Annotated in this window: 46 protein-coding genes and 1 pseudogene (1 of these 47 only partly in view); 11 read left to right on the forward strand and 36 right to left on the reverse strand. The window is 74.8% G+C overall.

Annotation, left to right across the window (positions count from 1 at the left end; genetic code table 11):
* From ispF to AC6CH9_RS19135, 3 genes are all read right to left on the reverse strand, one after another.
* Nucleotides 1-166, reverse strand: the start of a protein-coding gene (ispF, locus tag AC6CH9_RS19125; protein ID WP_498156308.1) for a 2-C-methyl-D-erythritol 2,4-cyclodiphosphate synthase. The gene continues 383 nt to the left of window position 1, outside the view; the window shows 166 of its 549 coding nt (coding positions 1-166); the start codon lies at nt 164-166; its stop codon lies beyond the left edge, outside the window.
* Nucleotides 163-945 carry an IspD/TarI family cytidylyltransferase gene (locus tag AC6CH9_RS19130; RefSeq protein ID WP_498156309.1) on the reverse strand — a complete coding sequence of 261 codons (783 nt, stop codon included), beginning with the start codon at nt 943-945 and terminating at the stop codon, nt 163-165. Before AC6CH9_RS19130 ends, ispF begins: the two co-directional genes overlap by 4 nt.
* A 104-nt stretch (nt 946-1,049) precedes the next feature.
* Nucleotides 1,050-1,532 carry a CarD family transcriptional regulator gene (locus AC6CH9_RS19135; RefSeq protein ID WP_031315710.1) on the reverse strand — a complete coding sequence of 161 codons (483 nt, stop codon included), beginning with the start codon at nt 1,530-1,532 and terminating at the stop codon, nt 1,050-1,052.
* Between the two features lie 314 nt (nt 1,533-1,846).
* Between AC6CH9_RS19135 and AC6CH9_RS19140 the strand changes: the two genes are divergently transcribed.
* Both AC6CH9_RS19140 and AC6CH9_RS19145 read left to right on the forward strand, forming a co-directional pair.
* Nucleotides 1,847-2,353 carry a hypothetical protein gene (locus AC6CH9_RS19140; protein WP_498156310.1) on the forward strand — a complete coding sequence of 169 codons (507 nt, stop codon included), beginning with the start codon at nt 1,847-1,849 and terminating at the stop codon, nt 2,351-2,353.
* Nucleotides 2,354-2,475: 122 nt separating this feature from the next.
* Nucleotides 2,476-3,003, forward strand: coding sequence for a septum formation family protein (locus AC6CH9_RS19145; protein WP_498156311.1), 528 nt, complete (start codon nt 2,476-2,478; stop codon nt 3,001-3,003).
* 93 nt (nt 3,004-3,096) lie between these two features.
* Here AC6CH9_RS19145 and pstB read toward each other — a convergent pair whose 3' ends face one another.
* The 6 genes from pstB to AC6CH9_RS19175 form a co-directional block, all read right to left on the reverse strand.
* Nucleotides 3,097-3,876, reverse strand: coding sequence for a phosphate ABC transporter ATP-binding protein PstB (gene pstB, locus AC6CH9_RS19150; RefSeq protein ID WP_047233890.1), 780 nt, complete (start codon nt 3,874-3,876; stop codon nt 3,097-3,099).
* Between the two features lie 15 nt (nt 3,877-3,891).
* The gene (pstA, locus tag AC6CH9_RS19155) at nt 3,892-4,875 is read right to left on the reverse strand and encodes a phosphate ABC transporter permease PstA (protein WP_047233891.1); all 984 of its coding nucleotides are present in this window, start codon (nt 4,873-4,875) and stop codon (nt 3,892-3,894) included.
* Nucleotides 4,875-5,897 carry a phosphate ABC transporter permease subunit PstC gene (gene pstC / locus AC6CH9_RS19160; protein WP_498156312.1) on the reverse strand — a complete coding sequence of 341 codons (1,023 nt, stop codon included), beginning with the start codon at nt 5,895-5,897 and terminating at the stop codon, nt 4,875-4,877. The genes pstA and pstC overlap by 1 nt, the downstream gene beginning before the upstream one ends.
* Nucleotides 5,898-6,007: 110 nt before the next feature.
* Nucleotides 6,008-7,147, reverse strand: coding sequence for a phosphate ABC transporter substrate-binding protein PstS (gene pstS / locus AC6CH9_RS19165; RefSeq protein WP_471700181.1), 1,140 nt, complete (start codon nt 7,145-7,147; stop codon nt 6,008-6,010).
* Between the two features lie 246 nt (nt 7,148-7,393).
* Nucleotides 7,394-8,098: a response regulator transcription factor gene (locus AC6CH9_RS19170; protein WP_087469847.1), complete on the reverse strand. Its 705-nt coding sequence runs from the start codon at nt 8,096-8,098 to the stop codon at nt 7,394-7,396.
* Nucleotides 8,095-9,393 carry a sensor histidine kinase gene (locus AC6CH9_RS19175; protein ID WP_498156313.1) on the reverse strand — a complete coding sequence of 433 codons (1,299 nt, stop codon included), beginning with the start codon at nt 9,391-9,393 and terminating at the stop codon, nt 8,095-8,097. Before AC6CH9_RS19175 ends, AC6CH9_RS19170 begins: the two co-directional genes overlap by 4 nt.
* 218 nt (nt 9,394-9,611) lie before the next feature.
* On the opposite strand from AC6CH9_RS19175, the gene phoU reads away from it, so the two are divergent.
* Nucleotides 9,612-10,295, forward strand: a complete 684-nt coding sequence (gene phoU, locus AC6CH9_RS19180) for a phosphate signaling complex protein PhoU (RefSeq protein WP_087469848.1) — start codon at nt 9,612-9,614, stop codon at nt 10,293-10,295.
* A gap of 697 nt (nt 10,296-10,992) precedes the next feature.
* Here the strand turns inward: phoU and AC6CH9_RS19185 are convergent.
* Nucleotides 10,993-11,730, reverse strand: a complete 738-nt coding sequence (locus tag AC6CH9_RS19185) for a phosphoglyceromutase (RefSeq protein ID WP_498156314.1) — start codon at nt 11,728-11,730, stop codon at nt 10,993-10,995.
* A gap of 123 nt (nt 11,731-11,853) precedes the next feature.
* Here AC6CH9_RS19185 and AC6CH9_RS19190 point away from each other — a divergent pair, with 123 nt between their 5' ends.
* On the forward strand, nt 11,854-12,300 hold the full coding sequence (locus AC6CH9_RS19190) for a nitroreductase family deazaflavin-dependent oxidoreductase (protein WP_498156315.1): 447 nt from the start codon (nt 11,854-11,856) through the stop codon (nt 12,298-12,300).
* Between the two features lie 21 nt (nt 12,301-12,321).
* On the opposite strand, the gene mshA is transcribed toward AC6CH9_RS19190, so the two are convergent.
* The 21 genes and pseudogenes from mshA to dacB form a co-directional block, all read right to left on the reverse strand.
* Nucleotides 12,322-13,581, reverse strand: a complete 1,260-nt coding sequence (gene mshA / locus AC6CH9_RS19195) for a D-inositol-3-phosphate glycosyltransferase (protein ID WP_498156340.1) — start codon at nt 13,579-13,581, stop codon at nt 12,322-12,324.
* A gap of 69 nt (nt 13,582-13,650) precedes the next feature.
* A complete protein-coding gene (locus tag AC6CH9_RS19200) occupies nt 13,651-14,844 on the reverse strand; it encodes a lactonase family protein (protein ID WP_498156316.1) in 1,194 nt (397 codons plus the stop codon).
* Nucleotides 14,845-14,980: 136 nt separating this feature from the next.
* Entirely contained in the window at nt 14,981-15,316 is a 336-nt protein-coding gene (locus AC6CH9_RS19205) for a histone-like nucleoid-structuring protein Lsr2 (protein ID WP_237840325.1), read from the reverse strand.
* A gap of 173 nt (nt 15,317-15,489) precedes the next feature.
* Nucleotides 15,490-15,669, reverse strand: coding sequence for a hypothetical protein (locus tag AC6CH9_RS19210; RefSeq protein ID WP_498156317.1), 180 nt, complete (start codon nt 15,667-15,669; stop codon nt 15,490-15,492).
* Nucleotides 15,670-15,695: 26 nt separating this feature from the next.
* Nucleotides 15,696-17,159: a lysine--tRNA ligase gene (gene lysS / locus AC6CH9_RS19215; protein ID WP_498156341.1), complete on the reverse strand. Its 1,464-nt coding sequence runs from the start codon at nt 17,157-17,159 to the stop codon at nt 15,696-15,698.
* Nucleotides 17,160-17,357: 198 nt separating this feature from the next.
* Complete coding sequence (nadC, locus tag AC6CH9_RS19220; protein ID WP_498156342.1) at nt 17,358-18,239, reverse strand: carboxylating nicotinate-nucleotide diphosphorylase; 882 nt, start codon at nt 18,237-18,239, stop codon at nt 17,358-17,360.
* A 214-nt stretch (nt 18,240-18,453) separates the two neighbouring features.
* Entirely contained in the window at nt 18,454-20,142 is a 1,689-nt protein-coding gene (locus AC6CH9_RS19225; protein ID WP_498156318.1) for an L-aspartate oxidase, read from the reverse strand.
* Complete coding sequence (gene panD / locus AC6CH9_RS19230) at nt 20,139-20,597, reverse strand: aspartate 1-decarboxylase (protein ID WP_498156343.1); 459 nt, start codon at nt 20,595-20,597, stop codon at nt 20,139-20,141. Before panD ends, AC6CH9_RS19225 begins: the two co-directional genes overlap by 4 nt.
* 53 nt (nt 20,598-20,650) lie before the next feature.
* The gene (gene panC / locus AC6CH9_RS19235) at nt 20,651-21,661 is read right to left on the reverse strand and encodes a pantoate--beta-alanine ligase (protein ID WP_498156319.1); all 1,011 of its coding nucleotides are present in this window, start codon (nt 21,659-21,661) and stop codon (nt 20,651-20,653) included.
* Nucleotides 21,658-22,680, reverse strand: coding sequence for a Rossmann-like and DUF2520 domain-containing protein (locus AC6CH9_RS19240; RefSeq protein ID WP_498156320.1), 1,023 nt, complete (start codon nt 22,678-22,680; stop codon nt 21,658-21,660). Before AC6CH9_RS19240 ends, panC begins: the two co-directional genes overlap by 4 nt.
* Nucleotides 22,677-24,308 (reverse strand): PH domain-containing protein, encoded by a 1,632-nt coding sequence (locus AC6CH9_RS19245; protein ID WP_498156321.1) that lies wholly within the window; start codon nt 24,306-24,308, stop codon nt 22,677-22,679. The genes AC6CH9_RS19240 and AC6CH9_RS19245 overlap by 4 nt, the downstream gene beginning before the upstream one ends.
* Nucleotides 24,305-24,823 (reverse strand): PH domain-containing protein, encoded by a 519-nt coding sequence (locus AC6CH9_RS19250; RefSeq protein WP_141391024.1) that lies wholly within the window; start codon nt 24,821-24,823, stop codon nt 24,305-24,307. Before AC6CH9_RS19250 ends, AC6CH9_RS19245 begins: the two co-directional genes overlap by 4 nt.
* Nucleotides 24,824-24,937: 114 nt before the next feature.
* Nucleotides 24,938-25,447 carry a DUF3180 domain-containing protein gene (locus AC6CH9_RS19255; protein WP_498156322.1) on the reverse strand — a complete coding sequence of 170 codons (510 nt, stop codon included), beginning with the start codon at nt 25,445-25,447 and terminating at the stop codon, nt 24,938-24,940.
* Nucleotides 25,447-28,062 (reverse strand): 2-amino-4-hydroxy-6-hydroxymethyldihydropteridine diphosphokinase, encoded by a 2,616-nt coding sequence (gene folK, locus AC6CH9_RS19260; RefSeq protein WP_498156323.1) that lies wholly within the window; start codon nt 28,060-28,062, stop codon nt 25,447-25,449. Before folK ends, AC6CH9_RS19255 begins: the two co-directional genes overlap by 1 nt.
* 128 nt (nt 28,063-28,190) lie before the next feature.
* Nucleotides 28,191-29,075, reverse strand: a complete 885-nt coding sequence (gene folP, locus AC6CH9_RS19265) for a dihydropteroate synthase (protein WP_498156344.1) — start codon at nt 29,073-29,075, stop codon at nt 28,191-28,193.
* 64 nt (nt 29,076-29,139) lie between these two features.
* Nucleotides 29,140-29,793 (reverse strand): GTP cyclohydrolase I FolE, encoded by a 654-nt coding sequence (folE, locus tag AC6CH9_RS19270; protein WP_498156324.1) that lies wholly within the window; start codon nt 29,791-29,793, stop codon nt 29,140-29,142.
* A complete protein-coding gene (gene ftsH / locus AC6CH9_RS19275; protein ID WP_498156325.1) occupies nt 29,793-31,895 on the reverse strand; it encodes an ATP-dependent zinc metalloprotease FtsH in 2,103 nt (700 codons plus the stop codon). The genes folE and ftsH overlap by 1 nt, the downstream gene beginning before the upstream one ends.
* Before the next feature lie 201 nt (nt 31,896-32,096).
* Nucleotides 32,097-32,651 carry a hypoxanthine phosphoribosyltransferase gene (gene hpt / locus AC6CH9_RS19280; RefSeq protein ID WP_047233909.1) on the reverse strand — a complete coding sequence of 185 codons (555 nt, stop codon included), beginning with the start codon at nt 32,649-32,651 and terminating at the stop codon, nt 32,097-32,099.
* 120 nt (nt 32,652-32,771) lie between these two features.
* Nucleotides 32,772-33,806: pseudogene (gene tilS, locus AC6CH9_RS19285) on the reverse strand (tRNA lysidine(34) synthetase TilS); the annotation flags it as partial.
* 4 nt (nt 33,807-33,810) lie between these two features.
* Complete coding sequence (locus tag AC6CH9_RS19290; protein WP_498156326.1) at nt 33,811-35,016, reverse strand: zinc-dependent metalloprotease; 1,206 nt, start codon at nt 35,014-35,016, stop codon at nt 33,811-33,813.
* Between the two features lie 62 nt (nt 35,017-35,078).
* Nucleotides 35,079-36,578, reverse strand: a complete 1,500-nt coding sequence (gene dacB, locus AC6CH9_RS19295) for a D-alanyl-D-alanine carboxypeptidase/D-alanyl-D-alanine endopeptidase (protein ID WP_498156327.1) — start codon at nt 36,576-36,578, stop codon at nt 35,079-35,081.
* Nucleotides 36,579-36,737: 159 nt separating this feature from the next.
* Between dacB and AC6CH9_RS19300 the strand changes: the two genes are divergently transcribed.
* Nucleotides 36,738-37,241: an inorganic diphosphatase gene (locus AC6CH9_RS19300; protein ID WP_034655165.1), complete on the forward strand. Its 504-nt coding sequence runs from the start codon at nt 36,738-36,740 to the stop codon at nt 37,239-37,241.
* 65 nt (nt 37,242-37,306) lie between these two features.
* On the opposite strand, the gene AC6CH9_RS19305 is transcribed toward AC6CH9_RS19300, so the two are convergent.
* The 4 genes from AC6CH9_RS19305 to AC6CH9_RS19320 form a co-directional block, all read right to left on the reverse strand.
* Nucleotides 37,307-37,960, reverse strand: coding sequence for a response regulator (locus AC6CH9_RS19305; protein ID WP_498156328.1), 654 nt, complete (start codon nt 37,958-37,960; stop codon nt 37,307-37,309).
* Nucleotides 37,957-39,189 carry a sensor histidine kinase gene (locus AC6CH9_RS19310; RefSeq protein WP_498156329.1) on the reverse strand — a complete coding sequence of 411 codons (1,233 nt, stop codon included), beginning with the start codon at nt 39,187-39,189 and terminating at the stop codon, nt 37,957-37,959. Before AC6CH9_RS19310 ends, AC6CH9_RS19305 begins: the two co-directional genes overlap by 4 nt.
* Nucleotides 39,186-40,142 carry a hypothetical protein gene (locus AC6CH9_RS19315; protein ID WP_498156330.1) on the reverse strand — a complete coding sequence of 319 codons (957 nt, stop codon included), beginning with the start codon at nt 40,140-40,142 and terminating at the stop codon, nt 39,186-39,188. Before AC6CH9_RS19315 ends, AC6CH9_RS19310 begins: the two co-directional genes overlap by 4 nt.
* A 76-nt stretch (nt 40,143-40,218) precedes the next feature.
* Nucleotides 40,219-40,758, reverse strand: a complete 540-nt coding sequence (locus AC6CH9_RS19320; protein WP_498156331.1) for a TetR/AcrR family transcriptional regulator — start codon at nt 40,756-40,758, stop codon at nt 40,219-40,221.
* Between the two features lie 55 nt (nt 40,759-40,813).
* Between AC6CH9_RS19320 and AC6CH9_RS19325 the strand changes: the two genes are divergently transcribed.
* The gene (locus AC6CH9_RS19325; RefSeq protein ID WP_498156332.1) at nt 40,814-41,839 is read left to right on the forward strand and encodes an SDR family NAD(P)-dependent oxidoreductase; all 1,026 of its coding nucleotides are present in this window, start codon (nt 40,814-40,816) and stop codon (nt 41,837-41,839) included.
* Here AC6CH9_RS19325 and AC6CH9_RS19330 read toward each other — a convergent pair.
* Entirely contained in the window at nt 41,821-43,248 is a 1,428-nt protein-coding gene (locus AC6CH9_RS19330) for a C40 family peptidase (RefSeq protein WP_498156333.1), read from the reverse strand. The genes AC6CH9_RS19325 and AC6CH9_RS19330 overlap by 19 nt on opposite strands.
* 378 nt (nt 43,249-43,626) lie before the next feature.
* Here AC6CH9_RS19330 and AC6CH9_RS19335 point away from each other — a divergent pair, with 378 nt between their 5' ends.
* From AC6CH9_RS19335 to AC6CH9_RS19355, 5 genes are all read left to right on the forward strand, one after another.
* Nucleotides 43,627-44,964 carry a bifunctional o-acetylhomoserine/o-acetylserine sulfhydrylase gene (locus AC6CH9_RS19335; protein WP_498156334.1) on the forward strand — a complete coding sequence of 446 codons (1,338 nt, stop codon included), beginning with the start codon at nt 43,627-43,629 and terminating at the stop codon, nt 44,962-44,964.
* A 110-nt stretch (nt 44,965-45,074) separates the two neighbouring features.
* Complete coding sequence (metX, locus tag AC6CH9_RS19340) at nt 45,075-46,322, forward strand: homoserine O-acetyltransferase MetX (RefSeq protein WP_498156335.1); 1,248 nt, start codon at nt 45,075-45,077, stop codon at nt 46,320-46,322.
* A 71-nt stretch (nt 46,323-46,393) separates the two neighbouring features.
* Entirely contained in the window at nt 46,394-47,104 is a 711-nt protein-coding gene (locus AC6CH9_RS19345) for a maleylpyruvate isomerase N-terminal domain-containing protein (RefSeq protein WP_498156336.1), read from the forward strand.
* Between the two features lie 75 nt (nt 47,105-47,179).
* Nucleotides 47,180-48,139 (forward strand): zinc-binding dehydrogenase, encoded by a 960-nt coding sequence (locus AC6CH9_RS19350; RefSeq protein WP_498156337.1) that lies wholly within the window; start codon nt 47,180-47,182, stop codon nt 48,137-48,139.
* Nucleotides 48,136-49,107 carry an alpha/beta hydrolase gene (locus tag AC6CH9_RS19355; protein ID WP_498156338.1) on the forward strand — a complete coding sequence of 324 codons (972 nt, stop codon included), beginning with the start codon at nt 48,136-48,138 and terminating at the stop codon, nt 49,105-49,107. Before AC6CH9_RS19350 ends, AC6CH9_RS19355 begins: the two co-directional genes overlap by 4 nt.
* Nucleotides 49,108-49,181: the final 74 nt, after the last annotated feature.

Here is a 49,181-nt window from a genome sequence, read left to right on the forward strand (position 1 = left end):
CGGCGAGGCCGCGCTCACCCGGCCACAGCAGGCCGCCGAGCCACAGCTCCCGCGCCTCGCCCTCGGGGGCGAACGCGTGCACGTCGACGCCGACGCCGGTGCGCGGCAACGGAGGGACGGCGGCGCGCGGCGGCGCGCCCTCGGCGTGCCCCGCGGGGGTCGTCATCGTTCCTCCCGGAGGGTCAGCGCGGCGACGCGCAGGTCGTGGGCGGTGGTGATCTTGGCCGCCGCGGGGTCCCCGGGCACGACGTGGACCGGAAGCCCGAGCGCCTCGACCAGGCCGGCGTCGTCGGTCGCGGCGGACCGCTCGTCGTCCGCCCGGTGGGCCGCGGACTCGTGCGCCCGGACGAGGAGCGAACGGTCGAACCCCTGCGGGGTCTGCACCGCGCGCAGCGCCGCCCGGTCCACGGTCTCGGCCACGGGCTCCGCGTGGGACGGGTCCTCCGCCCGCGCGGGCGCCACGCGCTTGATCGTGTCCGTGACCGGCAGCCCGGGCACGACCGCGGCGTGGCCCGCTCGCACGGCCTCGACGACGCGGCGGACCAGCGCGGGCGGCGCGAGCGGCCGCGCCGCGTCGTGGACGAGCACGACGTCGAACGGCTCCGAGACCGGCTCCGAGACCATCTCCGGGACCGGCTCTGCGTCCGGCCCCTCGACCAGTCCCGCGCGCAGTCCCGCGGCGACGGAGGCCTGGCGCGTCCCTGCGCCCTCGACGACGCGCACAGGACGGTCCACGGCCGGATCGTCCCGGAGCACCGTCGCGACGTGCTCCCGCAGGCCGGACGGCGCCGTGACGACGATCGCGTCGACCGCGCCGGACGCACACAGGCGCCGCGCGGCGTGCACGACGAGCGGCAGACCGTCGAGCTCGACGAGGGCCTTGGGCAGGTCGAGGCCCAGTCGGGTCCCGGAGCCCGCGGCGGTGAGGACGGCAAGAGTGGGCACGGGCACACGCTACCGGGCACGACGACGGGGAGGGTGCCGTCCGTGCGGACGGCACCCTCCCCGGTGTCTGCTGTGCTGATCGTCGCGGGCGTGCGCCCGGGGCGTCAGGAGGCCAGCACCTCGTCGAGGATCGCCTCGGCCTTGTCCTCCTCGGTGTGCTCGGCCAGCGCGAGCTCCGAGACGAGGATCTGCCGGGCCTTCGAGAGCATGCGCTTCTCGCCGGCAGAGAGGCCACGGTCGGCGTCCCGGCGCGACAGGTCGCGCACGACCTCCGCGACCTTGATCACGTCGCCCGACGCCAGCTTCTCGAGGTTCGCCTTGTACCGACGCGACCAGTTGGTCGGCTCCTCGGTGTAGGGTGCACGCAGCACCTCGAAAACGCGGTCGAGACCCTCCTGGCCGACGACGTCACGCACGCCGACGAGGTCGACGTTCTCGGCTGGGACTTCGATGGTCAGGTCGCCCTGCGCGACCTTGAGCTTGAGGTAGATCTTGTCCTCTCCGCGGATGGTGCGCGTCTTGATCTCCTCGATCAGTGCGGCTCCGTGGTGCGGGTAGACAACGGTCTCGCCTACTGTGAACGTCATCTGCAGATGTCCCCTTTCGCGGTGGTCCACCTTACCACGCGGAAGGGCGGAAATCCGAGCCCCTGCGCCCCTTGACAAGCCGCACCCGACGACGTTTTCCCAGGTCAGCGCAGTGTCAGCGCGCCTCACGAACTTCGCACGGAGGGCCGCAGGGCCGTCCCGACCGCCGCCCGACGCTCCCGGCGCGCGCGCGACCTCGCGTGACGCCGCTCACGCCGCCCGCCCGAGGTACCGGTTCCGGCCGCCCGGCCTCGCCCGACGCACTAGGCTGGGCGCGGAATCCAGTCCCCCCTCTCGCAGCCCTGGAGTGCACCGTGACCCGCATCCCGACCCCCCGAGCAGCGACCCGTGCGGCGTCCCGAGCGACCGGCCGCGCGCGCTACTGGGCCGTCCCCCTCGTGGTCGCGAGCGTGGCCGTCGCGGCCGCCTGCTCCCCCATCGAGACGAACCGCCCCTACTCGCCGTCGGACGGCCTGCGCGTCAACCTCACCGACGACCTGCGAGGGCTCAACCTCCTCGTCGTGAGCGCGGCCGAGGGCGACGCCGGCGCGCTCGTCGGAGCCTTCGCGAACGACTCGACCGAGGACGTGGAGTTCGACGTGACGCCCGAGGGCGGCGACCCGGTGACCATCCCCGTCGCCGCCGGCGAGACGGTGTACCTCGGGGCCGAGGACGGGTTCGACGCGCAGATCGGCCGCGTCGACGCAGCTCCGGGCGGCGTGCTGCCCGTGACGGTCAGCGTGACGTCGGGCGAGGAGCAGAGCCTCTCGCTGCCGGTCCTGGACGGCACCCTCGAGGAGTACGCGCACCTGCTGCCGTGAGCCGGCGGTCCGGGCCCGGGAACAGGCTCGGAAATGGGCTCGGACCGTGTCACCGGCAGGCGCTAGCCTTCGCGTGCCCGCCCCGGCCGTCGTGGTCGGGGCACGTCCACGAAGGAACCCTGGTGACCCTGACCCGTAGCACCCGTCGGCCGCTCCTCCTCGTCGTGAGCGCCGTCGCCCTCGCCCTGACCGCATCGGGCTGTGGAGCGATCCTCGACGAGATCACAGGACCGTCCGAGGCCCAGCGCGACGAGCCCGGTGGCGAGGTGACCGAGGCGTCGGACGCCGACGTCTTCTCGGTCCAGGTGGGCGACTGCATCGTGACCGCGAAGCTCCCCGACGGTGAGAACGTCGAGTCCGTGCCCGTCGTCCCGTGCTCCGAGCCGCACGACGCCGAGGTCTACGCCGAGACCGAGCTCCCCGAGGGCGACTACCCCGGGGACGAGGCGATCGAGGCGAGCGCCGACGAGTTCTGCCTCGGGGAGTTCGAGGCGTTCGTGGGCGTCTCCTACGACGAGTCGGCCTACTACTACTGGCCGTTCACCCCCCGCGAGGAGGGGTGGAACACCCTGGACGACCGCGTGATCCAGTGCGTCCTCGACACCGACGGCACCGACGTCACCGGGTCGCTCCAGGGCTCGGCGACCTGACCTCGCGCCCCGCGCACGACGGCGCCCCTCCCCCGCGTGGGGAGGGGCGCCGTCGTCGGTCCGCCCGGCCTGCCAGGGCCGCCAGCGCTCAGATCACCCGAAGCGGCCCGAGATGTAGTCCTCGGTCGCCTGCTGGGTGGGCGAGGAGAACATCGTCGCGGTGTCGTCCATCTCGATGAGGCGCCCGGGCTTGCCGGTGCCCGCGATGTTGAAGAACGCGGTGCGGTCGCTCACGCGCGCGGCCTGCTGCATGTTGTGCGTGACGATGACGATCGTGTACTCGTCCTTCAGCTCCGCGATGAGGTCCTCGATCGCGAGCGTCGAGATCGGGTCGAGCGCCGAGCAGGGCTCGTCCATGAGGAGCACCTGAGGCTTGACGGCGATGGCGCGCGCGATGCACAGGCGCTGCTGCTGGCCGCCGGAGAGGCCTGAGCCCGGGCGGTCGAGACGGTCCTTCACCTCGTTCCACAGGTTCGCGCCGCGCAGGGACGACTCGACGAGGTCCTCGGCGTCGGACTTCGAGATCCGCTTGTTGTTGAGCTTGACCCCGGCGAGGACGTTCTCCTTGATGGACATCGTCGGGAACGGGTTGGGCCGCTGGAAGACCATGCCGACCTGACGACGGACGGCGACCGGGTCGACGTCGTCCCCGTAGAGGTCCACGCCCTCCATCGCGACCGTCCCCTCGACGCGCGCGCCGGGGATGACCTCGTGCATGCGGTTGAGGGTCCGCAGGAACGTCGACTTGCCGCAGCCCGACGGGCCGATGAAGGCCGTCACGGACTTGGGGTCGATCGTCATGCCGACGTCCTGCACGGCGAGGAAGTCGCCGTAGTAGATGTTGAGGTCCTTGACGTCGATGCGCTGTGCCATCGGAGCTGTCCTGTTCTAGCGGAGGGTCTTGGGGGCGAACCAGCGGGTGACGAGTCGCCCGACGAGGTTGAGCAGCATGACGATGAGGATCAGCGTCAGGGCGGCCGCCCAGGCCCGGTCGTAGTTGATGTCGGGGATGCACACGACGTCGGTGACGTTGCTGCAGGGCACCAGGCCCTGGCTGTACTGCCGGTACACGTACACGGGCAGCGTCATCATCCGCCCCTCGAAGAGGTTGCCGTTGATGGAGTCGACGACGCCGACGGTGATGAGGAGCGGCGCGGTCTCGCCGATGACGCGCGCGACGGCGAGCATGACGCCCGTCGTGATGCCCGCGATCGACGTGCGCAGCACGACCCGCACCACGGTGAGCCACTTGGGCACGCCGAGCGCGTAGGCCGCCTCGCGCAGCTCGTTGGGCACGAGCCGGAGCATCTCCTCGCACGAGCGGACGACGACGGGGATCATGAGGACGGACAGCGCGACCGAGCCGACGATGCCCATGCGCACCCCCGGCCCGAAGATCACCGCGAAGAGCGCGTACGCGAAGAGGCCGGCGACGATCGACGGGATGCCCGTCATGACGTCGACGAAGAACGTCACCGCGCGCGCCAGGGGACCGCGCCCGTACTCGACGAGGTAGATCGCGGCGAGCAGGCCGATCGGCACCGAGATCACCGCGGCGCCCAGCGTGATGAGCAGCGTGCCGAGGATCGCGTGGTAGATGCCGCCCGCGTCCATGCCGCCGAACACCCCGCGCATGGAGTGCGTGAGGAAGTAGACGTCGAACCGCTCCATGCCGTGCACGACGACGGTCCACGCGACCGACACGAGCGGCACCATCGCGAGGGCGAACGCGCTCCACATGAGGACCGTCATCGTGCGGTCCTTGCGGCGGCGGCGGGCGTCGGCGCCGCGCAGGAGCGCGCGGACGGACGCGGTGCGCTCCGGGTCGGGGGCGGAGGCCCCGCGCGCGGGGCTGGTGCTGAGGGCGCTCATCAGTTGGCTCCCGAGAAGTCCTTGCGCCGCGCGACGATCGCGCGGGCGCCCATGTTGACGAGCAGGGTGATGAGGAACAGCGCGAGGCCCGTCGCGATGAGCGCGCTCACCCCGAGCGGGTTGGCCTCGGGGAAGTCGGCCGCGATGTTCGCGGCGATCGTCTGCTGCTGCCCGGCCTGCAGGATCTTGAACGAGTAGAGGAGCCCGGGCGAGAGGATCATGAGCACGGCCATCGTCTCGCCGAGCGCGCGACCGAGGCCGAGCATCGCGGCCGAGATGACGCCCGAGCGGCCGAACGGGATGACCGCCGTGCGGATCATCTCCCAGCGTGTCGCGCCGAGCGCGAGCGCCGCCTCCTCGTGGAGCTTCGGCGTCTGGAGGAACACCTCGCGGCTCACGGCGGTGATGATCGGCAGGATCATCACCGCGAGCACGAGCGCGACGGTGAGCAGCACACGGCCGGTCGGCGAGGCCGGGCCGGCGAAGAGCGGGAACCAGCCGAACGTGTCGGCGAGCCACGACCACACCGGGACGACGATCGGCGGGAGCACGAGCGAGCCCCACAGGCCGTAGACGACGCTGGGGATCGCCGCGAGCAGGTCGACGACGTACCCGAGGGTCGAGGCGAGCCGGCGCGGCGCGTAGTGCGAGATGAAGAGCGCGATCCCCATGGCGACAGGAGTCGCGAGGAGGAGCGAGAGCGCCGCCGCGAGGAGCGTGCCGAAGATCAGCGGCCCCACGAAGGACACGAGCGACGCGCCCTCCGGGAACCAGGACACCTCCTCGGACAGCACGTCCCCACCCGCGGTGAGCGCGGGCCACGCGCGGATCACGAGGAAGATCGCGACCGCGGCGAGGACGGCGAGGATGAGCCCCCCGGCGCCGGTCGCCGTCCAGCGGAACCCGCGGTTCACGCCGCGGTCGGTGTTCCGCGCACGACGGCGCGGGGCGCCCGTGCGCGGTGCGCCGGACGGGCCGCCCGGCGCGGGGCCCGGCGTCGTGGGTGGGGCTGTGGTGGTCACTCGTGCTCCCGGTGCGTGCGGTCCTGCTGCGTGAGGTCTGGGTCGCGGACGATCTCGCGGGTCAGGGGCGGCGGGGCCCGCAGGCCCCGCCGCCCCCTGGGTCCCGGTCGTCAGCCGGCGGCGCCGACCGTGATGGCCTCGATCGCCGCGTGGACGTCCGTGCGCAGGTCCTCCGAGATCGGCGCGTTGCCCGCGGCCGACGCGGAGGCCGACTGGCCCTCCTCGCTCGAGATGTAGGTGAGGAACGCCTTGACGAGGTCACCCGTCGCCTCGTCCTCGTAGTTCAGGCACGCGATCGCGTACGAGACGAGCACCAGCGGGTAGGCGCCGGCCTCGGTGGTCGTGCGGTCGAGCTCGACCGCGATGTCGTGGTCGTGGCGACCCTCGACGCGCGGCGACGCGTCGACGACCTTGGCCGCGGCCTCGGGCGAGTACGCGACCCACTCCTCGCCGACCTTGATCTTCGCGGTGCCGAGGTCGCCGGCCTTCGAGGCGTCGGCGTAGCCGATCGTGCCCTCGCCGCCCTGGACGGTCTGCACGACGCCCGAGGTGCCCTGCGCGGACTCGCCGCCCTGCGTCGGCCAGTCACCGCTCGGCTCGTGGCCCCACGCGTCGCCCGCCGTCGCGGCGAGGTACTCGGTGAAGTTCTCGGTCGTGCCCGACTCGTCGGAGCGGTGGACCGGCGTGATCGCGAGGTCCGGGAGCGTCGCGTCCGGGTTGTCCGCGGCGATCTCCGGCGCGTTCCACTGCGTGATCGTGCCGTTGAAGATGCCCGCGATCGTGGCCGGCGCGAGGTTGAGCTCCGCGACGTCCGGCAGGTTGTAGATGATGGCGATCGGGCTGACGTAGACGGGGAGGTCGATCGCGCCGTCGGGGCCGCACACGGCCTGCGACTGGGTGATCTCCTCCTCCTTGAGCACCGCGTCCGAGCCGGCGAACGCGACGCCGCCCTCGAGGAACTGGGTGCGACCACCACCGGAGCCGACCGGGTCGTAGTTCACGGTGACGTCGGGGTTCGCGCTCTGGAACCCGGCGCGCCACGCCTCCATGGCGGACTCCTGCGAGCTCGCGCCCGCACCGTTGAGCTCACCGCTGAGGTCGCTCGCGGTCTCGGAGGAGCCCTCGGAGGAACCGTCGGTGGCGCCGTCGGCGCTGCCGACGGGGTCGTCCGACCCGCAGGCGGCGAGGGTCAGCGCGAGCGCACCGATCGCGACGGCGGATCCAGCACGGGAGAATCGGCTGAGCTTCACTCTTCGTTCCATCCTGTTCAAGCGTCTCGTGGCACCAGCGAGCGCCGGTGACGAGCCCGACGCTAGGAGCGCCGGGTGACGCGTTCCCCGAGAGCGGGTGAACGACGGATGAACAGTGCACAGACCTTCCGTGCCACGCTCCCGGCCGGTTCGCCGGGCGAGGTCGGGCCCCGGGGCTGCACGACGACGGCCCCGGCGCGTCCGTGAGGGACGCGCCGGGGCCGTTCGTGCGCTGCGCCGGAGTGGTCAGGCCTGGCCGACCCCGTCCGCGATCTTGTACCCCAGGCCGCGCACCGTGAGCAGGTAGCGCGGGCTCGCGGGCTCGGGCTCGATCTTCGACCGGATGCGCTTCACGTGGACGTCGAGCGTCTTGGTGTCGCCCACGTAGTCGGTGCCCCAGACCCGGTCGATGAGCTGCCCGCGCGTGAGCACGCGCCCTGCGTTGCGCAGCAGCAGCTCCAGGAGCTCGAACTCCTTGAGGGGGAACGGCACGACCTGGCCGTCGACGCTCACCGTGTGCCGCTCGACGTCCATGCGGACCGGGCCGACCTCCAGCGCGCTCTCCGCGACGACCTCGCCACCGTTCTCGCCGCCCTTGCGGCGCAGCACGGCGCGCACGCGCGCGAGCAGCTCGCGGAACGAGTACGGCTTCGTCACGTAGTCGTCCGCACCCAGCTCGAGGCCCACGACCTTGTCGATCTCCGAGTCCTTCGCCGTGAGCATGATGACCGGCACGTCACCGCGCTGCCGCAGCTCGCGGCACACCTCGGTGCCGCTCAGCCCGGGGAGCATGAGGTCGAGCAGGACCAGGTCCGCCCCGTCCGCGTCGAACCGCTCCAGCGCCTCGGTGCCCGTCGCCGCCTCGACGACGTCGAAGCCCTCACGTCGCAGCTGGTACGTCAACGGGTCGCGGTACGACTCCTCGTCCTCCACCACCAGGATGCGCGTCACGCGCCTACCTCCTTGTTCTGAACGTCGTCGGGTGCGGGGGCCTCCACGGCCCGCCGCACGTCGTGCTGCACGGTCACCGGGTTCGCCCCGGCCGTGCCCTCGTCCGCCGTCGCGTCGTGGGTCGTGCCCGACGGCGCGCCGTGCGCCTGCCCGACCGGCACGTCCGCCGCGGGGATCCGGAGCGTGAAGGTCGAGCCGCGCCCGGGCTCGGACCACATGGTGACCTCGCCACCGTGGTCGGCGGCGACGTGCTTGACGATGCTGAGGCCGAGGCCCGTCCCGCCGGTGTCGCGCGAGCGCGCGGGGTCCACCCGGTAGAACCGCTCGAACACGCGGGCCTGCTCGTCGGCCGAGATGCCGATGCCCTGGTCCACGACGGCGATCTCGACCAGGTCGTCCGCGAGCGAGACGCCGACGCCCACGCGCGTGTTCTCGCCCGAGTAGGCGACCGCGTTGTCGAGCAGGTTGCGCACCGCGGTCACGAGCAGGTTGTGGTCGCCGTACACGGCGGCGTCGAGCTCGCCCCCGGTCGTGAGCGTGATGCCCTTGCCCTGCGCGGTCGTGCGCGCGCGGTCCACCGCCTCCTCGATCACGCCCCGCACCGGCACCACGGTGACCTCTTGGAGCGCGCCCGCGACCTGGAGCCGCGAGAGCTCGATGATCTCCTGCACGAGCGCGGAGAGGCGCGTCGCCTCCGACTGCATGCGCGCGGAGAACCGCCGCACCGCCACCGGGTCGTCGGCGGCGTCCTGCACCGTCTCGGCGAGCAGCGCGAGCGCCCCGACCGGGGTCTTCAGCTCGTGGGACACGTTCACGACGAAGTCGCGGCGGATCGCCTCGACGCGCCGCGCCTCCGTGCGGTCCTCCGCGAGGACGAGCATGTGCTGCGGGCCCACCTGGGCGACACGGACCTGCAGCATGACCGTGCCCCGACCGACCGGACCGCGCGGGAGCTCGAGCTCCTCGTCGCGGATCACGCCGTCGCGGCGCACGTCGTCGATCATGTCGCGGATCGCCGCGTGCGCGATCGCGTCGCCCCGGACCACGCCGAGCGCGTACGCGGGCGGGCTGGCGCGCACGACCTCGGCCTCCTCGTCGAGCACGACCGCGGCGGAGCGCAGCACGGCGAGCACCCGGACCAGACCTTCGTCGAGCTCGGGCGCCGGCTCCGACCGCGCGGCACGCTGCTGGCGCTCGCTCACGCGGAACGCGATGGCCGCGATCACGCCGACGACGACGCCCACGACGCCGGCGGCCAGCACGGTCGCGCCCTCGATGAGACTCTCGGCTTGCACACGTCCAGCCTACGGTCGTGCGCGCGCCCGACCCGTCGATCCGGCGCCCCACGGGCGGGCGCCGCCAAGAGTTCACCTGGCGGCGCCCTGGAGTTCACCGCCCGGTCGACCGCGCCTGCGAGCGTGACAGGAGCCGACGGCGTGCCCGGGCGCCGCCCGGCGCGCAGGGGTGCACGCCGTCACGGACCGGACCGACCGGTCACGACGAGAGGGAAGCGATGCGGGAGATCTTCGAGGCCGAGCTGAAGCAGGTCGGCGACGACCTGGCCGAGATGAGCCGGCTGGTGGAGTCGGCCGTCAACCGCGCGGGGCAGGCGCTCCTCACGGCGGACCTGCAGCTCGCGCAGTCGGTCATCGGCGACGATCACACGATCGACGCCCTCGAGCGCGAGCTCGACGAGCGCTGCGTGCTCCTCCTCGCGCAGCAGCAGCCCGTGGCCACCGACCTGCGGGTCGTGGTCAGCGCGCTGCGCATGAGCGCCACCCTGGAGCGCATGGGCGACCTCGCCCGGCACATCGCACAGGTCGCGCGCGGCCGCTACCCGGCCCGCGCCATCGAGCCGTCGCTGCACCGGACGTTCGAGCAGATGCACGACGCCGCGGTGCGCGTCGCCCGCCGCACGACGACGCTCCTCACGACGCGCGACCTCACCGTCGCCGCGAACATCGAGCGCGACGACGACCTGCTCGACAAGCTCCACCAGGACACCTTCACCGCGCTGCTCGACGGCACGTGGACGGGGACCCCGCAGGAGACGGTCGACGTCACCCTCGTGGGCCGCTACTACGAGCGCTTCGGCGACCACGGCGTGTCCATCGCCAAGCGCGTGACGTACCTCGTCACCGGCGACTTCGCCGACGACCGCGGCACCCCGGCCGGCTCCGCCCGCGCCACGGCCTGACGATCATCCGCGCGAGGCCGTACCTCGGTCGGTCGAGAGCGAACCCTGGTCGGCCGAGGTAGAGCCCTGGTCCGCCGAGGTAGAGCCCTGGTCCGCCGAGGTAGAGCCGCGGTCACCGTGCCCGACGGCGTGTGGCTGGGTTTGGGTGGTCGGGGTGGGTGGTGGTGCCGCGTCTACCATCCGCCGCTCGTTCCTCGCGGCTCCCGCCAGGCCCGCCACGACGCGGCACCACCACCCACCCCGCCCGGCGTCGTCTCACCCTGGTCCTCACCCGGGCAACGGCCCGCGGTGTCGGTCTAACCCCTGCCGTGCCACCGGTTGTCGTGCGTTCGGCGTTCCGCTGTCCCGCTGTTCCGCCGTCGGCACAGTCCCGATGCTGCCCCGCCGTATCGAGCAGGCAGTCGGGACGCTGGCCGTCGACGGCGGCAATCCGGCCGCGCCGGGCGACCCACCGTCGTTGGCCGTGACCACAGCTCTACCTCGCGCGACCACGGCTCTTCCTCGCGCGACCGGGGCCCCTCTGCCGGCCCACGGTCTACCGGCGCGATCGCCGTTCTCCCTCGGCCGAGCCCGGTTCTCCCTCGAGACCGCGGTTCTCCCTCACGCCCCGGGTCGAAGACCCTTCCGCGCGCACGACAGACGGGCGTGGCCCGCCCGGAGATCCGGACGGGCCACGGTCGTCTCTGCGTGCGGGCGGTCAGCGACCCTGGTTCGCGACTGCGGCGGCGGCCTCGGCGGCGGCCTCGGGGTCGAGGTAGCGGCCACCCTTCGTCACCGGCTTGAGGTCCTCGTCGAGCTCGTAGAGCAGCGGGATGCCGGTGGGGATGTTGAGCGCGGCGATGTCCTCGTCGGAGATGCCGTCGAGGTGCTTGACGATCGCGCGCAGCGAGTTGCCGTGCGCCGCGACGAGGACGGTCTTGCCGGCCTTCAGGTCCGGGACGACCTCACCGTCCCAGTACGGCAGGGCGCGCTCGAGCACGTCCTTGAGGCACTCGGTGCGCACGACGGGTGCGTCGGCGTAGCGCGGGTCCGCGTCCTGGGAGAACTCGGAGCCGAGCTCGATCTGGGGCGGCGGGACGTCGTACGAGCGGCGCCAGAGCATGAACTGCTCCTCGCCGAACTCCTCGAGCGTCTGCTTCTTGTTCTTGCCCTGGAGCGCACCGTAGTGCCGCTCGTTGAGGCGCCACGACCGCTTCACGGGGATCCAGTGGCGGTCCGCGGCATCGAGCGCGAGGTTCGCCGTCGTGATGGCGCGGCGCAGGAGCGAGGTGTGCACGACGTCGGGCAGGACGCCGGCCTCGGTGAGGAGCTGACCGCCGCGCTTCGCCTCCTCGGTCCCCTTCTCCGACAGGGCGACGTCCACCCAGCCGGTGAACAGGTTCTTGGCGTTCCATTCGCTCTCGCCGTGGCGGAGCAGCACGAGGGTGTAGGTCATGGGTTCCATCCTGCCGCACGGCCCGGCGCGCGGGCACCCGCGTCCCACGTGGTGGTGACCGTCGCCGTCGGGCGTGGGACGAAGGTCCGGGAATCGGGCGGGCGGCGCGCACGTTGCCCGGACATGCCGATCGACGGAGAGTACGCCCCCAGCCCGAGCGCCTGGTCCCGCAAGCAGGCCGAGTCCTACGAGTCGTCCGGCGGGACGCGCAGCACGACCCTGAACGGGATGCCGGTGGTCGTGCTCACGACCCTCGGTCGACGCACCGGCAAGGTCCGCAAGACGCCGCTCATGCGGGTCGAGCACGACGGCACGTACGCGGTCGTCGCGTCGCTGGGCGGTGCCCCTGCGCACCCCGTCTGGTACCACAACGTCCTGGCGCACCCCCAGGTCGAGCTCCAGGACGAGGCCGAGCGCCACGACTACGTCGCGCGCGAGGTCCACGGCGAGGAGAAGGCGCTCTGGTGGGAGCGCGCCGTCGCGGCCTACCCGCCGTACGCGGACTACCAGCAGAAGACGTCGCGCGAGATCCCCGTCCTGGTCCTGGAGCGCACCGCACCGGACGCCTGACCCGCAGCGAGGTCCGCGACGTCAGCGCGCCGCGCGGACCTTGCGCGCCTGCACGTAGACGTCGAGCATGCGCAGCGCGGCGGTGTCCCAGCCGAACCGCTGGCCGGCGCGCCGGGCGCCGTCGCCGAGCGCGGCGAGACGGTCGTCGTCGGCGAGCAGGTCGCCCAGCACGCGCGCCCATGTCGCGGGGTCGTGGTCGGGCACCAGCACGCCGGAGACCTGGTCCTCGACCACCGTCCGCAGCCCGCCGACGGCGGCCGCGACGACGGGCGTGCCGCTCGCCTCGGCCTCGGCCGCGACGAGCCCGAACGACTCGTTGTGCGACGGCACGGCGACGACGTCGGCCGCGCGGTACCAGCCGGCGAGCTCGTCGCGCGGGACCGGCGGTCGCACGACGAGCCGGTCGCTCACCCCGACCTGGTAGGCGAGCGCCTCGAGCTCGCGCACCGCCGTCGGGCGCCCGCTCGGGCCACCCAGCACGACGAGCGTCGGCACGGGCTCGCCGCGCTCGGCGAGGACGCCGAGCGCCCGGACGAGCACGTCAGGACCCTTGAGCGGCTGCACGCGCCCCGCGAAGAGCACGAGCCCGCCGTCGGTGGGCAGCCCCAGCCCGGCCCGCAGCGCCCGGCGCCGCTCCCGCCGCGCGGCGCCGTCAGCCGCCGACGCGCTGCCGGGGTCCGGGGAGAACAGGTCGAGGTCGACGCCCGGGGGCACGACGTGCACGCGCGCGGGATCGGCGGCGTAGTCGCGCACGAGGTCGTCCGCCTCGGCGTCCGTGCTCGCGACGAGCGCGTCCGCCTCGGCGACGACCTGCTCCTCCCCGATGATCCGGCCCAGCGGCTCAGGCGCGTCGCCCGGGGCGAGCGCGGCGTTCTTCACGCGCGCGAGCGTGTGCATGGTGTGCACGAGCGGGACGTCCCAGCGGTCCGCCGCGAGCCAGCCCACCTGCCCGGAGAGCCAGTAGTGCGTGTGGACCACGTCGTACCAGCCCTCGTGGTGCCGCGCCTCCGCGCGCAGCACCCCCGCCGTGAAGGCGCAGAGCTGGCCGGGCAGGTCGTTCTTGTCGAGCCCCTCGAAGGGCCCGGCGACGACGTGGCGCACCGTCACGCCGTCGGACACCTCGACCTTGCGGGGCTGGCTCGACGCCGTCGCGCGCGTGAAGATCTCGACCTGCGTGCCGCGGCGCGCGAGCGCGTGCGCGAGCTCCGTGACGTACACGTTCATACCGCCCGCGTCGCCCGTGCCCGGCTGGTCGAGGGGCGACGTGTGCACGGAGAGCATGGCGACCCGCAGCGGGGTCGACGGGCCCGGGGAGACGCCCTCCGGCAGCTCGAGCGCGGTCACGGCGGGTCAGGCCTCCACGACGCACGCCGGGGCGGGCAGCGCGAGCACGTCGACCACGTGGGCGCCGCCGTCCGAGCGCCGCACGCGCAGGAGCGCGAGGTTCGACGTCGGCTCCTCCCCGGCGGGGGCGTCCGGCCGCTCGAGCAGCGGGTCGTCGTTCTGGTTCGCGACGACGACGAGGTCGTGCAGCGGCTCGTCGGGCGCCCCGGAGCCGGTGAGGACGGCGAAGTGGCGCGGCCAGGCGCCGCCGACCGGGGAGTCGGCGAGGTGGCGCAACGAGGGAACCCCGCCGTCGGGCCCCGGCTCGACCGCGTGCACGGCGAGCACGTCGGCACCGCGCACCGCAACGAGGACGCGCGTGCCGTCCGCCGAGACCGCGACGTGCGAGGGGTAGTTCCCGCCGCCCGCGGGGGCCGCGGCGTGCGTGACGTCGTAGCGCGCGACCACGTCGTACGTGCGCGTGCCGTCGGAGCCGTCGACCGGGGCGAGGACGAACAGCGCCGGGTCGAGCTCGCCGACCACCACGAGGTGCCCGGACGGCAGCACGGCGAGGTGGCGCGGGCCGGTCCCCGGCGGGAAGGTCGCGACGACGCGCGGGGCCGAGCCGTCGGGGGCCGCGGGATCGTGCCGGCGCAGCTCGTCGGTCCCCAGGTCGACGACGAGCACGTCGCCGCTGCCGTCGTCCGCCGCACCGAGGTGCGCGAGCGGGGCGACGAAGTGGGCGTGCGGCCCCTCCTGGCGGTCGGCGACCGGACCCGTCCCCGCGTGGCCCTGGCGGCGCACGCCGGTGCCGGGCCGGTCGCCCGCCGCTGCGGCGAGCGCGCCGTCCGCGGCCCTCGCGACGGCCGTGAGGACGCCGTCCCCGTAGTTCGCGACGAGCACGTCGCCGCTCACGACGACGTGGCACGGGTACGAGCCGCCCGTGGCGACGCGCTCGCCCCGGGGCACGAGGCCACCGTCCGGCCCGACCGCGAACGCCGACACCGAGCCGTCCTCCGTCTCCCCCACCGCGTACAGCGTCGCGCCGTCGAGAGCGAGGAACGACGGCGACGGCGACTCGGCCGCGAGCGCGCCGCTCCCGAACGACCCGGTCCCGGCCGCAGCGTCGACGTCGAGCCCGACGCGCCACACGCCCTCCGCACCGCCGTTCGCCGGGTGCGGGTAGGTGCCGATCCAGAGGGCGCGGGTCGCGGAGGTCATGACCCGAGCCTAGTTCTCCGGGCACATGCCTCCGGCACCCGCCCGCGACCGGCCGGCGGCACGGAGCCCGCGGACGCGAGAGCGCCCCGCCGACGGACTCGTCGGCAGAGCGCTCCGGTGCTCGTGCGGCGTCGCGTCAGTGCGCGGCGTCGTACGCCGTCTGGATCTCCTGGGAGATGCGGCCGCGGTCGTTCACGGTGTAGCCGTTGGCGCGCGCCCACTCGCGGACCTCGGTCGCACGGGCCGAGCCGGAGGAGCGGCTGCTGCGACGCGCGGGACGGGCCGCGCTCGTGCGGGACGAGACCTTGCGCGCGTTGCCGACCCAGGACGCGAGAGCGTCGCGCAGCTCCTGCGCATTCTTGGTGCTGAGGTCGATCTCGTAGGAGACGCCGTCGAGCGCGAACGTGACGGTCTCGTCGGCCGCGCCCCCGTCGAGGTCGTCGACGAGAATTACCTGGACTTTCTGGGCCACTGTGGTTACCTCACGCTTCACAGGAATGATTGTCCTCGTCAGGATGCCATCGAAAAGTCGGGACCGTCAATTGGCCACGCCGTTGTCCGGCACGTGTCTCTCGCGAGGAGCCCACCATTCCTGGACGCGGGTACATTATTTTGTGGCTCTTTGCACGCGGTAACGGGCGATGCTCAGGAGTCGCGCGAGGGCGCGACATTCCCGTCGACGCCCGATTCCTGCTCCGCGTCCAGGCGCGCGAGCGCGGCACGCTCGTTGCGGTCCGCGCGCACGATGGCGCGCATCGCGACGTAGAAGAGGATGCCGACGCCGATCGACGGGATCAGTGCCGCGACGGTGGGCCAGATGTCCATGCTGTCGTCCCTCGGTCTCTCGGGTGCTACTGCTGCGCGGGCTTCACGAGCGGGAAGAGGATGGTCTCGCGGATGCCCAGCCCGGTGAGCGCCATGAGCAGGCGGTCGATGCCCAGGCCCATGCCGCCCGACGGGGGCATCGCGTACTCCATCGCGGTGAGGAAGTCCTCGTCGATGCGCATGGCCTCCTCGTCGCCGGCGGCCGCGAGCAGGGCCTGGGCCTCGAACCGCTGGCGCTGGACGACCGGGTCCACGAGCTCCGAGTAGGCGGTCGCGAGCTCGACGCCGCGCACGTAGAGGTCCCACTTCTCGACCTGGCCGCGCACCGTCCGGTGGTCGCGCGTGAGCGGGGAGGTCTCGACGGGGAAGTCGCGCACGAACGTCGGCGCGACGAGGTGGTCGCCCACGAGGTGCTCCCACAGACCCTCGACGAGCTTTCCGTGGTTGACGTTCTTCGGGTCGAACGTGAGCTCGAACTTGTCGGCGTACGTCAGCAGCGACTCGACCGACGTCTCGGGCGTGATCGCCTCGCCCAGCGCGTCCGAGAGGGAGTCGTACATCCTCAGCTGCGTCCATTCGCCGCCGAGGTCGTATTCCGTCCCGTCGGCGAGCGTGACGAGCGTCTTCCCGAGCGCGTCCTGCGCGGCCCGCTGCACCAGGTTCTGGGTGAGCACAGCCATCGTGTCGTAGTCGCCGTAGGCCTCGTACGCCTCGAGCATCGCGAATTCCGGCGAGTGCGTGGAGTCCACGCCCTCGTTGCGGAAGTTGCGGTTGATCTCGAACACCTTCTCGACACCGCCGACCGCCGCGCGCTTGAGGAACAGCTCCGGGGCGATACGCAGGAACAGGTCGATGTCGAAAGCATTCATGTGCGTCTCGAACTGGCGCGCCGCCGCGCCTTCCGGGCGCGTCTGGAGCATCGGCGTCTCGACCTCGACGAAGCCGCGCTCCCAGAAGTTCTCACGGATCGAGCGCACGACGGCGGCACGCAGGCGCACCGTGTCCCGGGCGGCCGGGCGCGCGATGAGGTCGACGTAGCGCTGGCGCACGCGCGCCTCCTCCGAGAGCTCCTTGTGGAGCACCGGGAGCGGCCGCAGCGCCTTCGCGGCGATCTGCCACGCGTCGGCGAACACGCTCAGCTCGCCGCGGCGCGAGCTGATGACACGGCCGTGCGCGAAGAGGTGGTCGCCCAGGTCGACGTCCGCCTTGAACGACGCGAGCGACTCCTCGCCGACGACGGCCTGGCTCAGCATGACCTGGAGGCGGTTGCCCTCGCCGTCCTGGAGCGTGACGAAGCACAGCTTGCCGGTGTTGCGCAGGAACACGACGCGACCGGCCACGCCGACCTCGTCCTGCGTCTCCTCGCCGGTCTCCAGGTGCGCGTACGCGGCCCGGACGTCGGCGATCGTGGTCGTGCGCGGGACGGACACGGGGTAGGGCTCGTCGCCGCGCGCGAGGATCCGCTCGCGCTTCTCGCGGCGGACCTGCATCTGCTCCGGCACGTCGTCGACGTGCTCCTCGGGCTCGCGCGCGTCAGGAGAAGGGGTTCCGGCGGGGGAGGTCACCCGAGGATTCTACCGACGCTCGCACGCCGTCGAGGTAGAGGCGTGGTACCGCCAGGTAGAGGCGTGGTCACGCCCACCTCTCTACCTCGCGGTACCAGGGCTCTACCTCGGGGTACCAGGGCTCTACCTCGGCGGGAGGGTGGGCAGGAGGTCGAGGGCGAGGTCGAGGATCGGGGCCGAGTGGGTGAGCGCGCCGACCGAGAGGTAGTCGACGCCGGTGCCTGCGACCTCGCGCGCGCGGTCCAGCGTGAGGTTGCCCGTGGCCTCGAGCTCGACCTTCGCCGGGACGCCGTCCTTCCCCTCGCGCGCCCGGACGGCCGCGACCGTCTCGGCGAGCACAGGCGTCGGCATGTTGTCGAGCAGGAGGAAGTCCGCGCCCGCCGAGACGGCCTCGAGCGCCTGCGCCGTCGTGTCCGCCTCGACCTGCACCAGCACGTCGGGGAACGTCCGTCGGATCGCGGCGATCGCGGCGCTCACCGACCCGGCCGCCACGACGTGGTTGTCCTTGACCATCGCGACGTCGTAGAGGCCCATGCGCTTGTTCGTGCCCCCGCCGGCGCGCACCGCGTACTTCTCCAGGGCGCGCAGGCCGGGCGTCGTCTTGCGCGTGTCGAGCACCTGCGCTCCCGTACCGGCGAGCTCGCGCGCCCACGCGCGCGTCGCCGTCGCGACGCCGGACGCGCGGCTCGCCAGGTTGAGCAGCGTGCGCTCGGCCGCGAGGAGCACCTGGACCGGCCCCGTGAGCGCGGCGAGGACGCGGCCTCGACCCACGGCCGCGCCGTCGGACGCGACGAACGTCACCTCGACGGGCGGGAGCCCGAACCGCTCGGCGACCTGCCGCGTCACCTCCTCGACGACGACGAGCCCCGCCACGACCCCGTCCGCGCGCGCCACGAGGTGCGCGGTCCCGGTGGCCGACGGCGGCACGGTCGCCTGCGTCGTGACGTCGCGCCCCGGGGCGACGCCCAGGTCCTCGTCGAGCGCCCGGGCGACGGCCTCGGCGATCCACGCCGGGTCGAGCCCCGGCTCGACGCGTGACGGGACGGGCGGCGCTCCGCCGTCGGGCGAAAGGGCGGGCACGGGCTCGGCAGGGCTGCTCACGGCCCCACCGTAGTCGCCCCCGCGGGGCGTCGAGCACGACCCTGCGCGCCGTCGAGAACGATCCTGTGGTCGTTCTCCGGCGGACGACGACGGCAACGTCGTGCTCGGCGCGGGGCGGTCAGCCGACGCGCAGCGTCCCGTCGGCGTCGAGCGACACCAGCACGCGGCGCTCCCACGCCGGGTCCGTGTCCGGGAAGTCGGTGCGGAAGTGGCCACCGCGGCTCTCCGTTCGCAGCGCCGCCGCCGCGGTGAGCGCGGTCGCGACCTGGTGCACGTTGGTCGTCTCCCACTCCGCGGCCTGCGGCTGCGCGACGACGTCGCTCGCCTCGTGCGCGTCGGTGCGGACCGCGGCGAGGCGGGCCGCGGCGGCGGCGAGCCCGTCGCCGTCGCGGATCACGCCCGGACCGGCCGAGGCGATCGACTGGATCCGCGAGCGCGCCGCGGCGGCGACGAGCGCCGACGGTCCGGGACGTCGCACGGGCTCGACCTGCTCGAGCTCGCCCGCCGCGACCCGGTCGGTGATCTGGCGCGCCGCGCGGTGCGCGAACACGAGGCCCTCGAGCAGCGAGTTGGACGCGAGCCGGTTGGCGCCGTGGACCCCCGTGCACGCGACCTCACCGATCGCGTAGAGCCCGTCGACGGTCGAGCGCCCGTGCAGGTCCGTCACGACGCCGCCCGAGTGGTAGTGCTGGGCCGGCGCCACGGGTACGGGCTCCTCGGTCCAGTCGAGGCCGTTCTCCGCGAGCCGCTCGGTGATCGTCGGGAAGCGCGAGCGCAGGAAGTCGGCGCCGAGGTGGCGCGCGTCGAGCAGCACGTGGTCCGAGCCCGTAGCAGCCATCTGCCGCACGATCGCGTGCGCGACGACGTCGCGCGGCGCGAGCTCGGCCATGGGGTGCTGCGCGGGCATGAAGCGGTGGCCGTCGGTGTCGAGGAGGATCGCGCCCTCGCCGCGCACCGCCTCGGAGATGAGCGGGAGCTGGCCCCGAGCACCGAGCCCGAGCCACAGGACCGTCGGGTGGAACTGGACGAACTCGAGGTCGCCGAGCGTCGCACCCGCGCGCAGCGCCGCCGCGATGCCGTCGCCCGTCGCCTGCGGCGGGTTGGTCGAGGAGCGGAACACCTGGCCCACTCCCCCGGTCGCGAGCACGACCGCGCGCGCGAGCACCGCGCCGACGCCGTCGCGCGTGCCCTCACCGCGCACGTGGAGCGTGACTCCGCAGGCACGCGGGGCGCCGTCGGGCCCCTCACTCGTGAGGACGTCGAGCACGAGCGCGTTCTCGATGACCTCGATGCCCGGGTCGCTGCGCACGGCGTCGAGCTGGGCCACGAGCGCACGGGAGATCTCCGCCCCCGTCGCGTCGCCGCCCGCGTGCGCGATGCGGTCCGCGTGGTGGCCGCCCTCGCGCGTGAGCGCGATGTCGCCGTTCTCGGCCCGGTCGAAGTTCGCGCCGCGCGCGACGAGCTCGCGCACGCGCGCCGGGCCCTCCGTGACCAGGACCTCGACCGCGGCCGGGTCGCACACCCCGACGCCCGCGACGAGCGTGTCCGCGAGGTGTGCCTCGGGCGAGTCCTCGGGGTCGAGCGCCGCCGCGATGCCGCCCTGCGCCCACACCGTCGAGCCCGACGACAGCTCGCCCTTGGTGACGAGCAGGACGCGCGGCACGCGCGTGCGCAGCTCGAGCGCCGCGGTGAGGCCCGCGATGCCGGACCCGACGACGACGACGTCCGTCGTCGTCGTCCAGCCCGGTGCGGGGGCCGCGAGGGTCCGGGCGAGCACGGGAGCCCCCGGCCTGCCGCGTCCGCTCACGCGGGGCGCACCGCGGACGCGACGCTCGCCCCGCCGTCGCCACCACGGAACGGGGCGAACGGCAGGCCGCTCGCCTCGAGGCCGTGGCCCGCGGGCACGAGGCCGGGCTCGTCGGAGAGCTCGACGATCCGGTTCTGCTCGTCCACGAAGACGACGTTCGGGAGGTAGGTGCGCGCGTCGGCGTCGTCGAGCATGCCGTAGGCGATGAGGATGACGACGTCGCCCGGCTTCACGAGGTGCGCGGCGGCGCCGTTGATGCACACCTGGCCGGCGCCGCGCTCCCCCGGGATGACGTAGGTCGTCAGGCGCGCGCCGTTGGTGACGTCCACGACGTCGACCTGCTGGCCCGGGTAGAGGTCCGCGGCGTCGAGCAGGTCGGCGTCCACGGTGATCGAGCCGACGTAGTGCAGGTCGGCCTGCGTCACCGTCGCGCGGTGGATCTTGCCGATCATCATGGGGCGCTGCAGGGACGCCGGACGACGCTGCGGGCTCGACGGGGTCTGCGCGGTCACGCGGTACCTCCAGGTGCGGGGGCGCGGTCGTCGGGGTCGGCGGCCCGGGTCGCGGGCGGCGCGATCTCGACGGCCGCGTTGTCGATGAGACGGGTGGTGCCCACGCGTGCCGCGACCAGGAGGAGCCCGGGGCCGACGGCGCCGGGCGCCAGGTCCTCCACGGTAGCGGGATCGACGAGCGCCACGTAATCCAGGTCAACGCCGTCGGCGGCGTCCAGGATTCCCCGCGCGGCGGCGAGGACGCCCGGCGCGTCGGCACCTACGGCCGCCGCGTCCTCACCGGCGCGCAGCGCGCGGCTCAGCGCGAGCGCCTCGTCACGCTCCGCGGGCGACAGGTAGGCGTTGCGCGACGAGCGCGCGAGCCCGTCGGCCTCGCGCACCGTGGGGACCGCGACGATCTCCACGTCGAGGTCGAGGTCGGCGACCAGGCGTCGGACCGCGAGGAGCTGCTGCGCGTCCTTGGCCCCGAACACCGCGACGTCGGGCCGCACCAGGTGGAGCAGCTTGAGCACGACCGTGAGCACGCCGTCGAAGTGACCGGGCCGCGACGCGCCCTCCAGCACGGTGCCGATCCGGCCCGAGGTGACCCGGACGATCGGGCCGGCGCCTCCTGCAGACGGTCCGAGGTCCGGGTACAGCTCCTCGACGGCGGGCGCGAAGACGACGTCCACGGCGACGTCGTCGCCCGCCGCGGCCAGCAGCGCGACGTCGGCCGCGACGTCGCGCGGATAGCGCTCGAAGTCCTCGCCGGGACCGAACTGGAGCGGGTTGACGAAGTCGGTGACGACGACCTGCCCGTCCGGCCCGACCTCGGCACGCGCGCGGCGCACGAGCTCGAGGTGTCCGGCGTGCAGCGCCCCCATCGTCATGACGACGGCGCGGCGCGCGCCCGCGTGCGCGACGGCCCAGCCGTCGAGCGCGGCGCGGAGGTCGGCGCGCGTGGTCACGACGCGCGGGGCGTCCGGCCGGGACGTCGGCGGGACGTCCGGGGCGGGGGTGGTGGTCATGCCGTTCCTTCGTCGTCGTGCGGGTCCTGCGGGTCGTGCGGGTCGCCGTGCGGCTCGGCGCCGGGCCCTGCGTCGGGCGCTTCCGCGAGCGCGTCGAGGAGGGTGCGGGCGGTCTGCTCGTCGAGACGCCCGCCCGCGAGCGCCCGATGGGTCACCGCGCGGCCCAGCGCACGGTACGACGGCGGCACGTCGGACGCGTCGCTCGTCGCCGCGAGCGCGTCGAGGGCATCCAGGTGCTCGCGCACCGTACCGACGTCGCCGCGCACGACGGGGCCGGTGAGGCCCAGGAGCGCGCCCGCCCCCGCCCCGGTGCCCGACTCGGCGCCCGCGTCCGCGCCGCGGGTCGCGCCGTCGAGCGCGGCGGCGAGCAGCGGGGCGAGCGCCCGGCCCGGCTGGTCGACGCCCGCGGCCTCGAGCGCCTGCGCGGCCTGGGCGACGAGCACGACGAGGTGGTTCGCCCCGTGCGCGAGGGCCGCGTGGTACAGCCCGCGGGACTCCTCGGCCACGACGACGGGCTCCCCGCCGAGCTCCACGACGAGGGCCTGCCCGATCGGCAGGACCGGTCCCGGGGCGGTGACGGCGAACGTCGTGCCCTCGAGCCGCGCGAGGTCGAGCGACGTACCGGTGAACGTCATGGCGGGGTGCAGCGCGAGCGGGATCGCGCCCGCGGCGCGGGCCGGGTCGAGCACGGCGGTCCCGTAGCGGCCGGACGTGTGCACGACGATCTGTCCCGGCTGCCAGGCCCCCACCTCGGCGAGGCCGCGGACCAGGGAGCCCAGCGCGTCGTCGGGCACGGCGAGGAGCACGAGCTCCGCGCGCTCCACGACCTGCGGGACCTCCAGCACGGGCACGCCGGGCAGGAGGGTCTCGATGCGCTCGCGCGACGCGTCGGAGACGCCGCTCGCGCCGACGACGGCATGCCCGGTCGCGCGCAGCGCGCTCCCGAGCACCGCCCCGACCCGACCCGCCCCCACGACGCCCACGCCCAGGCGTCCGGGCCGCGACGCCCCCGCGCTCACGCCTGCTCCCCGTCGGCGGCCGGACGGTCGTCGGGTCCGGCACCGGGGGCGGGAGGCGGCTCGGCGGCCGGCGCGGACGCGGGCACCAGGGGGACGTCGTCGCGTCGCATCCACAGCTCCGGGCCGGCGTGCGCGCGGGCCTCGCGGGCGCGCTCGGCCTGGGTGTCGAGGAGGCGCGCTGCGTCGCCCGCGTCGAGGTGCCAGACCTTGGGCGACACCGGGCCGGGCGTCGAGTGCACCGCGAACGTCGCGACGTCGAACCGACGCTGGAGGGGGCCCTGCTCGAGCCCGAGGGACTGCGTCCGCTCGTGCGGCACGACGACGAGGCTGCGGAACACCCGGCCGCCGCGCAGCACGAGCGCGCGGTCGGTCACCGTGAAGCCGTTGCGCCGCCACGACACGAGGTCGAGCAGGCGCGCGCGTCGCGGGGTCACCGTGAAGTGCTCGCCCGCGTCGAGGCCGGACAGGCCCTCGTCCAGGAGAGCGCGCGGGTCGGGCGTGCCGAGGTCGGGCAGCACGAGCCACAGCGCCGCGAGCGCCTCGTCGCGCGTCCCGACGGGCAGCAGCACGCTCGTCGTGTCCGACCCGTCGGAGCTCACCCCGTAGCCCGCCACGTTGACGTCGACCCGCCACCAGTCCGGCCCGCGCCAGAACGGGCCCTGCCGCAGCCGCACGGCCTGGACGCGGCCGGGCGGGATGGTCTGCGACCGGGTCTCCAGGAGGCCGTGCCGCAGGCGGATGCCGTCCGGCGAGATCGCCGAGCGGAAGCCGAACTCGCCCGAGAAGCGGGAGAAGAGGAAGCCCCCGAAGCCGAGGACCGCGGGCAGCGCGCTGAACAGCACCCCGATCTCTCGCGTGCCGATCACGACCCCGGCGATCCCCAGCACACCGAGGACGAGGCCGACCGTCGCGCCCGACCGCACGAGCGAGGCGACGAGCCGACCCGGACCGACCGCGGTGACCGGCTGCTCGGGCGCCTCCGGGGCGACCAGCACCTCGTCGCCCACGGACGCTCCGCTGATCGGCGGCATCGTCGACGGGGCGCTCGGGTCAGCCGCCGGGGACGTGGCACCGACACCCGCCGCGCTCCCGTCCGCGACCGCCGTCGGGACGCCGACCGGGCGCTCGCGCGCGACCCGCAGGCCGGCGGCGCGCGCGAGGAGGTCGTTGCGCAGCCGGTTGGCCTCGACCTCCTTGAGGAAGCCGAGCTTCACGCCCGAGTCCGCACCCCCGGCGACCTCGAGCTTGAGCTCCGCGAGGCCGAAGAAGCGCGCGAGGAGCGGCTGCACGACGTCGACCGCCTGGAGCCGGTCCAGCCGTGCCTTGCGCTGCTGCCGGAACAGCACGCCCGTGCGCAGGTGCACCGACTCGTCGTCGACCGCGTAGCTCGTCATGCGCCACGCGAGCGCCGAGTACCCCAGCCCCACGAGGCCCACCGCGAGGATGCCGAGGAGGATGATCCACCAGCGGTTCCCCTCGAGGAGGTTCTCCCCCTCGGGCAGCCCGTTGAGCGTCTGCTGCCCGACGACGACGAGCAGCACCGCGATGACGGTCCAGCCGCGCACGAGCGGGGTGACCGGGTGCACCCGGTGCCACACGAGGTCGTCGGTGGCCGGTGCGTCGCTCACAGGCCCGCCAGCCTCGCCTCGCCGCGCGACGCCAGGCGGTCGCGCAGGCGCTCCGCCTCGGCGGGCTCGAGGCCGTCGATCGTCGCGTCGGTGGACGCCGACGCCGTGTGGAGCTGCACCTGCGCGATACCGAGCTTGCGTGCGAGCGGGCCGGCCTGCACGTCGACGTACTGCATGCGGCCGTACGGCACGACGACGAGCTGGCGGAACATGATGCCGTGCCGGATCAGCAGGTCGTCGTCGCGCTCGGCGTACCCGATCGCGCGCACCTGGCGCGGCACGAGCACGAGCGCCCACAGCCCGAGGAGCACGAGCACCCCGAGCACGAGCCACTGCCACCAGTGCGGGAAGAGGATCGCCAGCACGATCGCCGCGACGGCCGGCACCGCGAGCGTGATGCCCACCGACAGCAGGCGTGCGGTGATCAGCCGAGGCGACACGCGGGTCCACTCGATGCCGGGCGGGTCGAAGGGGCCGGTGCCGCGGGCGTCCAGGTCCCGTGCAGGGTCGGTCATGCGTCGATTCTCCCATCCCGTCCCGGTGCGCCCGGGGTTGCGCGTCACGGCCGGCCGGGGCGCCGCCGACGCCACCGGGTCGCGGTGCGCTGCCATGCCGAAGAACGCGGCGCGTCAGGCGGGCGTGCTCGCGCCCGGCGTCTCCGGGTCCTCGCGCGTCGTCGAGCCCTCGCGGCCCTCGCCGTGGTCGTCGGGCGGGAGCTGGCAGAACCGCTCGGCCACGAGCCCGACGACGGCCAGCAGCACCGCGCACGCGACCGCGACGCCCGCCGCCACCGCGCGGCCGCGCTGTGCCTCGATCGAGAGGTCGGGCAGGGCCACGAGCACCTGCGCGCCGTACCAGCCCGCGAGCAGGGCGCCCGTGAGAGCGGCGGCCTTGGCGAGCACGAACGTGCGGGCCGCGCGGATCGCGTCGAGCGAGGGCCGCTTGCCCCGCTGGTACGCGCGGACGGTCCACCCCGCCCAGAACACCGCCGCGGCGAGCGCGACGACCGCCACGTCGACGACCCACGGCACCGGCGGCAGGTGCGTGCCGCGCCCCTGGAGGAGCCGCACGACGAACCAGCCCACGACCGCCGTGGCGACGGCCACGAGCAGCAGGGTGCGGACCGAGGTGCGCCGCATCAGCGCTCGGCGTCGTGCGCGCCGCCCGAGACCGGCCCGAACGGCGGCCACGGGTCGGTCGCCGGGCGCAGGGACGAGTCGGCGAGCGGTCCGGGTGCCGACGCCTGGGCCGACTGCTGGGTCGGAGGCTGGACCGGCCCGGAGACCGGGGCGAAAGGCACCGACCGGATGATGCCGTCGTCGACCGGGGTGGCGGGTTCGGCAGGGACCTGCGCGGGCGGGACCGCCGCGGGCGGCGCCTCCACCGGGTGCGCGGCGACCGGGGGCCCTGCCGGGCGGACGGGCGCGAAGGCGGGGAAGACGGGGGCGCCCGGCTCCGAGGGCTGCACGTCCTGCGTCGGCGGCTCGGGGTCGGGCAGCGCCGCCGGCCGGTGCGACGGGCCGGGGAACGGCGCGACGGGCGGCGACCCGGGCTCGTGCGAGCCGAACGAACCGTCCGGGACGACTCCCGGGGCGCCTTCGATCGAGGGCGCCACGCCGTCGGACACCGGGGCGAAGACGGGGCGGGCCACGGGGGCATCCGTCGGGACCACCTGCGGCGGGACCGCGGCCTGCGGCGGCGTGACGGGAAGCACCGCGCCCGGGGCGGAGGGCTCCTGCGGCGCCACGGGCTGCGCGGGCAGCGGCTGCTGCGGCACCGCCGGCCGCTGGGGCAGCGCCTGGTGCGGTGCCTGCGGTGGGACGGGCGGGTGCTGGGGCCCGGACGGCGCGGGGGCGTCCTCCGGGACCGCCTGCACGCCGACCGGCCCCGACGTCGACGGTGCCTCGTGCGGGCCGGGGGCGGCGTCGGTCGGCGTCCGCCCGTACGGGTCGTCGACGACCACGGGCTCCGCCGGCGCGGGCACGGGGGCCGCGTCCGAGCCTCCGGTCGCGAGCGGGACCGCACCCGTGGGCTCGGGCGCCGCGTCGGTCAGCCAGTCTAGCGCGAGCCACCGGATGCCGCCGCGGTCGGGCGCGGTCGCCGCGAGCGCGGCGACCGGACCCCCACCGAGGCCGGGCAGCACCGCGTCCGGGTCGATCTGCGACCACGGCTCGAGCACGAACGCCCGCTCGTGGGCGCGGGGGTGCGGCAGCTCCAGGTCGTCGGCGACGGCCGTGAGCGTGCCGTACACGATGAGGTCCACGTCGAGCGTGCGCGGCCCCCACCGCTCGTCGCGCACCCGGCCGTGCGCCTGCTCGACGGCCTGGCACGCGTGCAGCAGGTCGCGGGCCGAGAGCCGCGTGCGGGCGAGCAGGACCGTGTTGAGGAAGTCGGGCTGGTCGGGGCCGCCCACCGCGGCCGTCCGCGCGAGCGGCGAGACCTCGGTGATCTCGAGCCCGGAGATCCGGTCGAGGTCCGTGATCGCGTCGCGCAGCGTCTGCTGGGCGTCGCCGAGGTTCGCCCCGAGGGCGAGCACCACCTCGACGAAGCCCGCGGGCACGTCGTCCATGCGGTCGTGCTCGACGGGCGGAGCAGGGATCTCCTCCTCCGGGGCGACCTGCGCGGCAGGCTCCTCGGACGGTGCGGCCGGGGCAACCGCGTCGGGCGCTGCCGCCGCGACCGCGGCAGCGGCGACGGGCACCTCGGGCGCCGCGTCGCCCTGCGCCTCGTACGTCGGCTCGTACGTCGGCTCGGCGAAGGGCGCGTGGAGCGGCTCGGCAGGAGCCGCGGACGCCTGGTCGTGGACCGGCTGCGGCTCGTGCTCCGCGAGGGGCGCGGCGGCGGGGACCGGCCCCGGCTGCTCGGGCGCGGGCGGCTCGGTCGGCGTCGGCCCCGGCGCGGGGACCACGCCCGGCAGGCCCTCCGCGGAGGGCTCGGCCGGCGCCGGGGGCGCCGATGCCTCGAGGAGCGCGTCGTACGGCTCCGGGGCCGGCTCGGGCGCGAGGCCCGGTGCCTCGGGGGCGGGCACGGCGCCGGTCGGCTCGTCGTTCGCTTCCGGTCCGGGCACCGCCGGGGCCTCGCGCGTGGCGTCGCGCTCGTCGTCGAGGTCCTGGGCGCCACCCGCGACCTCGTGCTGCGGCTCCGGCGACGAGGGCTCGACGGGGACCGCGGTCGAGCCCGGGGGGATGCTCGGCGGCATGACGTCGGGTGCCGGGGCGAGCTCGACCCGCTCCTCGGCGACCGGGGCGTCCCCGACGCCGTGGATGAGGGCGGGCGCGACCGAGCCCACCGGGATCGGCGCGACGAGCTGCTCGGACCGGCGGGAGAGCGGCGCGACGACCGGCACGACGACGCGGTCCCGGCGGATGACGACCTCGACGTCCTCGAACGGGACCGTGATCGGCGCCTGCGGCTTGTGCACGGCGACGTCGACCGCGACGACCTCGTCGTGGGTGAGGATCGTCGCCGCGATGCGCTCGGCCACCGTCTCGACGAGGTCGGCGGGCGAGCCCGCGAGCACCGCCACCACGTCCTCGGCGACGCCCGCGTAGCTGACGGTCTGGGCGAGGTCGTCACCGCTCGCCGCGGCGCGCGTGTCCAGGTGGAGCACGACGTCGGCGCGGAAGAGCTGGCCCTCGACCTTCTCGTGCTCGAAGACGCCGTGGTGCCCCGTGGCGCTCAGGCCCGTGAGCCGGATCCGGTCGAACGGCCGTCCGTCCGCGTCGAGGACCGCTCCTGCGAACGCTGTGGTCACGTCGTGCTCCCGTCCGGTGCTCCGTCGCCGCCCGCCGGTCGGGCGGACGGACCTCTCGTCACCGTGTCTCGTTGCGTGTGTCGTGCTGCGCCGGGCCGGCCGCGCCGCGGGGCCCGTCGCCCATCCTGCTAGGTGGTGGGCCGCGCCGTCGAGTCGCTTCCGGTCCTCGGTCGGCCGGTCGCGCCCCCGCTCCCGTCCCACCGGCCCGACCCGGCCGCGCCCGCACGGGACCATGCCGCCGCGACGCGCACCGCGTCGGCCGACGCCCGGACGGTGTGGACCCGCACGCACCACGCACCCGCGGCGGCGGCGAGCGTCGTGATCGCGGCGGTCGCGTCGTCGCGCAGCAGGGGCGGCACGGGCTGCCCGTCGGACCGCGCGAGCAGGTGCCCCAGGAACCGCTTGCGGGACGCCCCGACGAGCACCGGCAGCCCGAGCTCCTCGAGCTCGTCGAGCCGCGCGAGCAGGGGCCAGTTGGACGACCCTGCCTTGGAGAACCCCAGGCCGGGGTCGAGGACGACCTGGTCGCGCCGGACCCCCGCGGCGAGCAGCGTCTCGACGCGCGCCGCGAGCTCGTCGCGCACGTCCGTGACGACGTCGTCGTAGTCCTCGAGGTCGTCCATGACGTCGGCGTGGCCGCGCCAGTGCATGCAGACGTACGCGACGCCGGTGCGCGCCACCACGTCGGCCATCGCCGGGTCGGCGAGCCCGCCCGAGACGTCGTTGACGATCCGGGCACCCGCCGCGACGGCGCGCTCCGCGACGACGGCGCGCGTCGTGTCGACGCTCACGACCGCTCCCTCCGCGGCGAGCGCGGAGATCACGGGCAGCACGCGCGCGAGCTCGGCCTCGACGGGGACGCGGCCCGCGCCGGGGCGGGTCGACTCGCCGCCCACGTCGAGGATGTCTGCCCCCTCGCCCAACAGCTCGCGCCCGTGCGCGACCGCGGCGTCCGGCTCGTACCACTCGCCACCGTCGGAGAACGAGTCGGGCGTGACGTTGACGACGCCCATGACGAGCGTCCGGCCGACGTCGGCCAGCTCCTCGAGCCCGGCGACCACGAAGCGGTCCACGGGACTAGCGCCCCAGGATGAGGCTCATCGCCTCGGCCCGCGTCGCGCCGTCGCGCATCTGGCCGCGCACCGCCGACGTCACCGTGCGCGACCCCGGCTTGCGCACGCCGCGCATCGACATGCACAGGTGCTCGCACTCGACGACGACGATCGCGCCGCGCGGCTGGAGGTGCTCCACGAGCGCGTCGGCGATCTGCGACGTGAGCCGCTCCTGGACCTGCGGGCGGCGCGCGAAGACCTCGACGAGGCGTGCGAGCTTCGACAGACCGGTGATGCGGCCGTCGACGTTGGGGATGTAGCCGATGTGCGCGACGCCGTGGAACGGCACGAGGTGGTGCTCGCACGTCGAGTACACCTCGATGTCCTTGACGAGCACCATCTCCTCGTGGCCGAGGTCGAAGGTCGTCGTGAGGACGTCCGCGGCCTCCTGGCGCAGTCCCGCGAAGATCTCGCGGTAGGCGCGCGCCACGCGGGCCGGGGTGTCCCGCAGGCCCTCGCGGTCCGGGTCCTCCCCCACCGCGAGCAGGAGCTCGCGGACGGCGGCCTCGGCGCGCTCCTGGTCGTACGGCGGCACGTCCGCCGGGGCGCGCAGGTCCTCGGCCGCACGGGCCCGCGTGATCGCGGTCGGTGCGGCGCCCGTGCCCGGAGCCTCCCCCATCAGTCCTGCCCCGGCTCGCGCACGTCCGTCGCGTCGAGCGTGCCGTCGCGCCCGAGCGCCCGGTCGAGCGGACTGTCCGCCGGGACCTCGCCGATGCGCTCCGGAGGCAGCTCGTCGTTCGCGGCGGCGGCCTCGTCCTGCGGGATCACCGGGGCGCCGTTCTGCGCCGCCATCTCGGCGTCCGTGAGGACGGGCCCGCGCTGCGACACGGCGCGCTGCTCGCTCGAGAGCCAGACGTCGCGCGCGTCGCGCTTGACCACCGGCTCGAAGACTCGGGCGAGCTCCGCCTGGTTGAGCGTCTCCTTCTCCAGGAGCTCGAGCACGAGCGCGTCGAGCACGTCGCGGTACTGCGTGAGCACCTCCCACGCCTCGTCGTGCGCGGCCTCGACGAGCTTGCGCACCTCGTGGTCCACGGTGCCGGCGACGGACTCGGAGTAGTCGCGCGTGTGGCCCATGTCGCGGCCCATGAACGGCTCGCCCGAGCCGGTGCCCAGCTTGATCGCGCCGACGCGCTCGCTCATGCCGTACTCGGTGACCATCTTCTTGGCGATCGCCGTGGCCTTCTCGATGTCGTTCGAGGCGCCCGTCGTCGGGTCGTGGAAGACGAGCTCCTCGGCGACGCGCCCACCCATCGCGTACGCGAGCTGGTCGAGCAGCTCGTTGCGCGTCGTGGAGTACTTGTCCTCGGTCGGCATGACCATCGTGTAGCCGAGCGCGCGGCCGCGCGGCAGGATCGTCACCTTGGTGACGGGGTCCGTGTAGCGCATCGCCGCGGCGACGAGGGCGTGCCCACCCTCGTGGTACGCCGTGATCTTCTGCTCCTTGACGTTCATGACGCGCGTGCGCTTCTGCGGCCCGGCCACGACGCGGTCGATCGCCTCGTCGAGCGCGCGGTCGTCGATGAGCTGCGCACCGCTGCGGGCAGTGAGGAGCGCGGCCTCGTTGAGCACGTTCGCGAGGTCGGCACCGGTGAAGCCCGGCGTCCGGCGCGCGACCGCCGCGAGGTCGATCTCGGGGACGATCGGCTTGCCCTGGGCGTGCACGCGCAGGATCGCCTCGCGGCCCTTGAGGTCCGGCGCCTCGACGGCGACCTGGCGGTCGAAGCGGCCCGGGCGCAGGAGCGCCGGGTCGAGGATGTCGGGACGGTTCGTCGCCGCGATGAGGATGACGTTCGTCTTGACGTCGAAGCCGTCCATCTCGACGAGGAGCTGGTTGAGCGTCTGCTCGCGCTCGTCGTGCCCGCCTCCCATGCCGGCACCGCGGTGGCGGCCGACGGCGTCGATCTCGTCGACGAAGATGATAGCGGGCGAGTTCTCCTTGGCCTGGGTGAACAGGTCGCGGACGCGGCTCGCGCCGACGCCGACGAACATCTCGACGAAGTCCGAGCCGGAGATCGAGTAGAACGGCACGCCCGCCTCGCCGGCCACGGCGCGCGCGAGCAGCGTCTTGCCCGTCCCGGGCGGGCCGTAGAGCAGCACGCCCTTGGGGATCTTGGCCCCGACGGCCTGGAACTTGTCCGGCTCCGCGAGGAACTCCTTGATCTCGTGGAGCTCCTCGACCGCCTCGTCCGCACCGGCGACGTCCGCGAACGTCACCTGCGGGGTGTCCTTGGAGACCAGCTTGGCGCGCGACTTGCCGAAGCCCATCACGCGCGAGCCGCCGCCCTGCATGCGCGAGAGCAGGAACCAGAACAGCACGCCGATGATGAGGAACGGGATGAGCAGCCCCAGCAGGGACGACCAGAACGACGGCTGCGCGACCTCGGAGTTGTACCCGTCCTTGGGCTCCGCCGCGACGACCGCGTCGACCACGGCCTCGCCCTGGGGCTGGACGTAGTAGAACTCGACGTTCTTGCCCTTGTTCTCCTCGGTGTCCGTGCCCTCGTCGACCACGTAGTCGTCGGACAGCGTGAGACGCACGCGTTGGTCGCCGTCCACGATGAGGGCCTGCTCGACCGTGTCGCCCGAGAGCAGCTCGAGGCCCTGGGACGTGTCGATGCGCTGGACCGTCGGGCGCGACAACGTCGCGAACGCGATCCACAGGATCACGAGGCCCAGGACGATCCAGACGATCGGCCCACTGAGAATCTTCTTGATGTTCATCGGCGACGGGGCGTGCGCCCCGGATCCCTCCGCTCGCGCAAGTGTTCGGGCTCGAAACTACACTCTGGACCTTGACGCCTGCTGGGGATCACGCCTCTGTTCGCCCAGGGCGTGGCCCACGTCCCCTGGGCGCGGGCGCCACGGCGCCCGGACGCGGGACGCCGCCGCGCCACCGCGGCGGCGGACGTCCCCGCCTCCCGTTCAGCTCGAGTACACGTGGGGCGCTAGCGTCCCGACGAACGGCAGGTTGCGGTACTTCTCCGCGTAGTCGAGGCCGTAGCCCACGACGAACTCGTTCGGGATGTCGAACCCGACGTACCGGACGTCGACGTCCGTCTTCGCCGCGTCGGGCTTGCGCAGCATCGCCGCGATCTCGACCGACGCCGGGCCGCGCGAGCGCAGGTTCGACAGGAGCCAGGAGAGCGTGAGGCCCGAGTCGATGATGTCCTCCACGATGAGCACGTTGCGGCCCGTGAGGTCGGCGTCGAGGTCCTTGAGGATCCGCACGACGCCCGAGGACTTGGTGCCCGACCCGTACGACGAGACCGCCATCCAGTCCATCTCGACGTGGCTGTGCAGGCGGCGCGCGAGGTCCGCCATGACCATGACGGCACCCTTGAGGACGCCGACGAGCAGGAGGTCCTTGCCCGCGTAGTCGCGGTCGATCTGCGCCGCGATCTCGTCGAGCCGCGCACCGAGCTGCTCCTCGGTGAGCAGGATGTTCTCGAGGTCGCCTGCGACGTCCGATGCTTCCACGGGGGTCACTCCTGAGGTGTGGGGGTGGTGGGGCTGCTGAGGGTGGTGAGGGCTCGTGGGGGGGATGCCGCGCCGGGGCGTCGTCTCCGGGCCCAGGGAAAGCCTGCCACACGCGCGCGCGGCCCTCAGGTCGCCTGGCAGGTGCACGGTGCCCTGACCCCGCCACGCCGTGACGAGCGCGTCGAGCGCGTCGACGTGCACGGCGAAGAGGTCGCTCGCGGGGCAGCCCGCGCGCAACGCCGCCGTCCGCAGCGCCCGACGGCGCAGGGCTGGGTGCGCGGTGGCGAGCACCTCGGCGTCCAGCACCACGCTGGCGGCGACCGCCGCCGCAGGCTCGCCGACCGGGCCGCCCTCACCGTCGACCAGGGTCGCCACGAGGGCGGTCACGAGGAGGTCCGCGGCGAGCGCGTCGAGCAGGTCGGCGTCGTCGCGCAGGAGACTCGCGGTCCGCGCGAGCGCCGGCACCGCCCCGGGCCCGAGGACGTCGACGAGCGCGGGCACGACGCGCGCGCGCACCTGCGAGCGCAGGGGAAGCGACGCGGTGCCGGGCGGCCCCGGGGCGTCGCCCGACGTCGCCGGTCCGTTCGTGGGGTCGTCCCACCACGCGAGCCCGAGCGCCCGGCACACGCCCTCGGTGTCCGCGCGCCGCAGCGCGAGGAACGGGCGCCGGTGGACGCCGCGTCGTGCCGGCATCCCGGCGAGCGAGCGTGCACCCGCACCGCGGGCGAGCCCGAGCAGCACCGTCTCCGCCTGGTCGTCGAGCGTGTGACCCAGGAGCACCGCGGCCGCGTCGTGCCGGGCGGTCGCCGCGCCGAACGCGGCGTACCGGGCCGAGCGCGCGGCGGCCTCCGGGCCGTCGCCCGATGCCGGTACGACGATGCGGCGCACCTCCACCGGGTCGAGCCCTAGGCCCCGGCAGCGCTCCGCGGCGTCCGCCGCGACACCGGCGCTGCCCTCCTGGAGCCCGTGGTCCACGACGACGGCGCCCGCGCGCAGCCCGAGCCGGGGCGCGACGAACGCCGTGGCGGCCGCGAGCGCCGTCGAGTCCGCACCGCCCGAGCACGCGACGAGCACGAGCGACCCGGGGTCCAGGTCCCCGAGCACGCCGCGCACGGCCCGGCGCGCGGCGGCGACGACGGGTGCCGGCCCGCCCACCGGCTCAGCCGTGGACGCGGCGCACCCAGGCGCGCGCGTCGGCGATCTCGCGGGCGGTCGGCAGGTTCTCGGGGGACGCCCACACCGCGTTGAACCCGTCGCGCCCGACCTCCTTCTCGACCGCGCGCACGAACGCCGCGCCGTCGCGGTACTGGGCGATCTTGGCGTCCATGCCGAGCACGCGCCGGAGCACGACGTCGAACCCGGAGCGCCCCTCGCCGTCGCGCCGGGCCTCGAACTTGCGGCGGATGCTGCGCACCGTACGCACGGTGCGCGGCCCGACGGCGTCCATCGCCACGTCGGCGTGCCCCTCCAGCAGGGCCATGACGGCCGTGACGTCGGCGAGGCGGTCCTGCTCCTCGGGCGTGAGGAGGCCGTCGACGAGGGTCCCGTCCTCGCCGCGCACGGCGTGCAGGACGGCGCGCCCCACGGTGGCGAGCTTCTCGCGCAGGCGCGCCTCGGCGAGCCGGCGCGACGACGCGGAGAGCTCGGTGAGGAGCGCGCTCGCCCGCGCGCGCAGGTGGTCGGCCAGCCACGGCGCGGCGGCGAACTGCAGCGCGTGGGTCTGCTCGTGCAGGCACACCCAGAGGCGGAAGTCGGCAGGCTTGAGGTCCAGGGCGCGCTCGACCTGCAGGACGTTCGGCGCCACGAGCACCAGCCGTCCGGGCGAGCCGGTGGCCGCAGGCGACGGACCGCCGTCGGGCACGGTGCCCGCCGCGGGCGCGGTACCGCCCAGCCCGCTGTAGGGGTCGAACTGGCCGAGGACCCGGCTGGAGAGGACCGCGAGCACCGACCCCACCTGGGCGGCCCCGACGAGCGCCGTCGCCTGCGGGACGCGTCCGCGCTCGCCGACGAGCGCGTCCGTCACGCCGTCGGTGAGCGACGCCATGATCTCGGTGTTGGCGCGCGCCCAGCGCGCGCGGTCCACCACGTACACGGTGCCGAGCCCGGTCGTCGGCCCAGCCGTCTGCCCCGTCGTCGGACCGCCCGCGGCGGGACTCATGCGCGTCACGTCGAGCACGTGGGGCACGGCGGCCTCCGCCGCGGTGCGCAGCCCCTCGACGAGGTCGGCGAGCTCGTCGCGCGATGCCTGCGGGCCCGGGCGCGCGAGCCGGCCCGCGATCTGGGCGGCGGCCGACCAGTCGACGATCGACGTGTCGCCGCGTGACGGGTCGCTGCCCGAACGGCCGTCCTGCTCGACGAGTGTCACCGTCTCACCGTATCCCGGCCCTCTCTCGGCCGGGACACGGTCTCCAGACAGGCCGGAGCGGGTCAGGCGGTGCAGCCGCACTCCGCGAGCGAGGCGACGAAGTCGTCGAAGATGAGGCGCGCGCCGTACGTGCCCCCGTCGGGGACGGCGTCGGCCATGAGGGAGAACACGAGGAGGCGGTCGTCGGCCGTGACGACCGTGCCCGCGAGCGACGTGACGTTCGGCAGGCTGCCCGTCTTGGCCCGCACGACGCCGCGGCCCGCGTTCTCGAGGTAGCGCTCGCCGAGCGTCCCGGACAGTCCCGCGACCGGCAGCCCGACGGCGCCGGGCCGCAGCTGCGGGTGCGCCGGGTCCGCGAGCAGGCCGACGACCTCGTCGAGCTGGGCGGGCGTGACGACCGAGCCGTCGCCGAGGCCCGAGAGATCGGCGAGCGTCGCGCCCGTGAGGTCGACCCCGAGCCCTTCGACCGCCGACCGCACGGCCTGCGTCGCGCCCGCCGCGGAGCCGGGCAGTCCCGCGTCGATCGCGACGACGCGGCCCACCACCTCCGTGATGGTGTTGTCGGAGTGCTGGAGCAGGTACGCGACGACCTCGCTCAGCGGCGCGGACTCCACCTCGCCGACCGTGCGGCCGTCGTCGGGCGCGGGTGCGCGCACCACGTCCCCCGCCACGGTGACCCCCTGCTCGGCGAGCGCGGCGACGAACGCGTCGGCGGCCGCCATCGCCGGGTCCTCCGCGCGCGGCGCGTACTCCTCGTCCTCGAGCCGCGCGATGTCGACCGCGAGCGCGGCGACGGGCGCGACGTACCCGTTGCGCACGCTCGCCGGGTCGACCGTCGGCGCGACCGCGGCACCCGTGAAGAGCGTGTCGTCGAGGCGGAGCGAGATCGTCGTGCGGCCCGTGAGCCGGAGCTCGCCCGCGACCTGCGCGGCGAGGTCGCCCAGGCCCGCCCGGCCGTTGACCGCCGTCGGGTCGCCGGCGCCCGCGGCGAGCATCATGTCGCCGCCGCCCACGACGTACACGGTCTCCTGGCCCTCGAGGACGGCGCGGGTCGGGAGGGTCGCGTGCGCCCCGGGCGACGTGAGCGCCGCCGCCGCGGTGAGCGTCTTGAGCGTCGACGCCGGGACGTGGCCCACGGTGTCGCCGCTCGCCCCGAGCACGTCGCCGGTGGCGGCGTCGGTCACGAGGACGCCGACGCGGGGACCGAGCCGCGTGTCGGCCGCGAGGCGGTCCACGAGGCCCTGCACGCTCCCCGTGGCTGGGACCGGTGCCGCGGCGTCGAGCGGCGGCAGCCCGACCTCGAGCGGCGGCGCCGCGACGGCGCCCGGCGCGTCGGGGAAGGGGTTCGGCTCCGGGTACGGCGCCGCCGTCGTGAGCACGCCGGGGACGGCGTCGTACGCGTCCGCGACGGCGTACCCGCCCGCGAGGAGGAGCACGACGCCGACGGCCACGCCCGTGCGCGTCCCCCAGCCCATGCGTCTCCCTCGTCCCGTCCCGTGCGCGCGCGCCTCCGCGGCACCGGCGGGCACCGGTGCCTGGACCGGGACGTCGGGTGCGGGCACGTGCGCATTATCACTCAGCTCGCCCGCCCGGGAGGCCGGTGGGAACCCTCCCGCGCGGACGGCACGTGTCACACTAGTTCCCGCACGACGGCGTGGTCCGTCGTCCACAGACCCAGCCACCGCCCGAGCGTCGCGGTGCCGGTACGACTGGAGGAAGCAGTGGAGTTCGACGTCACGATCGAGATCCCCAAGGGGCAGCGCAACAAGTACGAGGTGGACCACGCGACCGGTCGCATCCGCCTCGATCGCATGCTCTTCACCTCGACGCGGTACCCCGACGACTACGGGTTCATCGAGGGGACGCTCGGCGAGGACGGCGACCCCCTGGACGCGCTCGTGCTGCTCGAGGAGCCCACGTTCCCCGGCTGCCTGATCCGCTGCCGCGCGCTCGGCATGTTCCGCATGCGCGACGAGGCCGGCGGTGACGACAAGGTGCTGTGCGTCCCGACGGGCGACCAGCGCGCCGCGTGGCGCCAGGACATCGACGACGTCTCCGACTTCCACCGGCTGGAGATCCAGCACTTCTTCGAGGTCTACAAGGACCTCGAGCCCGGCAAGTCGGTCGAGGGCGCCCACTGGGTCGGCCGCGCGGACGCCGAGGCCGAGATCGAGCGCTCGCTCCAGCGCGCCATCGACTCCGGGTACCACACGCCGGGCCACTGACCGCGCGGCGTACGCCTGGCACGACGGCGCCCCTCACCCCACGGGGTGAGGGGCGCCGTCGTGCGTCACGGGCGGACCAGGCCGTTCCGGTAGGCCCAGACGACGACCTGGACCCGGTCGCGCAGCCCGAGCTTGGTGAGGACCCGGCCGACGTGGGTCTTGACGGTCGCCTCGGAGAGGTACGTCCGCGCGCCGATCTCGGCGTTCGACAACCCGTCCGCGAGCAGCGCGACCACGTCGCGCTCGCGCTCCGTGAGTCCTGCGAGGGCTCGGTCGCGCGCGGCGACGTCGGGGAGCGCGGGGACCACCTCGGCGAGGAGCCGCCGCGTCGCCGACGGCGCGATGACCGCGTCTCCCCGGTGCACGGTGCGGACGGCGGCGAGCAGGTCCTCGGTCGGCGCGTCCTTGAGCAGGAACCCGGCGGCGCCCGCGCGCAGCGCGGCGTAGACGTACTCGTCCAGGTCGAAGGTCGTGAGGACGAGCACCCGGCACGGAGGCATCGACGCGTCCAGCAGCCGCGTCGTCGTCTCGATGCCGTCCATGACCGGCATGCGCACGTCCAGGACGACGACGTCGGCCCGTCGCTCGCGCTGCACGCTCAGCGCCTGTGCACCGTCGGCGGCCTCGCCGACGACGGTCAGGTCCGGTGCGGCGTCGATCACGGCGACCGCCCCGGCCCGGACGAGCGGCTGGTCGTCGACGACCAGCACGCGGATCACGGGCCACCGTCCGCACGCCAGGGCGATGCGAGGTTCGAGGTCGGGACCGAGGCCGCGACCGTCCACGCGTCGCCCGCGCGGACCTCGAGCGTCCCGCCCGCCGCCTCGATCCGCTCCCGCATCCCCACGAGCCCGAGGCCTGCGCCGCCCGCCGGAGCGGAGTCCGGGCAAGGGGCAGGTCGGGTGGCACCCGCGTCGTCGGGCGACGGGACGTCGGCCACCTCCACGTGGAGCCCGGCGTCGTGCCACGCGAGGGTGACCACCGTCGACGAGCCGGGCATCGCGTGGCGCGCGCTGTTGGTCAGTGCCTCCTGGACGGTGCGGAACGCGGCGAGCTCGGCCGTCGGACCGAGCGGCACGGGGACACCCGACTCGACGACGCGCACGGCTCGACCCGCCCCGCGGACGCGGTCGACGAGGTCGGGAACGTCCCGGAGCGTCGGCATCGGCGCCGCGCCCGCCGCACCGACCGGGGTGCCCGCGGGCTCGGCGCGCAGCACGTGCACGATCCCCCGCATGTCTCGCAGCGCCTCACGTCCGGTCTCCTCGACGACCGCGAGCGCCTGCGCCGCGCGCCCCGGATCGGCGCGGCCCACCCGCGCCTGGGCGACGACGACCGAGAGGGAGTGCGCGACGACGTCGTGCATCTCGCGCGCGATCCTGGTGCGCTCGGCGAGCACGGCCCGCTCGGCCCGCTCCTCGCGCTCGGCCTCCGCGCGCTCGCGCCCGGCCAGCGCCTCGCGCCGCACCTGCTCCTGCGACCGCCGGAGCAGGCCGGCGGCCCAGGCGACCCCGACGAGCGCAGCGAGGAGCAGGCCCAGCAGCCAGGGGCTCGGACCGACCGGCGACGCCGTCACGCTCGGGTCCCCGCGGTACCGGAGCACGGTCGCGGCAGTGCCGACGACGCCGGTCACCAGCCCGATCGGGCGCGGCCCCCACGCCGTGCAGGCGTAGACGGAGAGCAGGAACACGAGCGCCGACGGCAGCAGGAAGTAGAGGCCGGAGACGGCGAGCATCCCCGCCACGGCGAGCGCGACGAGCACGTGCGAGAGCACCGTGGCCGACCGGCGAGCGACGAAGGCGGCGTGCGCCAGCGCGGCGAGCGCGACCAGGGCCCACGCACGGGCGGCGGGGAGCGACCCCAGCGAGACCACGCACGTCGCGGGCAGCAGGGCGAGCGCCGCCGCCGTCGCGACGAGCACGTCCCCGCGTGCAGGCCGCACGCTCACGGGACGGCGACCGTTCCTGCGCCGCGCAGGGCGGGGCGCGGGGCGGCGTCGCGCGCGTCCAGCGTCGCCACGAGCAGCGCCACGCCAATCACGAGCCAGGTGCCGTAGGTCAGGGCGACGATGACGGTGATCGCCCCGGCGCCGAGGTCGACCGGACCGTCGTCCAGGCCCAGGAGCTGCGCGGCGGTCCCGAAGACCATGAGCGCCCCCATCGTGAGGCCCGCGGACGCCGCGACCCACCCGCCGGCCCTCAGCGTGGCACGGAGGACCCTGCCGGGGACCGGGCGGTGCGTCAGCGCGAGCACCAGGACGGCCGCCGTCGCGAACAAGGCGACCTCCATCACCGGCGCTCCCCCCGTGTGCGGCTCGGGCCGTCCGAGCGTACCGCCCAGCCACCAGTAGGCCTTGAGCGCCGGGTAGGGCACGCACATCGCCAGGCCGAGCACCCGCGGCCACCGGCGCCGGACAGGCCGGGCTCCCGCGGTGGCGACCGACCACGTGCTCAGCGTCGTGACGACGGCCGTCACCGCGGCGAGCGACCGCACCAGCGTCCCCGGGACGTCGACCACGGAGAAGTCGCCGGCCGGGATCCCCGTCACCGCGAAGAACGCCCGGAACGCGTCGAGCGCGAGACCTCCGGCCGCCCAGAAGAGCAGGACGACGGCGGCCCCACCGAGGACGGCCGTCCGGCGGGACCCGGCACCGTGCCCGCGGGCGGTGGCGACCGCGAGCAGCGCGAGCCCTGCGGCGACGGGTGCCACCCAGGGCGGCGCGAAGATCGCCGAGTACCCGTCCGGTGGCGGCCCCGACCAGCGCAGGACGCCTGCGACGAGGGTCACGGACGCGGTGACCGCTGTCGTCGCGGGGTGGGCGGCGGATCCGGTGGAACGGGTGGACCCGACGGGCGCGGTGGGACGGAACGGGGACGAGGTCGTGTCGGTCGTGTCGGTCATGGGACCAGCCTCACCACCCGGACTCCCGGTGCGCGTCGCCCTCAGGTCGCGACGGCGCGCGACCCAGGTCCCCGGCTCACCGCGCCCGCAGGCCCGCGACCAGGGTGTCGACGACGACGTCCCGGTCCTCGGGTGACCCGAGGCGCACGGCGTGCTCGATGCCGCACACGAGGTGCTCCACCTGGGCCGGCGAGAGCTCGGGACGCACGGCGCCGGCCCGCTGCGCGCGCGCGAGCACGTCGGCGAGCTCGCCGAGCACCTCGGCCTTGAGCGCGGCGACGTCGGGGCTCGCGTCCGTGGTCGCGAGCAGGACGGCCTGGAGCCCGCCCGCCTCGACGTGCAGGCCCACCACGTCGCGCACCAGCGACTCGAAGGCCTGACCCGGGTCGGGGTCGTCGAGCGCCGCACGGGTACGGTCGCGCAACCGGTGCAGGGCGTCGCGCGTGAGCTCCTCGAGGAGCGCGTGGGAGGTCGCGAAGTGGCGGTAGACCGTCCCGACCCCCACGCCCGCCGCACGCGCGATCTCGTTGAGCCGCAGGTCCTTCGGGTCGGCGCCGCGCGCGACCTGGAGGATGCGCTCACGGCTGCGGACGGCGTCGGCGCGGAGCGGAGTCATGGTCCCATTCTATCGTGCAAACGGATGATCCATCCGGATGAGGTACCGTAACCGGATGGACTATCCAATTGAGAACGACACCCTCACCGCGTGGGACCCGGGCGACCTGCCCGACCAGAGCGGGCGCACCCTGGTGGTCACGGGTGCGACGGCGGGCATCGGCTACTTCGCCGCCGAGCAGCTCGCCGCGGCCGGCGCCCACGTCGTGCTGGCCGGCCGGTCGCCCGAGCGCCTCGAGATCGCGGCGACCGCGATCCGTGAGCAGGTCCCCGGGGCGTCGCTGGGCAGCGCCGTCGTCGACCTGTCGTCCCTGGCCTCGGTACGCGACGCCGGAGCGGAGCTGGCCGCGCTCGACCGGCTCGACGGCCTCCTGCTCAACGGCGGCTCGATGGCGATGCGCGCGCGGGACCGCACGGTGGACGGCCTCCCGCTGCTCGCGGGCACGCACGTCGTCGCCAACGCGGCTCTCGTGGCGCACACCCTGCCCGCCCTCCTCCGCACCGGAGCACGCCACGACGTGCGCACGCGCGTCGTCCACACGTCGTCGGGCTTCGTAGACCGGCTCCGGCGACCTGTCGTCGACGCACTGCCGACCTCGCGGTCCGGCGTCGTCGCGTACACCCGGGCGAAGGCCGTGACCGAGGTCTTCGCGTTCGAGCTCGACCGGCGGCTGCGCTCGGCGGGTGCGCCGACGGAGACCCTCGTCTCCCGGCCCGGCGTCGGGGTGGACGCCCGCACGCCGCACCGCCCCGGGATCCGCGACGCGAGCGTCCCGGCGCGGCCCAACCCCTACACGCCCTGGGCTCAGGGCAAGGACGCCGCAGCATGGTCGGCGGTGCGGGCGCTCACCGACCCGGGCGCACGCGGCAGCGAGCTCTACGCTCCGGCGAACGGCCGGCGCGGCCTGCCCGTCCGGGTGCGGCCCGGGGTGCTCACCGCCTCGCCCGCACCGCAGGACGTCGCCTCCGTGTGGCGCCACCTCGAGGAGCTCGTCGGGGTCGACCTCCCCGTCGCGTCCGGCACGCCCGCACCTGACCACCACGGCGCCCGGGCGGCCGACCGTCAGGGACGCCCGGCGTAGGGCATCGCGTCGGCCCAGCGCATCGCGACCTCGTGCACGGGGCTGCCGGGCTGGCGGGCCTCGATCATCCTGCCGTTCCCGGTGTACATGGCGACGTGGCGGATGGTCGACGGGTTCGCGGTGTCGTTCGCGTAGAAGATGAGGTCGCCCGGGCGGATCCGGTCGTAGGAGATCTTCTGCACGCGCTGGTACTGCGAGCGCGACGTGCGCGTGATGTCGACGCCCGCCGCGGCCCACGCACGCGACGTGAGGCCCGAGCAGTCGTAGCCCGGTCCGGTACCGCCGAACACGTACGGGGCGCCGATCTTGGTGCGCGCCCACGCGACGGCGGCCCGGCCCTGCGCCGCGCTGCCGACGCCCGTTCCCGGGGGCGGCGTGACGACCGGCGGCGGGCCGGGCGTCGGCGCGGGTGCCGGGTTCGGCGCGGGTGCGGGGTTCGGCGCGGGTGGGGGTTCCGGGGCCGGTGCGGGTGCCGGCGCCGGGTCGGGCGCCGGGTTCGCGGGTGCGGGGCTGCTCGTCGGGGGCACCACGGGCGCGCCCGACGACGTCCCCGCCGCCGGGGTCTCGACGCGCGCGCGGGCCGCGGCCTCGCGCTCGCTCGCGGCCTGCGCGTCGAGGGCGTCCTGGCGCCGGCGCTCGACGTCGACGCTCGTGGCCCGCGCGCGGGCGAGCTCGGCGAGGAGCGTCTCCCGCCGGGTCGCGGACTCCTGCACCGCGTCGTCGAGCGCGTCGGACGAGACCTGCGCGGCGGCGAGCGCGTCCCGCGCACGGTCCTCGACCTCGCCCTGGTGCGCGAGCGCCGCGTCGGCGCGGGCACGGGCGGTGTCGGCGACGGCGCGCGCCGTCGCGTGCGCGTCGACCGCGCGGCCCGCGGTCCGGCCGGCGACGCGCTCGGCGTTCTCCCGCTCGACGACCTGTCCCACCCCGTCCGCGTCGAGGACGGCGCGCAACGCGTCGAGGTCCGTGGAGCCCTGCCGGGACGCACGGAAGAGCGCACCCACCGCGGCGCGCGCGTCCGACTCGCCGGTCCGGGCCGTCGTCAGCGCCGCCTGCGCGTCTCGGACCTCCGCGTCGGCCGCAGCGAGCGCGTCCTGCGCGGCCGCGTACTCCTCCGCAGCGGTCTCGACGGCCGCCTCGGCGGTGGACTGCCGGTCGCGCAGCGACGCCAGCTCGCGCTCGACGGACTCGACGTCCCGGGCGGCGCCGTCCGCGGCCTCGCGCGCCGCGCGGACGTCGTCGTCCGACGGCGGCTCGGACGACGCGGAGGGCGCGAGCCCGACGCCGAGCACGAGCGCGAGCAGGCCCGCCGCGGTCGCGGACGCGAGCCGGCGGGGCCCGGTGGCCGGGCGACGTCGCGCTGCCCCGTGCAGCTCCGGGCGGGCGGCGTGCGTCGACGGCGCGTCGTCCATCGCTCCTCCTCCGGCCGGTCGCTCGGCGTGTCCCGTTGACAGCACCCGCACGAGTCTGCCCAGAAGGTCCGCGATGCGCCATCGGAGCGACGTCGACCTTCTCAGGATGTGGTCTCGCATCGCGAGACACCCCTGTCGGACAGCGCGGATCGGGCCTAGCCTCACCAGCATGTTCCGTCGAATGTGTCGCTGACCCCAGCACACGTTCGCCTGCCCGCGAGCCGTCGTCGACGACGTCCTCGCCGTGGCGATCCCGTCCCGTGTGCGCCCCTCGCCGCGGTCGACGGCCGGCCTTCCGCCTCCTCGTCTCCCACGGCACCCGTCCGCCCGGCGCGCCGTGCGCCGTCGTCCCACCCCACCACCCCGTAGGAGAGCACCATGAGCACCGAGAACGCCCCCGCCTGGTCCTTCGAGACGCGCCAGGTCCACGCCGGCCAGACCGCCGACCCGACGACCGGCGCCCGCGCGCTGCCGATCTACCAGACCACGTCGTTCGTCTTCCCCGACGCGTCGGTGGCCGCCGACCGCTTCGCGCTCAAGGACCTCGGTCCCATCTACACGCGCATCGGCAACCCGACGCAGGAGGTCGTGGAGAACCGCATCGCGTCGCTCGAGGGCGGCGTCGGCGCGCTCCTCCTCGCGTCCGGGCAGGCCGCGACGACGTTCGCGATCCTCAACGTCGCCGAGGCGGGCGACCACGTCGTCGCCTCCCCGAGCCTGTACGGGGGGACCTACAACCTCCTGCAGTACTCGCTCGCCAAGCTCGGCGTCGAGACGACGTTCGTCACCGACCCGCACGACCCGCAGGCCTGGCGCGACGCCGTGCGCCCGAACACGAAGCTGTTCTTCGGCGAGACGATCCCCAACCCGCAGGCCGACGTCCTCGACATCGAGGCCGTCGCGGCGGTCGCGCACGAGGTGGGCGTGCCGCTGGTCGTCGACAACACCGTCGCGACCCCCTACCTCCTGCGGCCGCTCGAGCACGGGGCGGACGTCGTCGTGCACTCGGCGACGAAGTACCTCGGCGGGCACGGCTCCGCGATCGGCGGCGTGATCGTCGACGGCGGCACGTTCGACTACGCGGCGTACCCGGAGCGGTTCCCGAACTACAACACGCCCGACCCGTCGTACAACGGCCTCGTCTACGCGCGCGACCTGGGCGTGGACGGCATCCTCGGCGCCAACCTCGCGTACGTGCTCAAGGCGCGCGTGCAGCTCCTGCGCGACCTGGGCTCGGCCATCTCGCCGTTCAACGCGTTCCTCATCGCCCAGGGCATCGAGACGCTGTCGCTGCGCGTCGAGCGCCACGTCGCGAACGCGCAGAAGGTCGCCGAGTGGCTCGAGGCGCGCGACGACGTCCGCACGGTGCACTACGCGGGGTTGGCGTCGAGCCCGTGGCACGCCAACGCGCAGAAGTACCTGCCGCGCGGCGCCGGTGCGGTGCTCGCGTTCGAGCTCGACGGCGGCAGCGAGGCGGGGCAGGCCTTCGTCTCGGCGCTGCAGCTCCACTCCAACGTCGCGAACATCGGCGACGTGCGCTCGCTCGTCATCCACCCGGCCTCGACCACGCACGCCCAGCTCAGCCCCGAGGAGCAGGCGAAGTCCGGCGTGACGCCTGGCCTCGTCCGCCTCGCCGTCGGCATCGAGCACGTCGACGACATCCTCGCCGACCTCGAGCTCGGGTTCACCGCCGCCAAGTCGTCGCTGGACGCCTGAGAGACGACGCCCGCACGCCCGGCAGAACGACGACGAGGACTGCGATGACGGATCTGGACAGCCGGGGCGCCCTGCGCGCCCCGGCCGTACAGTGGCCGACGGTGAGCCCTGTGAACGACGACCTCCTCTCCCCCGCCCGCGACGCCCGACGCGACCAGCGCGCGGACGCCTCGGGGCGCGGCGTCGCGCCGTCGCGCGCGCGGGTGAAGGCGCCGGTCCCGGCGACGGGCGCCTGGAGGGACGGGGACCCGGTGGGGCGGCGGCAGTTCGCCGACGTCGGCACGTTCGACCTCGAGTCCGGCGCTCGCCTGCCCGACGTCCGCGTCGCGTACGAGACGTGGGGCACGCTCGCACCGGACGGGTCGAACGCCGTCCTCGTGCTGCACGCCCTCACCGGTGACTCCCACGTGAGCGGCCCCGCGGGCGAGGGCCACGCCACCGCGGGCTGGTGGGAGTCGCTCGTCGGGCCCGGCGCGCCGATCGACACCGACCGCTGGTTCGTCGTCGCGCCCAACGTGCTCGGCGGGTGCCAGGGCACCACCGGCCCCGCGTCGACCGCCCCCGACGGCCGGCCCTGGGGCAGTCGCTTCCCGCGCGTGACGACCCGCGACCAGGTCGCGGTCGAGATCGAGCTCGCGCGGTCTCTCGGTATCACGTCGTGGGCGTTCGTCGTCGGCGCCTCGATGGGTGGGCACCGCGTCCTCGAGTGGGCGCTGCTCGGACCGGAGGCGGGCGTCGACGTCGTCTCGCTCGCCGCGATCGCGACGACCGCGCAGACGACCGGCGACCAGATCGCCTGGGCGCACCCGCAGCTCGGCGCGGTCCGCGCCGACCCCGGGTTCCGCGGCGGGGACTACTACGACGCCGCAGACGGCGACGGCCCGCACGTCGGGCTCGGTATCGCGCGGCAGATCGCGCACGCGACCTACCGGTCCGCGCGCGAGCTCGACGAGCGGTTCGGCCGCCTCCCGCAGGGCGGCGAGGACCCGTTCACCGACGGCCGGTACGCCGTGCAGTCGTACCTCGACCACCACGGCGACAAGCTCGCGCGCCGCTTCGACGCCAACTCGTACGTGGTGCTCACGGAGTCGATGCTCACGCACGACCTCGGTCGCGACCGCGGCGGGGTCGAGGCGGCGCTCGCGCAGATCGCCGCGCACGCGCTCGTCGTCGCGGTCGACACGGACCGGCTCTTCCTGCCCGCGGACTGCGCGCGCATCGCGGCCGGGATTCCCGGTGCCGAGCCGCTGCGCACGCTGACGAGCGACTTCGGGCACGACGGGTTCCTCATCGAGTTCGACCAGCTCGGCCCGATCGTCGCGGACTTCCTCGGCGAGCCGGCGCGCGTCCGCGACTGACACGCCGACCGACCTGTCCACGAGGTGGCTCCGTGACGGGCGTGCCCACCCGGTCCTGGGACCATGAAGAGATGGACAGCGACGTGACCGAGGCGGCCCAGCACCTGCGCACCCAGTGGGAGCGGCTCGACCGCTGGCTCCGGGACCTCGGGGGCGAGCTGGACCACGACGCCGGTCGTGCGAGCGTCCTCGATGGCTGGACCGTCGGCGAGCTGGTCACGCATCTCGGCCGCGTCATGGAGACCCTCGCGCTGTGCGGGCCTGTGCCCGCCGGCACCATTCCGCTCACGCTCGCGGAGTACCTCGGTACGTACCCGGAGCGTGCGGAGGAGATCGAGCGCTCGACACGCGCCCTCGACGCGGAGATCGCCGACGACCGCCTCGGGCACGTCCAGGCCTTCGCCGCAGCCGGCTTCGCCCGGCTCGACGAGCTCTGCGACCAGCACGTCGTGCAGGCACGCCGCGGCCCCATCACGCTCCAGGACATGGTGCGCTCACGGGTCCTCGAGCTCGTCGTCCACGCCGACGACCTCGCGCGCACGTTCCCGGGCGTGGTCACCGACCCGGTGGACCGCGACGCGCTCGACGCCGTCGCGGCGGAGCTGTTGCACGTCGTCGTCACGCGCGGTGGCTGGGCGCTCGAGGTGCGCGACCCCCGGCTCTGGCTGCGGCTCGCGTGCGGCCGCGTCCCCTACGACGTCGACGAGCTCGCGCGGGCTCTCGAGCCGGTGCACACCTCCGAGGCGGTCCCTGATCTCGGCCGCATGCTCCCGCTGCTCTGACCGCTCCACCGGTCCGTGACGCGCGGCACGCACTCTCCCGTGGTTGCGGCGCGTACCGGACCGTAGGTTGGGGGCATGCTCGCCGCCTACGCCGACCACCTCGACCCCGACGATCCCTTGGCCGGTCTGGTCGTCGGGGACCGTCCCGAACCGGAGCCTCGCGAGCACTGGACCGCCGTCGACGTGCGCGCCGCATCGCTCAACCACCACGACCTGTGGTCGCTGCGCGGGGTCGGGCTGCCCGCGGACCGGCTCCCCATGATCCTCGGGACCGACGCCGCGGGCGTCGCGCCCGACGGCAGCGAGGTCGTCGTGCACGCGGTGATCGGGGCGGACGGGCACGGGGTCGGGCCGACCGAGCGTCGGTCGCTCCTCTCCGAGCGCTACCCCGGCACGCTCGCCGAACGCGTCGCCGTCCCGACCCACAACCTCGTCCCCAAGCCCCCGGAGCTGACGTTCGTCGAGGCCGCCTGCGTGCCCACGGCCTGGCTGACGGCGTACCGCATGCTCTTCACCGCCGGTGGTGCCGCGCCTGGGGACCGCGTGCTCGTCCAGGGCGCGGGCGGCGGCGTGGCGACGGCGGCCGTCGCCCTGGGCGCTGCCGCCGGGCTCGAGATGTGGGTGACCTCCCGCTCCGCCGGCAAGCGCGCCGGCGCCGCGAGGCTCGGGGCGGCCGCGACGTTCGAGCACGGGGCGCGTCTGCCCGCGCCGGTCGACGTCGTCGTGGAGACCGTCGGCCAGGCCACCTGGCGTCACTCGCTGCGCGCGGTCCGCCCGGGCGGCACCGTCGTCGTCGCCGGGGCCACGAGCGGGGACGCGTCGCCCGCCGAGCTGACCCGCGTCTTCTTCCACGAGATCCGGATCCAGGGCGTCACGATGGGGACGCGCGACGACCTCGCGGCGCTGCTGCGGTTCCTCGCGCGGAGCGAGGTGCGGCCCGTCGTCGACCAGGTGCTGCCTCTGACGCGGGCTCGCGACGGCCTCGCGCGACTCGCCACCGGGGAGCAGTTCGGCAAGGTGGTGCTCACGCCGTGACGTCGTCGGGCTGGGGTCCGGACGTCCTCGGCGCCGGGTACGAGCAGTGCACGGTCGAGCTGGAGCCCGACGACGAGGGCGAGGTCGTCGTGACCGTGGTCCGCCATGCGCCGGCGACCGACGAGCCGATCCGGCCGGCGCGCGCGGTGCTGTACGTCCACGGGTGGAGCGACTACTTCTTCCAGACCGAGCTCGCCGAGACCTGGCGCGCGCTCGGCGCGGCCTTCTACGCCGTCGACCTCCGCAAGTACGGGCGCAGCCTCCGCCCGCACCAGACGCCCGGGTACGCCGACCACCTCACCGAGTACGACGCCGACATCGCCGCCGCGCTCGACGTCGTCCGGGCGGACCTCGGCGCGCACGCCGCGATCATGCTCATGGGCCACTCCACCGGAGGGCTCGTCGCGGCGCTCTGGGCCCACCGGCACCCGGGCGTCGTCCGGGGGCTCGTGCTCAACAGTCCGTGGCTCGAGCTCCAGGGGTCGTCGGTCGCCCGCACCGTCTCAGGACCCGCGATCCGGCAGCTCGCGCGCTTCCAGCCGCGCACCCCGCTGCCGAACGTGGACCCCGGCTACTACGCCCGGACGCTGCGCGACCGCGACGACGGTGCCTGGGTGATCGACGACGCCTGGCGCCCCGTCCCGTCGTTCCCCGTCCGCGCAGGCTGGCTGCGTGCGGTCATCTCGGGCCACGCCCGCGTCGCAGCCGGACTCGCCATCGACTGCCCCGTGCTCGTGCTCCTCGCCGAGAAGTCGCTGTTCAGCACCCGCTGGTCCGAGGACATGCGTTCCGCCGACATCGTGCTCGACGTCGAGCCGCTGGCCCGCCGCGCCGCGCACCTGGGGCGGGTCGTCACGATCGTCAGGATCCCCGACGGGATGCACGACCTCTCGCTCTCGGCGCCCGCGCCGCGCGCCCGGTTCTTCGCGGAGATCGTGCGCTGGTCGGCCGCCTATGGCTGGGCCTGAGCGCTCCTTGGGGAGCGCCTCTGCGCACGACCCGTGATGCTCCGGCAGGGTGACGCAAGACCTCGGAGCACGCA

The sequence above is a fragment of the Cellulosimicrobium sp. GQ32 genome, from assembly GCF_059758455.1.

Coding starts and splice junctions, on each gene's coding strand:
- AC6CH9_RS19135 (WP_031315710.1), bottom strand. CDS start 1,532: ATGACGTTCACAGTAGGCGAGACCGTTGTCTACCCGCACCACGGAGCC.
- ftsH (WP_498156325.1), bottom strand. CDS start 31,895: ATGAACATCAAGAAGATTCTCAGTGGGCCGATCGTCTGGATCGTCCTG.
- AC6CH9_RS19325 (WP_498156332.1), top strand. CDS start 40,814: ATGGACTATCCAATTGAGAACGACACCCTCACCGCGTGGGACCCGGGC.
- lysS (WP_498156341.1), bottom strand. CDS start 17,159: ATGCAGGTCCGCCGCGAGAAGCGCGAGCGGATCCTCGCGCGCGGCGAC.
- AC6CH9_RS19315 (WP_498156330.1), bottom strand. CDS start 40,142: ATGACCGACACGACCGACACGACCTCGTCCCCGTTCCGTCCCACCGCG.
- panD (WP_498156343.1), bottom strand. CDS start 20,597: ATGATGATCGGCAAGATCCACCGCGCGACGGTGACGCAGGCCGACCTG.
- AC6CH9_RS19250 (WP_141391024.1), bottom strand. CDS start 24,823: ATGACCGACCCTGCACGGGACCTGGACGCCCGCGGCACCGGCCCCTTC.
- AC6CH9_RS19185 (WP_498156314.1), bottom strand. CDS start 11,730: ATGACCTACACCCTCGTGCTGCTCCGCCACGGCGAGAGCGAATGGAAC.
- AC6CH9_RS19345 (WP_498156336.1), top strand. CDS start 46,394: ATGGACAGCGACGTGACCGAGGCGGCCCAGCACCTGCGCACCCAGTGG.
- folP (WP_498156344.1), bottom strand. CDS start 29,075: ATGGGCGTCGTCAACGTCACGCCCGACTCGTTCTCCGACGGTGGCGAG.
- AC6CH9_RS19190 (WP_498156315.1), top strand. CDS start 11,854: ATGCCGATCGACGGAGAGTACGCCCCCAGCCCGAGCGCCTGGTCCCGC.
- panC (WP_498156319.1), bottom strand. CDS start 21,661: ATGACCACCACCCCCGCCCCGGACGTCCCGCCGACGTCCCGGCCGGAC.
- pstB (WP_047233890.1), bottom strand. CDS start 3,876: ATGGCACAGCGCATCGACGTCAAGGACCTCAACATCTACTACGGCGAC.
- mshA (WP_498156340.1), bottom strand. CDS start 13,581: ATGCTCTCCGTGCACACGTCGCCCCTCGACCAGCCGGGCACGGGCGAC.
- AC6CH9_RS19335 (WP_498156334.1), top strand. CDS start 43,627: ATGAGCACCGAGAACGCCCCCGCCTGGTCCTTCGAGACGCGCCAGGTC.
- AC6CH9_RS19210 (WP_498156317.1), bottom strand. CDS start 15,669: ATGGACATCTGGCCCACCGTCGCGGCACTGATCCCGTCGATCGGCGTC.
- AC6CH9_RS19255 (WP_498156322.1), bottom strand. CDS start 25,447: ATGCGGCGCACCTCGGTCCGCACCCTGCTGCTCGTGGCCGTCGCCACG.
- pstA (WP_047233891.1), bottom strand. CDS start 4,875: ATGAGCGCCCTCAGCACCAGCCCCGCGCGCGGGGCCTCCGCCCCCGAC.
- AC6CH9_RS19320 (WP_498156331.1), bottom strand. CDS start 40,758: ATGACTCCGCTCCGCGCCGACGCCGTCCGCAGCCGTGAGCGCATCCTC.
- AC6CH9_RS19200 (WP_498156316.1), bottom strand. CDS start 14,844: ATGACCTCCGCGACCCGCGCCCTCTGGATCGGCACCTACCCGCACCCG.
- phoU (WP_087469848.1), top strand. CDS start 9,612: ATGCGGGAGATCTTCGAGGCCGAGCTGAAGCAGGTCGGCGACGACCTG.
- AC6CH9_RS19350 (WP_498156337.1), top strand. CDS start 47,180: ATGCTCGCCGCCTACGCCGACCACCTCGACCCCGACGATCCCTTGGCC.
- folE (WP_498156324.1), bottom strand. CDS start 29,793: ATGGGGGAGGCTCCGGGCACGGGCGCCGCACCGACCGCGATCACGCGG.
- AC6CH9_RS19330 (WP_498156333.1), bottom strand. CDS start 43,248: ATGGACGACGCGCCGTCGACGCACGCCGCCCGCCCGGAGCTGCACGGG.